Source organism: Streptomyces sp. NBC_00727 (assembly GCF_045161745.1).
Classification (GTDB): Bacteria; Actinomycetota; Actinomycetes; order Streptomycetales; family Streptomycetaceae; genus Streptomyces.
This window is the reverse complement of sequence record NZ_CP108981.1, coordinates 1,152,975-1,208,570: the sequence shown is the minus strand read 5'-3', so window position 1 is coordinate 1,208,570 and position 55,596 is coordinate 1,152,975. Positions and strand designations below refer to the sequence as shown.

The 55,596-nt window shown below is 72.5% G+C and carries 53 protein-coding genes and 1 tRNA gene (2 of these 54 running past the window's edge); 31 read left to right on the top strand and 23 right to left on the bottom strand.

All coding sequences use genetic code 11. From position 1 onward, the window contains the following. From OG242_RS05265 to OG242_RS05255, 3 genes are all read left to right on the top strand, one after another. Nucleotides 1-941: the 3' portion of an ABC transporter ATP-binding protein gene (locus OG242_RS05265; RefSeq protein ID WP_405897026.1), read on the top strand. It extends 418 nt beyond the left edge of the window; 941 of the gene's 1,359 nt are visible here — the last part of the coding sequence; its start codon lies off the left edge, out of view; it ends in the stop codon at nt 939-941. 105 nt (nt 942-1,046) lie between these two features. After that, a complete protein-coding gene (locus OG242_RS05260) occupies nt 1,047-2,441 on the top strand; it encodes an aldehyde dehydrogenase family protein (protein WP_405897025.1) in 1,395 nt (464 codons plus the stop codon). A 44-nt stretch (nt 2,442-2,485) separates the two neighbouring features. Beyond that, complete coding sequence (locus OG242_RS05255; protein WP_405897024.1) at nt 2,486-3,565, top strand: Zn-dependent alcohol dehydrogenase; 1,080 nt, start codon at nt 2,486-2,488, stop codon at nt 3,563-3,565. Here the strand turns inward: OG242_RS05255 and OG242_RS05250 are convergent. Further along, nucleotides 3,562-4,224, bottom strand: a complete 663-nt coding sequence (locus OG242_RS05250; protein WP_405897023.1) for a TetR/AcrR family transcriptional regulator — start codon at nt 4,222-4,224, stop codon at nt 3,562-3,564. The genes OG242_RS05255 and OG242_RS05250 overlap by 4 nt on opposite strands. A gap of 65 nt (nt 4,225-4,289) precedes the next feature. On the opposite strand from OG242_RS05250, the gene OG242_RS05245 reads away from it, so the two are divergent. The 3 genes from OG242_RS05245 (at nt 4,290) to OG242_RS05235 (ending at nt 6,498) form a co-directional block, all read left to right on the top strand. Further along, on the top strand, nt 4,290-5,441 hold the full coding sequence (locus OG242_RS05245) for an acyl-CoA dehydrogenase family protein (RefSeq protein WP_405897022.1): 1,152 nt from the start codon (nt 4,290-4,292) through the stop codon (nt 5,439-5,441). A gap of 59 nt (nt 5,442-5,500) precedes the next feature. Further along, the gene (locus OG242_RS05240; protein WP_405897021.1) at nt 5,501-5,791 is read left to right on the top strand and encodes a YiaA/YiaB family inner membrane protein; all 291 of its coding nucleotides are present in this window, start codon (nt 5,501-5,503) and stop codon (nt 5,789-5,791) included. Nucleotides 5,792-5,874: 83 nt separating this feature from the next. Next, the gene (locus tag OG242_RS05235) at nt 5,875-6,498 is read left to right on the top strand and encodes a TetR/AcrR family transcriptional regulator (protein ID WP_405897020.1); all 624 of its coding nucleotides are present in this window, start codon (nt 5,875-5,877) and stop codon (nt 6,496-6,498) included. Nucleotides 6,499-6,566: 68 nt separating this feature from the next. Here OG242_RS05235 and OG242_RS05230 read toward each other — a convergent pair whose 3' ends face one another. Beyond that, the gene (locus OG242_RS05230; protein WP_405897019.1) at nt 6,567-7,028 is read right to left on the bottom strand and encodes a MaoC family dehydratase; all 462 of its coding nucleotides are present in this window, start codon (nt 7,026-7,028) and stop codon (nt 6,567-6,569) included. A 131-nt stretch (nt 7,029-7,159) separates the two neighbouring features. Between OG242_RS05230 and soxR the strand changes: the two genes are divergently transcribed. Continuing rightward, entirely contained in the window at nt 7,160-7,675 is a 516-nt protein-coding gene (gene soxR / locus OG242_RS05225) for a redox-sensitive transcriptional activator SoxR (RefSeq protein ID WP_405897018.1), read from the top strand. 42 nt (nt 7,676-7,717) lie between these two features. Here soxR and OG242_RS05220 read toward each other — a convergent pair whose 3' ends face one another. Beyond that, nucleotides 7,718-8,329 carry a hypothetical protein gene (locus tag OG242_RS05220; protein WP_405897017.1) on the bottom strand — a complete coding sequence of 204 codons (612 nt, stop codon included), beginning with the start codon at nt 8,327-8,329 and terminating at the stop codon, nt 7,718-7,720. A 229-nt stretch (nt 8,330-8,558) separates the two neighbouring features. Between OG242_RS05220 and OG242_RS05215 the strand changes: the two genes are divergently transcribed. Beyond that, on the top strand, nt 8,559-11,399 hold the full coding sequence (locus tag OG242_RS05215) for a penicillin acylase family protein (RefSeq protein WP_405897016.1): 2,841 nt from the start codon (nt 8,559-8,561) through the stop codon (nt 11,397-11,399). A 93-nt stretch (nt 11,400-11,492) separates the two neighbouring features. Here the strand turns inward: OG242_RS05215 and OG242_RS05210 are convergent, their stop codons facing one another. Continuing rightward, complete coding sequence (locus OG242_RS05210) at nt 11,493-12,779, bottom strand: exo-beta-N-acetylmuramidase NamZ domain-containing protein (protein ID WP_405897015.1); 1,287 nt, start codon at nt 12,777-12,779, stop codon at nt 11,493-11,495. A 184-nt stretch (nt 12,780-12,963) separates the two neighbouring features. Between OG242_RS05210 and OG242_RS05205 the strand changes: the two genes are divergently transcribed. From OG242_RS05205 to OG242_RS05195, 3 genes are read left to right on the top strand one after another with little or no spacing between them, the layout of a single operon-like run. After that, entirely contained in the window at nt 12,964-13,728 is a 765-nt protein-coding gene (locus tag OG242_RS05205; RefSeq protein WP_405897014.1) for an SDR family oxidoreductase, read from the top strand. Continuing rightward, complete coding sequence (locus tag OG242_RS05200) at nt 13,725-15,383, top strand: class I adenylate-forming enzyme family protein (protein ID WP_405897013.1); 1,659 nt, start codon at nt 13,725-13,727, stop codon at nt 15,381-15,383. Before OG242_RS05205 ends, OG242_RS05200 begins: the two co-directional genes overlap by 4 nt. A gap of 33 nt (nt 15,384-15,416) precedes the next feature. Then, entirely contained in the window at nt 15,417-16,010 is a 594-nt protein-coding gene (locus tag OG242_RS05195; RefSeq protein ID WP_093709537.1) for a TetR/AcrR family transcriptional regulator, read from the top strand. Here the strand turns inward: OG242_RS05195 and OG242_RS05190 are convergent. Beyond that, the gene (locus tag OG242_RS05190) at nt 16,000-16,893 is read right to left on the bottom strand and encodes a LysR family transcriptional regulator (protein WP_405897012.1); all 894 of its coding nucleotides are present in this window, start codon (nt 16,891-16,893) and stop codon (nt 16,000-16,002) included. The two genes, OG242_RS05195 and OG242_RS05190, sit on opposite strands and share 11 nt — an antisense overlap. A 74-nt stretch (nt 16,894-16,967) precedes the next feature. Here OG242_RS05190 and OG242_RS05185 point away from each other — a divergent pair, with 74 nt between their 5' ends. After that, nucleotides 16,968-17,132, top strand: coding sequence for a hypothetical protein (locus OG242_RS05185; RefSeq protein WP_165946236.1), 165 nt, complete (start codon nt 16,968-16,970; stop codon nt 17,130-17,132). Nucleotides 17,133-17,136: 4 nt separating this feature from the next. Here the strand turns inward: OG242_RS05185 and OG242_RS05180 are convergent, their stop codons facing one another. Next, a complete protein-coding gene (locus OG242_RS05180) occupies nt 17,137-18,351 on the bottom strand; it encodes an acyl-CoA dehydrogenase family protein (protein ID WP_405897011.1) in 1,215 nt (404 codons plus the stop codon). Nucleotides 18,352-18,359: 8 nt separating this feature from the next. Beyond that, a complete protein-coding gene (locus OG242_RS05175; protein WP_405897010.1) occupies nt 18,360-19,382 on the bottom strand; it encodes a phosphotransferase family protein in 1,023 nt (340 codons plus the stop codon). 151 nt (nt 19,383-19,533) lie between these two features. On the opposite strand from OG242_RS05175, the gene OG242_RS05170 reads away from it, so the two are divergent. Both OG242_RS05170 and OG242_RS05165 read left to right on the top strand, forming a co-directional pair. After that, nucleotides 19,534-20,823 carry an enolase C-terminal domain-like protein gene (locus OG242_RS05170; protein ID WP_405897009.1) on the top strand — a complete coding sequence of 430 codons (1,290 nt, stop codon included), beginning with the start codon at nt 19,534-19,536 and terminating at the stop codon, nt 20,821-20,823. A gap of 47 nt (nt 20,824-20,870) precedes the next feature. Continuing rightward, on the top strand, nt 20,871-21,815 hold the full coding sequence (locus OG242_RS05165) for an NADP-dependent oxidoreductase (protein WP_405897008.1): 945 nt from the start codon (nt 20,871-20,873) through the stop codon (nt 21,813-21,815). A gap of 16 nt (nt 21,816-21,831) precedes the next feature. Here OG242_RS05165 and OG242_RS05160 read toward each other — a convergent pair whose 3' ends face one another. Genes OG242_RS05160 through OG242_RS05145 form a run of 4 tightly spaced genes read right to left on the bottom strand, consistent with a single transcriptional unit; the run spans nt 21,832 to nt 24,030 of the window. Continuing rightward, the gene (locus OG242_RS05160) at nt 21,832-22,143 is read right to left on the bottom strand and encodes a DUF202 domain-containing protein (protein ID WP_405897007.1); all 312 of its coding nucleotides are present in this window, start codon (nt 22,141-22,143) and stop codon (nt 21,832-21,834) included. Then, nucleotides 22,140-22,535, bottom strand: coding sequence for a YidH family protein (locus OG242_RS05155; protein ID WP_093709544.1), 396 nt, complete (start codon nt 22,533-22,535; stop codon nt 22,140-22,142). Before OG242_RS05155 ends, OG242_RS05160 begins: the two co-directional genes overlap by 4 nt. Before the next feature lie 28 nt (nt 22,536-22,563). Then, the gene (locus OG242_RS05150; protein WP_405897006.1) at nt 22,564-23,091 is read right to left on the bottom strand and encodes an NUDIX domain-containing protein; all 528 of its coding nucleotides are present in this window, start codon (nt 23,089-23,091) and stop codon (nt 22,564-22,566) included. Nucleotides 23,092-23,139: 48 nt separating this feature from the next. Continuing rightward, on the bottom strand, nt 23,140-24,030 hold the full coding sequence (locus tag OG242_RS05145) for a DMT family transporter (RefSeq protein WP_405897005.1): 891 nt from the start codon (nt 24,028-24,030) through the stop codon (nt 23,140-23,142). A 168-nt stretch (nt 24,031-24,198) separates the two neighbouring features. On the opposite strand from OG242_RS05145, the gene OG242_RS05140 reads away from it, so the two are divergent. Then, nucleotides 24,199-25,854 (top strand): FAD-binding dehydrogenase, encoded by a 1,656-nt coding sequence (locus OG242_RS05140; RefSeq protein WP_405897004.1) that lies wholly within the window; start codon nt 24,199-24,201, stop codon nt 25,852-25,854. Between the two features lie 86 nt (nt 25,855-25,940). Continuing rightward, nucleotides 25,941-27,191 (top strand): FUSC family protein, encoded by a 1,251-nt coding sequence (locus tag OG242_RS05135; RefSeq protein ID WP_405897003.1) that lies wholly within the window; start codon nt 25,941-25,943, stop codon nt 27,189-27,191. A gap of 12 nt (nt 27,192-27,203) precedes the next feature. Here OG242_RS05135 and OG242_RS05130 read toward each other — a convergent pair whose 3' ends face one another. Genes OG242_RS05130 through OG242_RS05120 form a run of 3 tightly spaced genes read right to left on the bottom strand, consistent with a single transcriptional unit; the run spans nt 27,204 to nt 29,599 of the window. Continuing rightward, complete coding sequence (locus tag OG242_RS05130; RefSeq protein WP_405897002.1) at nt 27,204-27,641, bottom strand: ASCH domain-containing protein; 438 nt, start codon at nt 27,639-27,641, stop codon at nt 27,204-27,206. Between the two features lie 39 nt (nt 27,642-27,680). Further along, nucleotides 27,681-29,078, bottom strand: a complete 1,398-nt coding sequence (locus OG242_RS05125) for a GntP family permease (protein WP_405897001.1) — start codon at nt 29,076-29,078, stop codon at nt 27,681-27,683. An 11-nt stretch (nt 29,079-29,089) separates the two neighbouring features. Beyond that, nucleotides 29,090-29,599 (bottom strand): gluconokinase, encoded by a 510-nt coding sequence (locus tag OG242_RS05120; protein ID WP_093709553.1) that lies wholly within the window; start codon nt 29,597-29,599, stop codon nt 29,090-29,092. A gap of 142 nt (nt 29,600-29,741) precedes the next feature. Here OG242_RS05120 and OG242_RS05115 point away from each other — a divergent pair, with 142 nt between their 5' ends. The 3 genes from OG242_RS05115 (at nt 29,742) to OG242_RS05105 (ending at nt 32,261) form a co-directional block, all read left to right on the top strand. Further along, entirely contained in the window at nt 29,742-30,443 is a 702-nt protein-coding gene (locus tag OG242_RS05115; RefSeq protein ID WP_405897000.1) for a FadR/GntR family transcriptional regulator, read from the top strand. Nucleotides 30,444-30,546: 103 nt separating this feature from the next. Further along, nucleotides 30,547-31,632 (top strand): S-(hydroxymethyl)mycothiol dehydrogenase, encoded by a 1,086-nt coding sequence (locus OG242_RS05110; protein WP_405896999.1) that lies wholly within the window; start codon nt 30,547-30,549, stop codon nt 31,630-31,632. Then, nucleotides 31,632-32,261 (top strand): MBL fold metallo-hydrolase, encoded by a 630-nt coding sequence (locus tag OG242_RS05105; RefSeq protein WP_405896998.1) that lies wholly within the window; start codon nt 31,632-31,634, stop codon nt 32,259-32,261. The genes OG242_RS05110 and OG242_RS05105 overlap by 1 nt, the downstream gene beginning before the upstream one ends. A 7-nt stretch (nt 32,262-32,268) precedes the next feature. On the opposite strand, the gene OG242_RS05100 is transcribed toward OG242_RS05105, so the two are convergent. The 4 genes from OG242_RS05100 to OG242_RS05085 form a co-directional block, all read right to left on the bottom strand. After that, on the bottom strand, nt 32,269-33,204 hold the full coding sequence (locus OG242_RS05100; RefSeq protein ID WP_405896997.1) for a pseudouridine synthase: 936 nt from the start codon (nt 33,202-33,204) through the stop codon (nt 32,269-32,271). Nucleotides 33,205-33,280: 76 nt separating this feature from the next. Continuing rightward, on the bottom strand, nt 33,281-34,456 hold the full coding sequence (locus OG242_RS05095) for a hypothetical protein (RefSeq protein ID WP_405896996.1): 1,176 nt from the start codon (nt 34,454-34,456) through the stop codon (nt 33,281-33,283). Continuing rightward, nucleotides 34,453-35,517, bottom strand: coding sequence for a hypothetical protein (locus tag OG242_RS05090; RefSeq protein ID WP_405896995.1), 1,065 nt, complete (start codon nt 35,515-35,517; stop codon nt 34,453-34,455). Before OG242_RS05090 ends, OG242_RS05095 begins: the two co-directional genes overlap by 4 nt. A gap of 176 nt (nt 35,518-35,693) precedes the next feature. Further along, nucleotides 35,694-35,781, bottom strand: a tRNA-Leu gene (locus tag OG242_RS05085). 183 nt (nt 35,782-35,964) lie between these two features. Here OG242_RS05085 and OG242_RS05080 point away from each other — a divergent pair. The 3 genes from OG242_RS05080 to OG242_RS05070 all read left to right on the top strand — a co-directional run bounded on the left by OG242_RS05080 (nt 35,965) and on the right by OG242_RS05070 (nt 38,582). Continuing rightward, nucleotides 35,965-37,299: a M20/M25/M40 family metallo-hydrolase gene (locus OG242_RS05080; RefSeq protein WP_405896994.1), complete on the top strand. Its 1,335-nt coding sequence runs from the start codon at nt 35,965-35,967 to the stop codon at nt 37,297-37,299. A 143-nt stretch (nt 37,300-37,442) separates the two neighbouring features. Next, the gene (gene chpH, locus OG242_RS05075; RefSeq protein WP_239226107.1) at nt 37,443-37,676 is read left to right on the top strand and encodes a chaplin ChpH; all 234 of its coding nucleotides are present in this window, start codon (nt 37,443-37,445) and stop codon (nt 37,674-37,676) included. 135 nt (nt 37,677-37,811) lie between these two features. Beyond that, nucleotides 37,812-38,582, top strand: a complete 771-nt coding sequence (locus tag OG242_RS05070) for a chaplin (RefSeq protein ID WP_405896993.1) — start codon at nt 37,812-37,814, stop codon at nt 38,580-38,582. A 95-nt stretch (nt 38,583-38,677) separates the two neighbouring features. Here the strand turns inward: OG242_RS05070 and OG242_RS05065 are convergent, their stop codons facing one another. Next, on the bottom strand, nt 38,678-38,866 hold the full coding sequence (locus OG242_RS05065) for a DUF5703 family protein (RefSeq protein ID WP_018103708.1): 189 nt from the start codon (nt 38,864-38,866) through the stop codon (nt 38,678-38,680). Between the two features lie 47 nt (nt 38,867-38,913). Between OG242_RS05065 and OG242_RS05060 the strand changes: the two genes are divergently transcribed. Further along, nucleotides 38,914-39,573, top strand: a complete 660-nt coding sequence (locus tag OG242_RS05060) for a hypothetical protein (protein ID WP_405896992.1) — start codon at nt 38,914-38,916, stop codon at nt 39,571-39,573. Nucleotides 39,574-39,649: 76 nt separating this feature from the next. Here OG242_RS05060 and OG242_RS05055 read toward each other — a convergent pair whose 3' ends face one another. Next, a complete protein-coding gene (locus OG242_RS05055; protein ID WP_405896991.1) occupies nt 39,650-42,088 on the bottom strand; it encodes a helix-hairpin-helix domain-containing protein in 2,439 nt (812 codons plus the stop codon). After that, on the bottom strand, nt 42,085-43,068 hold the full coding sequence (locus OG242_RS05050; RefSeq protein ID WP_405896990.1) for an aldo/keto reductase: 984 nt from the start codon (nt 43,066-43,068) through the stop codon (nt 42,085-42,087). The genes OG242_RS05055 and OG242_RS05050 overlap by 4 nt, the downstream gene beginning before the upstream one ends. A gap of 142 nt (nt 43,069-43,210) precedes the next feature. Here OG242_RS05050 and OG242_RS05045 point away from each other — a divergent pair, with 142 nt between their 5' ends. Next, a complete protein-coding gene (locus OG242_RS05045) occupies nt 43,211-44,260 on the top strand; it encodes an LLM class F420-dependent oxidoreductase (protein ID WP_405896989.1) in 1,050 nt (349 codons plus the stop codon). A 255-nt stretch (nt 44,261-44,515) separates the two neighbouring features. Then, the gene (locus OG242_RS05040; RefSeq protein WP_405896988.1) at nt 44,516-45,304 is read left to right on the top strand and encodes a ferritin-like domain-containing protein; all 789 of its coding nucleotides are present in this window, start codon (nt 44,516-44,518) and stop codon (nt 45,302-45,304) included. 9 nt (nt 45,305-45,313) lie between these two features. Here the strand turns inward: OG242_RS05040 and corA are convergent, their stop codons facing one another. Further along, the gene (gene corA / locus OG242_RS05035) at nt 45,314-46,309 is read right to left on the bottom strand and encodes a magnesium/cobalt transporter CorA (protein WP_405896987.1); all 996 of its coding nucleotides are present in this window, start codon (nt 46,307-46,309) and stop codon (nt 45,314-45,316) included. 87 nt (nt 46,310-46,396) lie between these two features. Here corA and OG242_RS05030 point away from each other — a divergent pair, with 87 nt between their 5' ends. The 5 genes from OG242_RS05030 to OG242_RS05010 all read left to right on the top strand — a co-directional run bounded on the left by OG242_RS05030 (nt 46,397) and on the right by OG242_RS05010 (nt 53,096). Then, nucleotides 46,397-47,095, top strand: coding sequence for a histidine phosphatase family protein (locus OG242_RS05030; protein WP_405896986.1), 699 nt, complete (start codon nt 46,397-46,399; stop codon nt 47,093-47,095). Nucleotides 47,096-47,188: 93 nt separating this feature from the next. Further along, nucleotides 47,189-47,779 carry a DUF3090 domain-containing protein gene (locus OG242_RS05025; RefSeq protein WP_405896985.1) on the top strand — a complete coding sequence of 197 codons (591 nt, stop codon included), beginning with the start codon at nt 47,189-47,191 and terminating at the stop codon, nt 47,777-47,779. After that, entirely contained in the window at nt 47,743-48,582 is an 840-nt protein-coding gene (locus OG242_RS05020; RefSeq protein WP_405896984.1) for an SCO1664 family protein, read from the top strand. Before OG242_RS05025 ends, OG242_RS05020 begins: the two co-directional genes overlap by 37 nt. A 110-nt stretch (nt 48,583-48,692) precedes the next feature. Continuing rightward, the gene (mshC, locus tag OG242_RS05015) at nt 48,693-49,922 is read left to right on the top strand and encodes a cysteine--1-D-myo-inosityl 2-amino-2-deoxy-alpha-D-glucopyranoside ligase (protein WP_405896983.1); all 1,230 of its coding nucleotides are present in this window, start codon (nt 48,693-48,695) and stop codon (nt 49,920-49,922) included. A 123-nt stretch (nt 49,923-50,045) separates the two neighbouring features. Further along, entirely contained in the window at nt 50,046-53,096 is a 3,051-nt protein-coding gene (locus OG242_RS05010; RefSeq protein ID WP_405896982.1) for an NPCBM/NEW2 domain-containing protein, read from the top strand. A 60-nt stretch (nt 53,097-53,156) separates the two neighbouring features. Here the strand turns inward: OG242_RS05010 and OG242_RS05005 are convergent, their stop codons facing one another. Beyond that, nucleotides 53,157-54,257: a PAC2 family protein gene (locus tag OG242_RS05005; RefSeq protein WP_405896981.1), complete on the bottom strand. Its 1,101-nt coding sequence runs from the start codon at nt 54,255-54,257 to the stop codon at nt 53,157-53,159. A 255-nt stretch (nt 54,258-54,512) separates the two neighbouring features. Here OG242_RS05005 and OG242_RS05000 point away from each other — a divergent pair, with 255 nt between their 5' ends. Further along, nucleotides 54,513-55,596, top strand: partial view of an enolase C-terminal domain-like protein gene (locus OG242_RS05000; RefSeq protein WP_405896980.1) — the 5' portion only. It continues 254 nt past the right edge of the window; 1,084 of the gene's 1,338 nt are visible here — the first part of the coding sequence; it begins with the start codon at nt 54,513-54,515; its stop codon lies beyond the right edge, outside the window.

The window sequence follows — 55,596 nt, the reverse complement described above, 5'->3', positions numbered from 1 at the left end:
GCCAGCGGGTCGCCATGGGGCGCGCGATCTCCCGCCAGCCATCCGCCTTCCTCATGGACGAGCCGCTCTCCAACCTCGACGCCAAGCTCCGCAACCACCTGCGCGCCGAGATATCCCAGCTCACCAAGGAACTCGGCGTCACCACGGTCTACGTGACCCACGACCAGGCCGAGGCCATGTCGCTGGGCCACCGGGTCGCCGTCATGCGCGGCGGCGTCCTCCAGCAGGTCAGCCCGCCGCGCGAGGTGTACGCGCTGCCGGAGAACGTGTTCGTCGCCGCGTTCATCGGAACGCCCCGGATCAACCTCATCCAGGCCGTCGTGCACGCGCCCCTGGAGGGCCGGATGTCGATCGACCTGGGCCGCCAGCGCCTCCCGCTGCCCGAACCGCTCAGCCCCGACCACCAGTTGCTGCGCATCCAGCAGGGCCGCCCGATCATCGTCGGGCTGCGCTCCGAGGCGGTCCGGATCGCCCCGCCCAGCCAGGCCCGCCCGGGCGAGGTCGCGCTCAGCGGCATCGTCGAGCACGTCGAGTACCAGGGCCACGAGGCGCTGGTCCACCTCAACACCGGCTCGCGGCCCGCCGTCGTCCCCGAGTTGGAGTCGGCCCGTCCCGACCGGGGCCCCGTGCGCAGGCGGCGCGGCGGCCAGGGCGGCAGCGGGGTGCTGGAGCGGATCAAGGAGCGCGCCACCTCCTACGTCGGCGGCTCGGTCGCCGTCCTGGAGGCGCCGGAGGCCGACGACCTGCCGCAGGGCGTGCACAGCCCGGACCGCCCCGCCGTCACCGCCAGCGATCTCGTCGTGCGGACCGGGCCCGACATGATGCTGCGCACCGGCGGCCAGGTGCCGCTGCTGGTCGACCTCGCGCACCTGTACGTCTTCGACCACCAGGGCCGCCGCATCTGCCCGCTGCCGAAGGACGTCCCCGGCCTGGACATGTAGACGGGAAGCCCGGCACGTGACGGGGGTCTCTGGCGTCTGAAAACTAACAGCGCTAGTTTGGGATCCGGACGACCCCGTCCGTCACCGTGCCCGGGAGGAACAGCGATGAAGGCCCACGACGGTATGTACATCGGCGGCGCATGGCGGCCCGCCGCGGGAACGGACACGATCGCGGTCGTGAACCCGGCCGACGAGCAGGTCGTCGGCCACGTCCCGGCCGGCACCGCCGAGGACGTCGACGCCGCGGTACGGGCCGCGCGCGCCGCCTTCCCCGGCTGGGCCGCCACCCCGCCCGCGGAGCGCGCCGCCCGCATCGCCGCGCTCCGCGACGTGCTGGGAACCCGTGCGGAGGAGATCGCCGAGACGGTCACCGCCGAGCTGGGCGCCCCGCTCAAGCTGTCGCAGACGGTGCACGCGGGCCTCCCGGTCATGGTCGCCGGGACGTACGCCGAGCTCGCCGCCACGTACGCCTTCGAGGAGCGGCACGGCAACTCCACGGTGTTCCTGGAGCCTGTCGGCGTCGTCGGCGCGATCACCCCCTGGAACTACCCGCTGCACCAGATCGTCGCCAAGGTGGCCCCCGCGCTGGCCGCCGGCTGCACGGTCGTCCTCAAGCCCGCCGAGGACACCCCGCTGACCGCCCAGCTCTTCGCCGAGGCCGTCGCGGAGGCCGGGCTGCCCGCGGGCGTGTTCAACCTGGTCACCGGCCTCGGCCCGGTCGCCGGACAGGCCCTCGCCGCGCACGAGGACGTCGACCTGGTCTCCTTCACCGGCTCCACCGCGGTCGGCCGGCGGATCGGCGCCACGGCCGGCGGCGCGGTCAAGCGCGTCGCGCTGGAACTCGGCGGCAAGTCCGCCAACGTCATCCTTCCCGGCGCCGACCTCGCCAAGGCGGTCAACGTGGGCGTCGCCAACGTGATGTCCAACTCCGGCCAGACGTGCAGCGCCTGGACCCGGATGCTGGTCGACGCGGAGCGGTACGAGGAGGCCGTGGCGCTCGCAGCGGCGGCCGTCGCCAAGTACGTGCCGGGCGAGCGCGTCGGCCCGCTCGTCAACGCCAAGCAGCAGGCCCGGGTGCGCGGCTACATCGAGAAGGGCGTCGAGGAGGGCGCCCGCCTCGTCGCCGGCGGCCCCGAGGCCCCGCTGCCCACCGGCTACTACGTCAGCCCCACCGTCTTCGCCGACGTCACCCCGGAGATGACCATCGCCCAGGAGGAGATCTTCGGCCCGGTCGTCTCGATCCTGAAGTACGAGGACGAGGACGACGCGCTGCGCATCGCCAACGGCACGGTCTACGGGCTCGCGGGCGCGGTCTGGGCCGCCGACGACGAGACGGCCGTGGCCTTCGCCCGCCGGATGGACACCGGCCAGGTCGACATCAACGGCGGCCGCTTCAACCCGCTGGCGCCCTTCGGCGGCTACAAGCAGTCCGGCGTCGGCCGCGAACTCGGCGCGCACGGCCTCGCCGAGTACCTCCAGACCAAGTCCCTCCAGTTCTAGGGGGCGTCTTGCCCATCGATCAGCGATCAGCAAGGAGCCAGTCCGTGGTCCGCGCCGCCGTACTGTCCGCCGTCGGAGCTCCGCTGGAGATCACCGACATCGTCCTGCCGGAGCCCGGCCCCGGCCAGGTGTGCGTCCGCCTCGCCGCCGCCGGGGTCTGCCACTCCGACCTCTCGCTGTCCAACGGCACGATGCGGGTCCCCGTCCCCGCCGTCCTCGGCCACGAGGGCGCCGGCACCGTCGTCTCGGTCGGCGAGGGCGTCACCCATGTCGCCCCGGGCGACGGCGTCGTCCTCAACTGGGCGCCCTCCTGCGGCAGCTGCCACCACTGCGGCATCGGCGAGGTCTGGCTCTGTGTGAACGCCCTGGCGGGCGCGGCGAACGTGCACGCCCGCACCGCCGACGGCACCGAGCTGCATCCCGGGCTGAACGTGGCCGCCTTCGCCGAGGAGACCGTCGTCGCCGGGAACTGCGTGCTGCCCGCCCCGGACGGCGTCCCGCTCACCGACGCGGCGCTCCTCGGCTGCGCGGTGCTCACCGGGTACGGCGCGGTCCACCACAGCGCCCGGGTCCGCGCGGGGGAGTCCGTCGTGGTCTTCGGTATCGGCGGCGTCGGGCTCGCCGTGCTCCAGGCCGCCCGGATCGCCGGTGCCTCGAAGGTCATCGCGGTGGACGTGTCCCCGGAGAAGGAGGAGCTGGCCCGCCGGGCGGGCGCCACCGACTACGTCATCGCCTCGGACACCACCCCGCGCGACATCCGCAAACTCACCGGCGGGCAGGGCGCGGACGTGGCCGTCGAGTGCGTGGGCCGGGCCGCCACCATTCGCGCCGCCTGGGAGTCCACCCGACGGGGCGGCCGCACCACGGTCGTCGGCATCGGTGGCAAGGACCAGCAGGTCACCTTCAACGCCCTGGAGATCTTCCACTGGGGCCGCACGCTGACCGGCTGCGTCTACGGCAACAGCGACCCGGCCCGCGACCTGCCGGTGCTGGCCGGTCACATCGGGGCGGGGAGCTTCGACCTCTCCATGATGGTCACCGAGCGGATCGGCCTGGACGGCATCCCGGCCGCCTTCGACAACATGATCGCGGGCAAGGGCGGCCGGGCCCTCGTGGTCTTCTAGCCGCCCGGACGAAGGTGGGCGGGCCCCAGCTGCGCGTACTGCAGTTCGAGCCCGTCCACCAGCGCCCGCAGCCCGGTCTCAAAGGCGCCCTCGTCCACCTGCTGGCGCCGCTCGGCCAGCAGGTGCGCCTGGCCCAGGTGCGGGTAGTCGGCGGGGTCGTAGGCCGTCTCGTCGTCCACGAACCCCCGGGCGAAGGAGCCGAGCGCCGAGCCGGTGATGAAGTAGCGCATCAGCGCCCCGATGTACGTGGCCTGGGCCGGCGGCCACCCCGCCCGCACCATCGCCCCGAACACCGCGTCCGCGACCCGCAGCCCGGCCGGGCGGCGGCCGGGGCCCTGGGCGAGCACCGGGACGATGTGCGGGTGCGCGGCGAGCGCCGCACGGTAGGAGACCGCCCAGTCGTGCAGGGCGGCCCGCCAGTCACGGGGATCGGACTCCTCGAACATCGACAGGTCGACCTGCGCGGAGACGGCGTCGGCGACCGCGTCCAGGATCTCGTCCTTGTTCCGGAAGTGGTTGTAGAGCGAGGGCCCGCTGACCCCCAGTTCCGCCGCCAGGCGGCGGGTCGACACGGCGTCGAGCCCCTCGGCGTCCACGAGGGCGCTCGCCGTCTCGACGATGCGTTCTCTGCTCAGGAGGGGCTTGCGCGGGCGGGCCATGCGGCACATAGTAGGCCCTGCAACGTGAAAACTAGCAGTGCTAATTAAGAGGGAGGGAGCGGCCGATGAACCTGGAACTCAGCGAGGAGCAGGAAGCCGTCAGGCAGCTCGCCAAGGACTTCGTCGCCCGCGACGTCGCCCCGTACGCCGTCGAGTGGGACCGGTCCGAGAACGTCGACAAGTCGATCGTGAAGAAGCTGGGCGCGCTCGGTTTCCTCGGCCTCACCGTTCCGGAGGAGTACGGCGGCTCGGGCGGTGACCACCTCGCGTACTGCCTGGTGACCGAGGAGCTGGGCCGGGGCGACTCCTCGGTGCGCGGCATCGTCTCGGTCTCCCTCGGCCTGGTCGCCAAGACCGTCGCCGCCTGGGGTGACGAGGAGCAGAAGCGGCAGTGGCTGCCCCGGCTGACCTCGGGCGACGCCGTCGGCTGCTTCGGGCTGACCGAGCCCGGCACCGGCTCGGACGCGGGCAGCCTGACGACCAGGGCCGTGCGGGACGGCGCGGACTACGTCATCAACGGCAGCAAGATGTTCATCACCAACGGCACCTGGGCCGATGTGGTGCTGCTCTTCGCCCGCACCAACGACACCCCCGGCCACAAGGGCATCTCCGCCTTCCTGGTCCCCGCCGACACCCCCGGCCTCACCCGCCGCACCATCCACGGCAAGCTCGGCCTGCGCGGCCAGGCCACCGCCGAACTGGTCCTGGAGGACGTCCGCGTACCCGCCGCCGCCCTGATGGGCCCCGAGGGAAAGGGCTTCTCCATCGCCATGTCCGCCCTGGCCAAGGGGCGGATGTCGGTGGCGGCCGGCTGCGTCGGCATCGCCCAGGCGGCCCTGGACGCGGCCGTTGGATACGCGGGCGAGCGCGAGCAGTTCGGCAAGGCCATCGCGGGCTACCAGCTCGTCCAGGAGCTCATCAGTGACATCTCCGTGGACGTCGAGGCCGCCCGCCTGCTGACCTGGCGCGTCGCCGACCTCGTCGACCGCGGCCAGGACTTCGCCACCGCCGCGTCCCGGGCCAAGCTGTTCGCCTCCGAGGCCGCGGTCCGGGCCGCCAACAACGCCCTCCAGGTCTTCGGCGGCTACGGCTACATCGACGAGTACCCGGTCGGCAAGCTGCTGCGCGACGCCCGCGTGATGACGCTCTACGAGGGCACCAGCCAGATCCAGAAGCTGATCATCGGCCGCGCCCTGACCGGGGTGTCCGCGTTCTGAGTACCGTCTGAGTACCTGTACGGATGTGGCGTGGGTCATACCGCCGGATGCTGGGCGCCATGAGTGAGACGACACCGGTCAAACACCAGAACACCGCCGCCTACTACGGGCAGGCCGTCGCGTCCTTCGGGATCGCGATGGGCGCGGTGACCCTCGGGATCTACTTCCTCGACGCCGATGCCTGGGTGCGCGCTTTCCTCGCCATCGGCGTCCTCTACCTCGTCACGTCCTGCTTCACGCTGGCCAAGGTCATCCGGGACAAGCAGGAGGCGGGCCAGCTGGTCAGCCGGGTCGACCAGGCCCGGCTGGAGAAGATCCTCGCCGAGCACGACCCGTTCCAGAAGCTCTGACCGTACCCGCGAAAGTTTCCCTAAGCGCTTGCTCAGGATCGGGGTATGGTGTTCGTCCTGCTGACTGAGAGGGGCGAGCGACGATGAGCACGGCGCAGGAGACCGACGCCGAGGACCCGCCGTGGGCCGAGGTGACGCCCGAGGCCGCCCGGCGGCTCCTCGTCGCGGCGGTCGACGCCTTCGCCGAGCGCGGGTACCACGCGACCACCACCCGGGACATCGCGGGCCGCGCCGGAATGAGCCCCGCCGCGCTCTACATCCACTACAAGACGAAGGAAGAGCTGCTCCACCGGATCAGCCGGATCGGCCACGACCGGGCCCTGGCCCTGCTGGAGTCGGCCGCCGACGGCGGGGGCACGGCCGCCGAGCGGCTCGCCTCCGCCGTGCGGTCCTTCGTCCGCTGGCACGCCGAACGCCACACCACCGCCCGCGTGGTGCAGTACGAGCTCGACGCGCTCGGCGAGGAGCACCGCACCGAGATCATCGCGCTGCGCCGCAGGACCGACGCGGTGGTGCGCCGGATCATCGGCGAGGGCGTCGCCTCCGGCGAGTTCGACGTGCTGGACGTGCCGGGCACCACCCTCGCGGTGCTGTCGCTCTGCATCGACGTGGCGCGGTGGTTCAACGCGCAGGGCAGCCGGACGCCCGACGAGGTCGGCGAGCTGTACGCCGGTCTGGTGCTGCGGATGGTCGGCGCCGAGCGCTGAGCACGGGCGCGCCCCCGGCCCCTTCGCGGGGCCGGGGGCGTTCGCGTACGCGCGTACGGGCGGCGGGCTCAGAAGTAGTAGCGCGACACCGACTCCGCGACGCAGGCCGGCTTGTCGCCGTCCTCGCGCTCGACCGTCACGACGGCGGTGATCTGCACGCCGCCGCCGGCCTCCTCGACGCTCTTCAGGACGGCGGTCGCCCGCAGCCGCGACCCGACGGGCACGGGGGAGGGGAAACGGACCTTGTTGGTGCCGTAGTTGATGCCCATCTTCGCGCCCTCGACCGCCATCACCTGCGGTACGAGCACCGGCAGCAGCGACAGCGTCAGATAGCCGTGCGCGATGGTCCTCCCGAACGGGCCGGCCGCCGCCTTCTCCGGGTCCACGTGGATCCACTGGTGGTCACCGGTGGCGTCGGCGAACAGGCCGATCCGCTTCTGGTCGACCTCCAGCCAGTCGCTGTACCCCAGCTGCTCGCCCACGCCGTCCCGCAGCTCCTGCGCGGAGTTGAAGATCCTCGGCTCAGCCATGTCCCTGCTCCCTGCCTTCCGCTCTGCCGACCATCCGTCGCGCACTGTCTAAGCGCTTGCTCAGCATGGTTGGCGCGTGCGTTCCTGTCAACGACGGACCGGCGGGGGGCGGGCCACGTAGGCTTCGACGGGTGCCCCAGATCCCGCAGACACTTCATGAACTCACGGTCGGCCAGCTCTCCGCACGCAGCGGCGCCGCCGTGTCGGCCCTGCACTTCTACGAGGCCAAGGGCCTGATCGGCAGCCGCCGCACCAGCGGGAACCAGCGCCGCTACAGCCGGGACGCCTTGCGCCGGGTCGCCTTCGTCCGCGCCGCCCAGCGGGTGGGCATCCCGCTGGCCACGATCCGCGAGGCGCTGGCCGAACTCCCCGAGGAGCGCACACCGAACCGCGACGACTGGGCGCGGCTCTCGCATGCCTGGCGCTCCGAACTGGACGACCGGATCACGCAGCTGGGCCGGCTCCGCGACCACCTCACCGACTGCATCGGCTGCGGCTGCCTCTCGCTGGAGACCTGCGTCCTGTCCAACCCGGACGACATCAACGGCGAGAAGATCACCGGCTCGCGCCTGATGCCGGAACGCCGTGCGGCAAACCGCGCACCGGCGAGCCGCAAGCCGGCGGAGGACGCCGAGGACTGCTGCTGACCGGCGTGTGTCGGGCGGCCCGCGCGGCGGGCCGCTCGTGTGTCAGGCCGCCGAGGCCAGGTGGCCGGCCCGGTCGCTGCGGGCCCTCGCCAGGGCCGCCGGGGTGAGCGCCGGCTGCGGCACCACGATCCCGCACCCCGTGCACACCGGCCCCGACCACGGCTCGCTGTCCAGGTCGTGCCGCCAGGTGATCCGGGTCCGGGCGCACACCGGGCAGCCGGCGCCCGGCTCCGCCTCCAGGGCCGAGATCAGCCGGGCCAGCACCTCGGCGAGCGGCGCCGAGGGGTGCACCGCCGGGTCGTCGCAGCGGGCGACCCCGTTGCCGCCCCAGGTGCGCCGGTGCCAGTCGTCGAAGGCGCCCGGCCGGCGCAGCCCCCGGTGCTTCTCCCGCCTGCGGCGCTCCGCGAACCCCGCCTCGTAACCGAGCCAGACCGTGCGGGCCCGCTCCAGCTCCTCCAGGGCCCGCACCAGCCGCACCGGGTCCGGGGCCCGGTCCTCGGGTGCTATGCCGTGCCGTGCGCACAGATGGTCCCAGGTCGCCCGGTGCCCGTAAGGGGCGAAGCGCTCCAGGCACTTGCGCAGCGAGTGCCGCCGCAGTGCCAGATCGCTCCTCGGGTCGCGGACCTGTCTCGCCAGACTCCGGAAACCGGCCATTGCACCGCCACCTCCGTCGCTCGTACTCCGTCGCCCGTACTTCGGCGTCAGGGGATGGACGTACGACTGCCCGGATCGGCTCCATCCAAAGGCCCGGATGTCCGATGGGTGAGACAGCGCACAGAATCCGTCGGCATGTGGTGATTCGGAAAAGGTGACCGATGTTCACCTTACCGGCCGGTTATACCGCCGGTAACCTGCCGCGCATCGGCCTCTCGGAGGAGTACGCATGCCCCCACGCACCCGTATGACCGCCCGCACCGGTACCACCAGAGCCGCCGCGCTCGCCGCCGCCCTCGCCCTGGGCACGTCCCTGCTCGCCGCCGCGCCGCACGCGGGCGCCGCCGAGGCGGAACCCGTCCCCGACTACTGCCAGGGGCAGTGTGACGACATCCTGCCGCCCGGCGAGAACGGCAACGCCACCCTCGTCGAAATCCTCGGCAACAAGGCGTTCGGCACCCACCCCGCGCACAGCGACGACCAGCTCGACCGCTACAACGGCCTGGTCGCCGGGCACACGGGGCTCACCGACCAGAAGCTCACCGACTTCTTCAACGACGCCTCCTTCGGCGTACCGAAGGACCAGGTGGAGTCCGTCACCTCGCCCCGCGACGACGTCACCATCACCCGCGACAAGTCCTCCGGCGTCCCGCACATCAAGGGCACCACCCGCTACGGCACCGAGTTCGGCGCCGGGTACGCCGCAGGTCAGGACCGGCTCTGGCTGATGGACCTCTTCCGGCACATCGGGCGCGGCGAGCTGACCTCGTTCGCGGGCGGGGCCCTCGCCAACCAGGGCCTGGAGCAGCAGTTCTGGCCGCAGGCCCCGTACACCGAGGCTGATCTGGAGGCCCAGGTCGAGTACATCAGGACCCATGAGGGGGCCAGGGGCGAACAGGCCATGGCGGACGCGCAGGCGTACATCGACGGCATCAACGCCTACCGCAAGAAGTCGAAGGACGGCCGCTACTTCCCCGGCGAGTACGTCCTGACCGGCAAGATCGACGCCATCACGAACATAGGCGAGATCCAGCCGTTCAAGCTGACCGACCTGATCTCCATCGCCTCGGTAGTCGGCGGCCAGTTCGGCGGCGGGGGCGGCGGCGAGGTGCAAGCGGCCCTGTCACTGCTGTCCGCCCAGCAGAAGTACGGTGTCGCCGAGGGCACCAAGGTCTGGGAGTCGTTCCGCCAGCGCAACGACCCGGAGGCCGTGCTCACCATCCACGACGGCACCTCCTTCCCGTACGCCAACAAGCCCGCCAAGGCTGTCGGCACCGCCCTCCCGGACCCGGGCTCGGTGACCGCCGAACCGCTCATTCACGACCGCACCGGCTCCGCGGGCACCGGGGTGAAGGCGCCCGTCAAGGCTCCGGCGACGCTCAAGAAGGCGCAGGGCATCTTCGACGACGGTGTCATCCCGGAGGGCTCGCTGCCCGGCTCCGGCTCCGGCGCCCAGAAGCGCGGGATGTCCAACGCCCTGGTGGTGTCCGGCAAGAGCTCCGCGAGCGGGCACCCGATCGCCGTGTTCGGGCCGCAGACCGGCTACTTCGCGCCGCAGCTGATGATGCTCCAGGAGCTCCAGGGCCCCGGCATCAGCGCCCGCGGCGTCTCCTTCGCCGGCGTCGGCATGTACATCCAGATGGGGCGCGGCCAGGACTACGCCTGGAGCGCCACCTCGGCCGGCCAGGACATCACCGACACGTACGCCATCGACCTGTGCGAGCCCGACGGCTCGGCGCCCACCAAGGACTCCACGCACTACCTCTACCGGGGCGCCTGCACCGCGATGGAGAAGATGGAGAAGTCCAACTCCTGGAAGCCGACCGTCGCCGACTCCACCGCCAAGGGCTCCTACCGGATGCAGGTGTGGCGCACGGACTACGGCATCGTCACCCACCGCGCCACGGTGGCCGGCAAGCCCGTCGCGTATACCTCGCTGCGCTCCACCTACCGCCACGAGGCCGACTCCATCATCGGCTTCCAGATGCTCAACGACCCGGCGTACGTCACCGACGCGGCCTCCTTCCAGCAGGCGGCGAGCAACATCGACTACGCCTTCAACTGGTTCTACGCCGACTCCCGCACCGCCGCCTACTACAACAGCGGCATGAACCCGGTGCGCCCGTCCGGCGTCGACCCGGCGCTGCCGATCAGGGCCGGGAAGGCGTACGAGTGGCAGGGCTACGACCCGGCGGCCAACACCGCCGCGTACACCCCGTTCGCCGAGCACCCGCACTCCAGCGGGCAGGACTACTACATCTCCTGGAACAACAAGCAGGCCGAGGGGTACGCCGCTTCGGGCTTCGGGCTCAGCGCGGTGCACCGGGGCGACCTGCTGGACGACCGGGTCTCGAAGCTCGTCGACGAGGGCGGCGTGACCCGCGCCTCGCTGACCCGCGCGATGGCGGACGCGGCCCTCACCGACCTGCGCGGCGAGCAGCTGCTGCCCGAGCTGCTGAAGGTCGTCCGCTCCCAGCCGGTCACCGACCCGGACCTGAACGCGGTGGTCCAGCAGCTGGACTCCTGGCGCGCGTCGGGCGCCCAGCGCAAGGAGAGCAGCCCCGGCTCGCACACGTACACCCACGCCGACGCGGTACGGATCATGGACGCGTGGTGGCCGAAGCTCATCGAGGCGGAGTTCCGGCCCGGTCTCGGAGACGACCTGTACGGGGCGCTCACCGCGAACCTCGCCACCGACGAGTCCCCGGCCGCCAGCCACGGACCGAGCGGGGCGCACAGCGGTTCGGCCTTCCAGTACGGCTGGTGGGGCTTCGCCGACAAGGACCTGCGCCAGGTGCTCGGGCAGCCGGTCAAGGGCCCGCTGGCCAAGTCCTACTGCGGAGGCGGCGACCTGAGCGCCTGCCGTACGGCGCTGCTGTCCTCGCTCAAGGAGGCGGCGGCGGTACCGGCGACCGAGGTCTACCCGGGCGACGACAACTGCGAGGCCGGCGACCAGTGGTGCACGGACTCGATCATCCACCGCGCGCTCGGCGGAATCGCCCAGAAGTCCATCCACTGGCAGAACCGCCCGACGTACCAGCAGGTGGTGGAGTTCCCGTCACACCGCTGAACCATCCCAGCCCGTCCGGCGTTTGAGGACGGAACCGGTTCGCCGGGCGGGCCCGCGCGCACAGGCAACACGCGCGCGGGCCCGCCCGCCCACTCACCGGTACTGCAGATACCGCTTCCGCACACCCCGGAACGCCGCGAGGTCATCCGCCCACCCGCCGACGACCTCGTCCACATCCGCCCCCGCATCGATCATCGTGCGCACCCGCGTGTTGCCGGTCAGCTTGTCGATCCAGTTGTCCGACCGCCACGCGAACCCGCTCCACGTCCGCTTCGCGGTGACCAGCAGCGCGATCCCCGTGCGCACCGGGTCGAAGAGCTCGCGGTCCTGGACGTGCAGCTGCACCCCGCCCACGGTCCTGCCCTGGAACTTGGAGAACGTCGGCGCGAAGTACGCCTCGCGGAACGCCACTCCGGGCAGCTCCAGCGCGTTGGCCGCGTCCGCCCAGCGGTGGTCGATGCCCTCCGCGCCCAGCAGCTCGAACGGGCGGGTCGTGCCGCGCCCCTCGGACAGGTTCGTCCCCTCGAACAGGCAGGTGCCGGAGTAGACGAGCGCCGTGTCGGGTGTCGGCATGTTGGGACTCGGCGGCACCCACGGCAGCCCGGTCCCGTCGAAGAAGTCCGAGCGCGACCAGCCCGACATCTTCACGATCTCCAGCTCGGCCGGGCGGTCCTTCAGGAACTCCCCGTTGAACAGCAGCGCCAGCTCGGTGACCGTCATGCCGTGCGCCTGGGAGATCTCCCGGCGGCCCACGAACGTGCCGAACGCCGGGTCGAGCACGGGCCCGAGCGCCGCCCGCCCCGACACCGGGTTCGGCCGGTCCAGCACAACGAACCGCTTGCCCGCGAGCGCCGCCGCCTCCATGCAGTCGTACAGCGTCCAGATGTACGTGTAGAAGCGGGCGCCGGCGTCCTGGATGTCGAAGACGATCGTGTCCACGCCGGACGCGGTGAAGACGTCCGCGAGGGCCTGACCGCTCTTCAGGTACGTGTCGTAGACCGGCAGCCCGGTCGCCGGGTCGTCGTAGCGGCCCTCCGAGCCGCCCGCCTGCGCGGTGCCCCGGAAGCCGTGCTCGGGGCCGAAGACGGCGGTGAGGTCCACCCGGCCGTCCGGGTGCATCACATCCACGATGTGCCGGACGTCGGAGGTGATCCCGGTCGGGTTGGTGACGACGCCGACCCGCTGCCCCTTCAGCAGGGCGTAGCCGTCCGCCGCCAGCCGGTCGAAGCCGGTGCGGACCCGCCGCCCGCCCCCGTCACCGTGCCCGTGACCCTTGCCGTGCGACGTGCCGGCGGCCGCGGGGCCGGCCGAGGCCGCCGTGGCCGCGAGGGCTCCCATCGCACCTCCGGCGGTCAGCAAACCACGCCTGGACAGGCTCATTCGGCTACCTCCAAGATCGCGACGAGTGTCATGGTCACGCACGCTAGCGCGCGGAGAGGCCCGGGGGAACGTGTCGGACGGGGCCGCCGCGCCCGGAGTGGCCGATGAGACGGGCCCACCCCTTCCCTCACGACATACCGACTGGTTAGTCTGCCCGTGCAGCCGGCTGAGAGGTGCGAGAGCGATGAGTACGGTGCAGGGCGCGGGCGTGGTGGTCACCGGGGCCGGAGGCGGCATCGGAGCCGCCCTCGCCCGCAGATTCGCCGCCGAGGGCGCACGGGTCGTCGTCAACGACCTCGACGAGTCCCGGATCAAGGCGCTCGCCGAGGAGACCGGCGCGATCGCGGTCGCCGGGGACGCCTCCCGGATCGTGGACGCGGCCCGGGACGCGCTGGAGGGCACCATCGACGTGTACTGCGCCAACGCGGGCCTCGCCTCGCCGGGCGACCCGATGGCCGACGAGGAGGTCTGGGCCGCGGCCTGGGACGTCAATGTGATGGCCCACGTCCGGGCGGCCCGCGCGCTGCTCCCGGACTGGCTGGAGCGCGGCAGCGGCCGGTTCGTCTCCACGGCGTCCGCCGCCGGGCTGCTGACCATGATCGGCGCCGCCCCGTACAGCGTTACCAAGCACGGCGCGGTCGCCTTCGCCGAGTGGCTGTCGCTGACCTACCGGCACCGTGGCGTGAAGGTCCACGCGATCTGCCCGCAGGGCGTGCGTACGGACATGCTCACCGCCGCCGGATCTGCCGGCGAGCTCGTCCTCGCGCCCGGTGCCATCGAGCCCGAGGCCGTCGCGGACGCCCTGTTCGACGCCATGGCGAACGACCGCTTCCTGGTCCTGCCGCACCCCGAGGTCGGCCGCTACTACGAAGCCAGGGCCGCCGACACCGACCGCTGGATCCGCGGCATGAACCGCCTCCAGCGCACCTGGGAGGAGACCGGCGCATGACCGAGTCCATCTACGCGGCGAAGCCCTGGCTCCCGCTGCTCAGCGAGGCCCAGCGGGCCCCCGTTCACCCCGCCGAGACCCTGGTGCACGCCTTCCGCGAGTCCGCCGGCCGCACCCCGGACCACCCGGCGCTCGCCTACTTCGACGGCCGCCTCACCTACCGCGCGACGGACGAGCTCTCCGACTCCGTGGCCGGCCACCTCGCCGCCCGGGGCCTGGAGCGCGGCGACCGGGTCGCGATCATGCTCCAGAACTCCCCGCAGTTCGTCCTCGCGCTCCTCGGCGCCTGGAAGGCCGGCGCCACCGTCGTCCCGCTCAACCCGATGTACAAGTCCGCCGAGGTGGGCCACGTACTCAAGGACGCCCGGGTCACCGCGCTCATCTGCTCGGACCGGGCCTGGGAGGCGTACCTCCGGGACACCGCCGCCGCCTCGCCCGGGGTCCGGATCGCGCTCACCGCCTGCGAGCTGGACCTCCAGACGAAGAGCGACGAGCGGGTGCTGAACTTCGAGCGGCTGCCCGCCGCCGGGGACGCCGACGACCTGGTCGCCGTCGCCCGCCAGGGCCTCGCCGCCCCGGCGGGCCGGGACCTCACCGCCGCCGACACCGCGCTGATCAGCTACACCTCCGGGACCAGCGGCACCCCCAAGGGCGCCCTGAACTCCCACGGCAACATCATGGTCAACGCCGAACGCCAGCGCACCGGCCACCCCGTCCCCGAGGGCGCCGCCTACTTCGCGCTCGCCCCGCTCTTCCACATCACCGGCATGGTCTGCCAGCTGGCCGCCTGCCTCACCAACGCGGGCACCCTGGTCCTCGCCTACCGCTTCCACCCCGGCGTCGTCCTCGACGCCTTCGCCGAGCACCGGCCCGCGTACACCGTCGGCCCCTCCACCGCCTTCATGGCCCTGGCCGCGACGCCCGGCGTGACGCCCGAGCACTTCGCGTCGTTCCAGGTCATCTCCTCCGGCGGGGCGCCGCTGCCGCCCGCGCTCGTGGAGCAGTTCCGGTCCGGCTTCGGCCCGTACATACGCAACGGCTACGGCCTCACCGAGTGCACCGCCCCCTGCGCCTCCGTACCCCCGGAGCGCGAGGCGCCCGTCGACCCGGTCTCCGGCACCCTCTCGGTCGGCGTGCCCGGCCCGGACACCGTCGTCCGCATCCTGGACGAGAACGGTGCGGAGGTGCCCTTCGGGGAGCAGGGCGAGATCGCGGTGCGCGGCCCGCAGGTCGTCTCCGGCTACTGGGGACTGCCCGAGGCCACCGCCGCCGCCTTCCCCGACGGCGAGCTGCGCACCGGCGACATCGGGTTCATGGACCGCGAGGGCTGGCTCTACGTCGTCGACCGCAAGAAGGACATGATCAACGCCTCCGGCTTCAAGGTCTGGCCCCGCGAGGTGGAGGACGTCCTCTACACGCACCCGGCCGTCCGCGAGGCCGCCGTCGTGGGCGTGCCCGACGCCTACCGGGGCGAGACCGTCCGGGCCTACGTCAGCCTGCGGCCCGGCGCGTCCGTGGAGCCGGACGAGCTGGGCGCGTACTGCAAGGAACGGCTCGCCGCGTACAAGTACCCGCGCGAGGTCGAGATCCTGGCCGAGCTGCCCAAGACGGCAAGTGGGAAGATCCTCAGGCGGGAACTGCGTTCCCCCCGGTAGTACAGGCATACGTATGGAAGGAAGGCGGCGGCTATGGCCAAGGAGACGGACGGGAACGGCACCCCCGTCCCCCAGCGGTTGCTGGCCGCCGCCACGAGGCTCTTCGCCGAGCAGGGCTACGACCGCACCTCGGTCCAGGAGATCGTCGAGGCGGCCGGCGTCACCAAGGGGGCGCTGTACCACTACTTCGGTTCCAAGGAGGACCTGCTCCAGGAGGTGTACGCCCGCGTGCTGCGCCTCCAGCAGGAGCGGCTCGACGCCTTCGCGAACGCCGAGGCGCCCATCGAGCAGCGGCTGCGCGACGCGGCGGCGGACGTGGTCGTCACCACCATCGACAACCTCGACGACGCCTCGATCTTCTTCCGCTCCATGCACCACCTGAGCCCCGAGAAGAACAAGCAGGTACGGGGCGAGCGGCGGCGCTACCACGAGCGCTTCCGCGCCCTGGTCGAGGAGGGCCAGCGCAGCGGGGTGTTCTCCACGGCCACCCCGGCGGACCTCATCGTCGACTACCACTTCGGGTCGGTCCACCACCTGTCGACCTGGTACCGCCCGGACGGCCCCCTCACCCCGCAGGAGGTCGCCGACCACCTGGCCGACCTGCTGCTGCGGGCGCTCAGACCGTAGCGAAGGCGGGCTCCTCGCCGCACAGCTGCCCGAGCAGCGCCTCCGCCGCCGGGTTGCGCGGCCGGGGCGCCCGGCCCACCAGAAGCACCGTCCGGCCCGGCTCCGGCTGCCGGATGGTCACGCACGGCAGCCCCGCGTCCTCGCCGATCCGGCGCGGCACGATCGCCACCCCGATGCCCGCCCGGACGAGGTCGACCAGCAGCCGGATCTGCGTGACGTCACAGGTGATCCGGCGCTCCAGACCGCAGTGCGCGGCCAGCCGGCGCACCGCCGTCTCCAGGCCCGTGCCCGCGCGGAAGTCCACGAACGGCTCGTCGGCGAGGTCCTTGATCAGGGTGCGCCCGGCCGTCGCGAGGGGGTGCCCGGGCGCGGTGATCAGCACCAGGTCCTCGTGCCAGGTCGCGAACGCGGTGAGCCCCTCGGGCAGCGCGGCGGCGTCCGGCGCCAGGAAGGCGAGGTCCAGCTCCCCGGCACGCACCCCCGCCACCAGCTCCGGTGTGGTCGCCTCGCGCAGCGAGATCTGCACCCCGGGCCACAGCCCGTGGAACGCGGCCAGTTCGGCGGCCAGGTCCACGCAGGTCAGCGTCTGGATCGTGCCCACGCGTACTCGCCCGGTGGCCAGCCCCGACACGGCCGCCACCGCGTCCCGCGCGGCGTCCGTCCCCGCGAGCACCGTGCGCGCGGCGGGCAGCAGCGCCCGGCCCGCCTCGGTGAGGACCACCCGGCGGCCGGTGCGGTCGAACAGCTCGGCGCCCAGCTCCCGTTCGAGGTTGCGCACGGACGTGCTGAGCGCGGACTGCACGATCAGTTCGGCGCGGGCGGCGGCGGTGAAACTGCCGTGCGTGACCACCGCCGTGAAGTGGCGGAGCTGGCGAATCTCCATGCATCTACGTTATCGATGGGTGGCAGCGAATCCATCTGTTGGACCGCCTCACGGACCGGGGTCAAGCTGGATTCATGGCGCACATCCAGAGCTCCACCCGCATCCCCGCCCTGTGGGCCGTCGCGTACGGCCCCCACCGTCCGGTCCCGGTCCGGCTGCTGGCCCGCACCCTGCTGCGGGTACGGGCCTTCGCCCGCGAACTGGCCCTGGCCGATCACGTGCCGTACGGCGGTTATTGAAGCCCTACAGGTACTTCTTGATCTCCCGCCGGGCCAGCGAGCGCTGGTGCACCTCGTCCGGGCCGTCCGCCAGCCGCAGCGTCCGGGCCGAGGCCCACAGCTCGGCGAGCGGGAAGTCCTGGCTCACCCCGCCCGCGCCGTGCAACTGCACCGCCTGGTCGAGGATAGCGACCACCGCGCGCGGGGTGGCGATCTTGATGGACTGGATCTCGGTGTGCGCGCCCCGGTTGCCGACCGTGTCCATCAGCCAGGCCGTCTTCAGCACCAGCAGCCGCAGCTGCTCGACGGTGACCCGGGCGTCCGCGATCCAGTTCTGCACGACGCCCTGCTGGGCCAGCGGCTTGCCGAAGGCGGTACGGGAGACCGCGCGCCGGCACATCAGCTCGATCGCGCGCTCCGCCATCCCGATGAGCCGCATGCAGTGGTGGATGCGCCCCGGACCCAGCCGGGCCTGGGCGATGGCGAAGCCGCCGCCCTCCTCGCCGATCAGGTTCGCCGCCGGCACCCGCACGTTGTCGAAGACGACCTCCGCGTGGCCGCCGTGCCAGTGGTCCTCGTAGCCGTACACCTGCATGGCACGCTTCACCGTCAGACCGGGGGTGTCCCGGGGGACGAGGATCTGCGACTGCTGGCGGCGGATGTCCGCGCCGTCCGGGTCGGTCTTGCCCATCACGATGAAGATCTCGCAGTCCGGGTTCATCGCCCCGGAGATGTACCACTTGCGGCCGTTGATGACGTAGTCACCGCCGTCGCGGATGATCCGGGTCTCGATGTTGGTCGCGTCCGAGGAGGCGACCTCCGGCTCCGTCATCGCGAACGCCGAGCGGATCTCCCCGGCCAGCAGCGGCTCCAGCCACCGCTTCTGCTGTTCGTCGGTGCCGAACTCGGCCAGCACCTCCATGTTCCCGGTGTCCGGCGCGGCGCAGTTGGTCGCGGTGGGCGCCAGGCGTGGCGAGCGGCCCAGGATCTCCGCCAGCGGCGCGTACTGGAGGTTGCTCAGCCCGGCCCCGTGCCCGGTGCCCGGCAGGAAGAGGTTCCACAGGCCCTGCCGGCGGGCCTCCGCCTTCAGGTCCGCCACGATCTGCGGGGTCTGCCACGGGGAGTCCAGTCCGGCGCGCTGCTCGTCCGCGATCCGTTCGGCCGGGTATACGTGCTCGTCCATGAAGGCGAGCAGCCGGGTGCGCAGCTCCTCGGTACGGGCGTCGAATGCGAAGTCCATGGGGTGGTTCAGCCTTCCTGGAGGGTGGTGAGGCCGTGCTCGATGAAGACGGGGACGAGGTCGCCGATGCGGTCGAAGCCGCCGCCGACCGTCTGGCCGAGGGTGTAGCGGTAGTGGATGCCCTCCAGGATCACGGCGAGCTTGAACCAGGCGAAGGCCGTGTACCAGGAGATGGCGGAGGTGTCGCGGCCGGAGCGGGCGGCGTAGCGCTCGATCAGCTCGGCGGGGGTCGGATGGCCGGGCGCGCCGCTGGTCGTGGAGACCGGCGACTCCGGCAGCCCCAGGTCGGAGCTGTACATGACGAGCAGCCCGAGGTCGGTCAGCGGGTCGCCGAGCGTGGACATCTCCCAGTCCAGCACGGCCTTGATCTCGTCGTCGGCGCCGATCAGCGCGTTGTCCAGGCGGTAGTCGCCGTGCACCACGGTGGGCGCGGGGGAGACGGGCAGCTCCCGGCCGAGCGCCGCGTGCAGTTCGTCGATGCCGGGCAGCTCGCGGTTGCGGGAGGCGTCCAGCTGCTTGCCCCAGCGGCGCAGCTGCCGGTCGAGGAAGCCCTCGGGCCGCCCGAAGTCGGCGAGCCCGACCGCCTCGGGGTCCACGGCGTGCAGTTCGACGAGCGTGTCGACGAGCGCGAGCACCGCGGCGCGGGTGCGTTCCGGGCCGAGCGGGGCCAGCTGCTCGGCCGTGCGGTACGGGGTGCCCTCGACGTACTCCATGACGTAGAAGGGCGCGCCGATCACCGAGTCGTCCTCGCAGAGGAGGAGCGGTTCGGGGACCGGGACGGCCGTCGGGTGCAGGGCGCTGATCACCCGGTGCTCGCGCTTCATGTCGTGCGCGGTGGCCAGGACGTGCCCCAGCGGGGGCCGGCGGACGACCCACTGGCCGGTGCCGTCGGTGACGACGTACGTCAGGTTCGACCGGCCGCCCTCCACGACGCGCGCGTCGAGCGGTCCGTTCACCAGTCCCGGACGCTCGCGGTCCAGGTGTCCGCGCAGCCGGTCGAGGTCGAGACCTGGCGGATGGACGTGGCTCATCGTGCGTACCTCCGGGGTGGGCGAACGGTCGCTCTCATGATGCCGACCAGTCGGTATGTCGTCCAGTGCGTCCGCGGAACCGGATGCGGGGACTCCGGTCCTGTCGTCCCCGGCCCTGGCGCTCGATCTCATCTCTGAATAGGGTTCACGTATGGATACCGCGCTGCTGATCGACGAAGTCCGGCTGACCCCGATCCTCATTGCCGACCCGCCCCTGCTCAACACCCAGGGCGTCCACCAGCCGTACACGCCCCGGCTCGTCGTGGAGGTCGTCACCCGGGGCGGGGTCACCGGCATCGGGGAGACCTACGGCGACGGCAAGTACCTCGAACTCGCCGCCCCCCTGGCCGCCGCCCTGCCCGGCCGCCCGGTCAGCGATGTGAACGGGCTGTTCGCCCTGGCCGACGAGGTGTGCGGTGATTCACGGGCGGCCGACGCGCGGGTCGACGCGGGCGGGCTGCGCGGCGTCCAGACCGCCGGCAAGCTGCGCCTCTCCGTGGTCTCCGGCTTCGAGGTGGCCTGCCTGGACGCGCTCGGCAAGGCGGTGGGGCTGCCGGTGCACGCGCTGCTCGGCGGCAAGGTCCGCGACCGGGTCGAGTACAGCGCGTACCTCTTCTACCGCTGGGCCGCCCACCCGGAGGGCGGCGGGCGCGACGACTGGGGCGCGGCCCTCGACCCGGCCGGCGTCGTCGCCCAGGCCCGCCGCTTCGCCCGCGACCACGGCTTCTCCTCCTTCAAGCTCAAGGGCGGCGTCCTCCCGCCCGACGAGGAGATCGCCGCCGTCCGCGCGCTCGCCGAGGCGTTCCCCGGACAGCCACTGCGCCTGGACCCCAACGGCGCCTGGTCCGTGGAGACCTCGCTGTACGTCGCCGAGCAGCTGAAGGACGTACTCGAATACCTGGAGGACCCGGCGAGCGGCACGGACGCGATGGCGGCCGTCGCGGCGGGCACGGACGTGCCGCTGGCCACCAACATGTGCGTCACCACGCTCGCCGAGGTCCCCGAGGCGTTCGCCCGGGACGCCGTCCAGGTCGTCCTGTCCGACCACCACTACTGGGGCGGGCTGCACCGCACCCGCGAACTCGCCGCGATCTGCCGTCTGCACGGCGTCGGGCTCTCCATGCACTCCAACACCCACCTCGGGATCAGCCTCGCCGCCATGACGCACGTCGCGGCCACCGTCCCCAACCTGGACTACGCCTGCGACAGCCACTACCCCTGGCAGACCGAGGACGTCATCACCGCCCGCCATGTCTTCGAGGACGGCCGCCTCACCGTCTCCGACGCCCCCGGCCTCGGCGTCGAACTCGACCGGGACCGGCTCGCCGCACTCCACCGGCGCTGGCTCGACGACGACGGCACCATGCGCGAGCGCGACGACGCCGCCGCGATGCGCAAGGCCGAGCCGGAGTGGCGCACCCCGTCCATCCCGCGTTGGTGACGCCCGGCTGAGTTGCGGGCGCCCCGGCGCGCCGCGAGGGTCGGAGTATGAAGGCGATCAGTTACAGCCGATTCGGCGACGAGGGTGTCCTGGAGTACGGCGAGCGGCCCGACCCGAAGGTGGGCCCCGACACCGTCCTGGTCAAGGTCCGGGCGGCGGCCGTGAACCCGGTCGACCGGCAGGCCCGCGAAGGCAATCTGGACGGCATGCTCGACACGGTCTTCCCGGTGGTCCCCGGCTGGGACGTCTCCGGGGTCGTCGTCCAGCCCGGCGTCGCCGTGGACGAGTTCGCGGTGGGCGACGAGGTCATCGGCTACGTCCGCGAGGACTTCCTGAGCCGGGGGACCTTCGCCGAATACGTGGCCGCGCCCGTGCGCACCCTCGCGCGCAAACCGCTGCGCCTGAGCTTCGAGGAGGCGGCGGGCCTGCCCCTGGCCGGGCTCACCGCCTACCAGGTCCTCCACCGCACCCTGCGCGTCCAGGAGGGTGACACCGTCCTCGTCCACGCGGCGGCCGGCGGCGTCGGATCGCTCGCCGTCCAGCTCGCCCGGCACGCCGGCTGCCGCGTCATCGGCACCGCGAGCGAACGCAACCACGACCATCTGCGGCGGCTCGGCGCGGAGCCCGTGGAGTACGGGGACGGGCTCGCGGACCGGCTGCGGGCACTGGCCCCCGACGGCATCGACGCCGCCTTCGACACCGTGGGCGGGGACGCCCTGCGCGCCTCCGCCGACACCCTGGGCCCCGACGGGCGCCTCGCCTCCATCGTGGACACCGAGGTCTTCTCGTACGGCGGCCGGTACGCGTTCGTACGGCCCGACGCCGACGATCTGGCGCACCTCGCGGAACTGGCCGAGCAGGGCATCGTCACGGTCCACGTCGACCGGGTCTTCCCGCTGGCCGAGACGGCGGCGGCCCAGCGGCTGAACGCCGAGGGACGCACACGGGGCAAGATCGTCGTCACGGTGGACTGGGACGCGCCGGAGGGCTGAGCGGGGCCGCGGCCCGTCAGAACAGCATCGCCGCCGCGAACACCGCCAGGGCCACCGTGCACGCGGCGGCCGTGATCGCGCCCCCCACCCCCATCGGCTCCGGGCGCGCGCCCCCCATCCTCTGCACCCGCCGGTTCGCGACCCACAGGAACCCCAGCCAGGCCAGCGCGCTCAGCGACAGCGCGATGACCCCCGCGCTCGTCGCCCCGGCGTGCAGCGTCTGCCGCACCGCCAGCACAGCCGCCACCGTGCAGGACAGCGTCGTACGCCGCCACGCCAGCCGGGTCCGTTCGGGCTGGAGGCCCGGGTCGCGCTCCTCGGCGGTCACCGGCCCTCCCAGCCGAAGAGGACCACCACCACCATCGCCACCGCCACCACGGCGACCGCGACGCTCAGCAGCGTCGGGAAACGGGAGACCGGCAGGTCCTCGCCGCGCCGCATCGCCCGCTCGCACCGCACCCAGTGGTTGACCGCCCGCAGCGCGCACAGCACACCGGCCGCCAGCAGCGCGAGCGCCAGGCCGGCCCGTACCCCCCACGAGAGCTCCGGCAGGAACTGGTCGACGGCGAAGCCCCCGCCGATCAGTGCCAGCGCCGTCCGGATCCAGGCCAGGAAGGTCCGCTCGTTGGCGAGCGAGAAACGGTAGTCCGGGGTCTCGCCCTCGGCGCGGATGCGCTGCGGCGCGAACCACAGCCGCAGGCTCTGTACGAATTCGTTCACGCGTGGACCTTATCCGCCGCTTTTCCGTTCACTCGCGACCGGTTGCGGCCGCTTCCCGGAAGGCCCGCAGCCGCCGGTAGCAGTCGAGCCCGTCCGGCACCCACAGCCAGTCGTCGAGCCGCCGCTCCAGCTCCCCGTCCTCCAGGAAGGTGTGCCAGGCGACCTCCTCCACCTGCGGCCGCACCGGCAGTTCACACCTGACCTGGTAGACGGACGACCACCAGGTGTGCCGGCCGCCCTCGTACAGGAATCTGAACAGCGGCTCCGGGCGGGGGAGCCCCGAGACGCCCAGCTCCTCCTCGGCCTCCCGCAGCGCCGCCTCGTCGTAGCTCTCGCCCGCGCCGACCACCCCGCCGACGAACATGTCGTAGTGCGAGGGGAACACCAGCTTGGTCGCGGTCCTGCGGTGCACGAAGACCCGGCCCCCGGCGTCCCGGGCCTCGATGAACACGCACCGGTGGCGCAGGCCCCGGGCCGTCGCCTCGCCGCGCGGGGCCTGCCCCACGACCACGTCGTTCTCGTCGACGATGTCCAGGATCTCGTCAGAAGGTGTCATGCCCGCCATCCAACAGCAGACCTCCGGCACCCCGCCCGGCCCGGGGCCTCAGCGCTGCTGGAGGCTGTGCGTACCGCGCCGCACCGGTCCCTCGGGCATCGCCGGGTGCAGGCCCAGCAGCACGATCCCGGTCACGATCGCCGCGAGCCCGACGGCCTGCCAGGCCAGCGCACCCGTGCCGGTCCGCACCTGGTCGCCCATGAACCCGATCCCGCAGGCGATCCCGGCCAGCGGCTGGGCCGCCGTCAGGGCGGGCAGCGACATCCGCAGCGGCCCCGTCTCGAAGGCGCTCTGCACCAGCAGCAGGCCCGTCACCCCGATGACGAGCACCGCGTACGGCTGCCAGGACGTCACCAGGCCCGACCAGCCGCCCTCCGAGAAGCGCTGCCCGCTGACCCGGGTCAGCGCGTCCTGCAACCCGTAGAGCAGCCCGGCCGCCACCGCGAGCATCGCCGGGGACGCGGCCGACCGCCGGCGCTTGGCGAACGCGGTGAGCAGCAGGGCGAGCCCGGCCACCACGCCCACCACCAGCCAGTGCCGCAGCGGACTGGAGACCGCCCGGCCGCCCTGCGGTTCGCCCGCCAGCAGGAACGCGGCGACCCCGCCGGCCAGCAGCCAGAGCCCCGCCCAGCCCTGCCGGCCCAGCCGCTGGCCGGTGCGGTGCCGGGACAGGGCCATCGCGAAGAGCAGGTTGGTCGCCAGGAGCGGTTCGACGAGGGAGACCTCGCCCTTGCCGAGCGCCAGGGCGCCCAGCACCATGCCGCACACCATGAGTCCGATGCCGGCCAGCCAGCTGCGCACCTTCATCAGGTCGAGCAGCAGCCGGAACGTCAGGTAGTCGCGCTTGGGCGCGTGGGCGGCGGCGGCCTGCTGGAGCACGAAGCCGAAGCCCAGGCAGCAGGCGGCAGCCACGGCGAGCACGAGGACCAGCACCGACACGTCTCCACCCCACGTCAGGCCGGAAGAGGGTGATGTGGTTCGACGATAGCGCCTGGCCCCGGCGGGCGCGGGGACAGCGCGGCCGACCGGGCGGTTGACGTGGGGACGGGCGGTGCCGAAGATCTGACGCACCAGTAACTTCGCGAGCCCCCGACAAGGATGGAAGCCATGGCGTACGACGCTGATGTGATCGTGATCGGGGCGGGACTCGCGGGGCTCGTGGCCACCGCCGAACTCGTGGACGCGGGCCGCTCGGTCATCCTGCTGGACCAGGAGCCCGAGCAGTCGCTCGGCGGCCAGGCGCACTGGTCCTTCGGCGGCCTCTTCCTCGTCGACTCGCCCGAGCAGCGCCGGATGCGCATCAAGGACAGCCACGAGCTGGCCCTGCAGGACTGGCTGGGCACGGCCGGTTTCGACCGCGAGGAGGACCACTGGCCGCGCAAGTGGGCCGAGGCGTACGTCGACTTCGCCGCCGGTGAGAAGCGTTCCTGGCTGCACGCCCAGGGCATGCGGTTCTTCCCCGTCGTCGGCTGGGCCGAGCGCGGCGGCTACGACGCGAACGGCCACGGCAACTCCGTGCCCCGCTTCCACATCACCTGGGGTACGGGCCCCGGCGTCGTCGCCCCCTTCGAGCGCCGGGTGCGCGAGGGCGTCGCCAAGGGCCTGGTCACCTTCCGCTTCCGCCACCGGGTCACCGGACTGGCCCGCACCGGGGGCGCCGTCGACACGGTGACCGGCGAGATCCTGGAGCCGAGCGCCGCCCCGCGCGGGACCGCGAGCAGCCGTGAGGCCGCCGGCACCTTCGAGCTCAGGGCCCAGGCGGTGATCGTCACCTCGGGCGGCATCGGCGGCAACCACGACCTCGTACGCGAGCAGTGGCCCGACCGGCTCGGCACCCCGCCGGCCAAGCTGCTCTCCGGGGTCCCCGCGCACGTCGACGGGCTGATGCTCGGCATCGCCGAGGAGGCGGGCGCCCACCACATCAACCGCGACCGGATGTGGCACTACACCGAGGGCATCGAGAACTGGAACCCCATCTGGGACAAGCACGCCATCCGCATCCTGCCCGGCCCGTCCTCCCTCTGGCTGGACGCGACCGGCAAGCGGCTGCCCGTCCCCCTCTTCCCGGGCTTCGACACGCTGGGCACCCTCGAACACATCATGCGCACCGGCCACGACTACACCTGGTTCGTCCTCGACCGGAAGATCATCGGCAAGGAGTTCGCGCTCTCCGGCTCCGAGCAGAACCCCGACCTGACCGGCAAGTCGGTCCGCGACGTCATCGGCCGGGCCCGCGCGGACGTGCCGGGCCCGGTGAAGGCGTTCATGGACAACGGCGTGGACTTCGTCGTCGAGAACGACCTCGGCGCCCTCGTACGCGGCATGAACGCGCTCACCGGGGACGGGCTCATCGACGAGGACGCGCTGCGCCGCGAGATCACCGCCCGCGACCGGGAGATCGCCAATCCCTTCACCAAGGACCTCCAGATCACCGCCATCCGGGGTGCCCGCACCTACCTCGGCGACAAGCTGATCCGCACGGCGACGCCCCACCGCATCCTCGACCCCAAGGCCGGGCCGCTCATCGCCGTACGGCTGAACATCCTGACCCGCAAGTCGCTCGGCGGCCTGGAGACCGACCTGTCCTCCCGCGTCCTGACCGGGGACGGCACCCCGCTGGACGGGGTGTACGCGGCGGGCGAGGCGGCCGGCTTCGGCGGCGGCGGGGTGCACGGCTACCGCTCCCTGGAAGGCACCTTCCTCGGCGGCTGCATCTTCTCCGGCCGGGCGGCGGGCCGCGCGGCGGCGAAGGCGGTCGGCTGAGGGATTCCCACCTGGGACGCGTCCGTCCGGTGGGGTTCCTGGGCCGGAACCGGTGCCGAGGCGCCGGATCCGGGCATGGGAAGAAGATGCCAGGAGTAGCCGAACCCGTCATCAACCTCGTCCGGCGCACCACCGAGCCCGTGGCCGCGCAGACGCTGCGCTCCACGGGCGCGGCGGTGATCGCCTATGCCGTGGCGACCGCGACGCTGACCGAACCCGCACCCCTGACCGCACCGCTGACCGCGCTGCTCGTCGTCCAGGTGACCCTCTACGCCACCGTCAACATGTCGGTCAAACGTGTGGTGGCCGTCATCGTCGGCGTCCTCATCGCGAGCGGCTTCAGCGCCCTGGTCGGCATTTCCTGGTGGAGCCTGGGGCTGACCATCTTCACGGCGCTGATCATCGGCAGACTGGTCCGGGTGGACGAGTTCGTCCCCGAGGTGGCGATCAGCGCCATGCTCGTCCTCGGTGTCACCTCGGGAACCGCGCGATCCAGCATGGCGTGGGAGCGCGTCTTCGAGACGCTGATCGGCGCAGGCGTGGGCCTGCTGTTCAACCTGCTGTTCGCCCCGCCCGTGTGGGTGCAGACCGCGGGCGCGTCCATCGACGGACTGGCCCGCGAGATGGGGCAGATGTTCCGCGACCTGGGCAGCGACCTCGCCCGTCCGGTGACCGTCGCGGAGGCGGCCGACCGGCTGCACCGGGCCCGCCGGCTCGACCACGACATCGTGGAGGTGGACGCCTCCCTGCGGCAGGCCGAGGAAAGCCTGATGTACAACCCGAGGGTGCGGCAGGGGCTGCTGCACCGCGTGGTCCTGCGCACCGGCCTCGACACGCTGGAGATCTGCGCGGTCGTCGTACGGGTGCTTTCCCGGACGCTGACCGACCTCGCCAAGGACCGGGTGGACGAACCGCTCTTCCAGGCCGAGGTCGCCGGGCACCTCACGGAGCTGTTCGAACAGATGGCGGGGGCCATCGAGAGCTTCTCGCTGCTCATCACGACCCCGGTCGCCGCCAGCGCCGAGGAGGCCGAGGACCGGCTCACCGACGCGCTCGACGCCAGCCGGGTGACCCGCGACATGGTGGCGGACATGCTGCTGGCCGCCGTACAGGAGCACCCCCGGAAGTGGCAGCTGCACGGGGCGCTGCTCGCCGAGGTGGACCGCATCCTGGACGAGCTCGACATCGAGAAGCGGGCCGAACGCCTGGGCCAGGAACTCGACCGCCGCTCCGCCTACCTCCACGAACGCCATCCCCGGCTGCTCGCGTTCCGCCGCCGCCTGGACCTGGTGAAGGACGCGGGCCGGGAGAAGCGGAGGGGGGCCGGGGTGCGGTGAGGGCGCGGGGGCTCAGTCCTCGTCGGGGCCGATGCGCTCGACGACCCGGAACCGTTCGGCGACGATCATCGTGTCGTCGCCGACCGTGAACTCCGGGTCGCCGAGCCCGTCCCGCATCTCCTCGCTGTGCCAGAACCGCTCGTGGCCCGCCCGCCACTCGGCGACCGACGCGTAGCCCTCGCCCTCGTCCAGCGCGTGCTGGAGGTCCACGTCCGCCAGCCGGAGCACGCGCACCTCGGTCACTTCGAGTACGGCGATCTCCCGGCCGTCCGAGTCGATGAGGGCGGACCGCTCACCGACCGGGGGCAGCTCCTCCTTCTCGATCTCGTACTCCACGAGCAGGCCGGAGGTCGACACCTTGCGCCCGTCCAGGACCGCGGCGACCAGCTGGTCGCGCAGCGGCCCCGGGAAGGCGAGCAGGCAGGGCTTGAGCGCTTCACGGTTCTCCATGGCGCCAGTCTGGCATCCGCCGCACAGGCCCTGAGGCGGCTACAACACCAGGGACAGCAGCAGGATGAAGACCAGCGAGGTCACGGAGATGATGGTCTCCATCACCGACCAGGTCTTCACCGTCTGGCCCACGTCCATGCCGAAGTACTCCTTCACCAGCCAGAACCCGGCATCGTTGACGTGGCTGAAGAAGAGCGAGCCCGCGCCCACGGCGAGGACCAGCAGGGCCGCGTGCGAGGTCGACATGTCGGCCGCCAGCGGGGCGACCAGACCGGCCGCCGAGATCGTCGCCACGGTCGCCGAACCGGTCGCGAGCCGGATCGCCACGGCGATCAGCCAGCCCAGCAGCAGGGCCGGGATCGACCAGTCCTCGGAGAAGTCCAGGATCATCTGGCCCACGCCCGCGTCGATCAGCGTCTGCTTGAAGCCGCCGCCGGCGCCCACGATGAGCAGCACACCGGCGATCGGGGCGAGGGACTTCTCCACGGTGGTGGAGAGCCGCCCCTTCGTGAAGCCGGCTGCGCGGCCCAGCGTGAACATGCCGACGATCACGGCCGCGAGCAGCGCGATCAGCGGCGAGCCGATCACATCGGTGACCTTCTGGAGCCCCTGCTCCGGGTCGTCCACCACGATGTCGACGAGCGCCTTGACGAGCATCAGCACGACGGGCAGCAGGATCGTGGCGAGGGTGGCGCCGAAGCCGGGCCGACGCTCCAGGTCCTCGGAGGGGCGCTGCGGGATCATCTTCTCCGGCGCCTTGATGTCCACCCAGCGGGCGGCGAAGCGGGAGAAGACCGGGCCGGCCAGGATCACCGTCGGGATGGCGACGACCACGCCGAGGGCCAGCGTGACCCCGAGGTTGGCGTCGAGGGCGTCGATCGCGACGAGCGGACCGGGGTGCGGCGGGATGAGGCCGTGCATCACGGACAGGCCGGCCAGGGCCGGGATGCCGATGCGCATCAGCGAGTAGTTGCCGCGCTTGGCGACGAGCAGCACGACCGGGATCAGCAGGACGATCCCGACCTCGAAGAACAGCGGCAGCCCGATGATCGAGGCGATGAGGACCATCGCCCACGGCATGGCCCGCTTGCTGGTCCTGGCCAGGATCGTGTCGACGATCTGGTCGGCGCCGCCCGAGTCGGCGAGCAGCTTGCCCAGGATCGCGCCGAGCGCGATGAGGACGCCGACGCCCGCGACGGTCGAGCCGAGGCCCGCGGTGAAGCTCGCTATCGTCTTCGCCGGCGCGGCTCCGGCGAACGAACCGAGCGCCAGGGAGCCGATGGTCAGCGCGAGGAACGCGTGCATCTTGAACTTGGTGATGAGCAGGACGATGACGGCGATGCCCGCCAGGACGGCGATGCCCAACTGGGCGTTGCCGGCCGAGGTGATCGGTTCGACGGCGTCCGCTGCCAGCGTCTCGACGCTGAGACTGGTCACGGTGGTGGTCCTTAGCTGTCGAGCCGGCGCAACGCGGCGACGGCTCGCTGGGTGATTTCTTCGGGGGTGCCGGAGACGTCCACGGAGACGCCGGCCTCGTCGTCCTCCAGGGGCTGGAGGGTGGCGAACTGCGAGTCGAGGAGAGCGGTCGGCATGAAGTGGCCCTTGCGGGCCGCCATCCGCTCCTCGATGAGGGACCGGTCGCCGGTCAGGTGCAGGAAGACGGCGCCCGGGGCCTCGGCGCGCAACCGGTCGCGGTAGGCGCGCTTGAGGGCCGAGCTGCTGACGACCCCGCCGAGCCCCGCCCGGCCGTGCGCCCACTGCCCGATCGCGTCGAGCCAGGGCCACCGGTCCGCGTCGTCCAGCGGAGTGCCGGCCGACATCTTGGCGATGTTCGCGGGGGGATGGAAGTCGTCGCCCTCGGCGTACGGAACGCCCAGTGCGGCGGCGAGCAGGGGGCCGATCGTGGTCTTGCCGGTCCCTGCCACGCCCATCACCACGACGACGTGGGGGGTGCTCATTACGGTGCCTCGCTGTCTCTGCGATGTCTTCCTCGACATCGGTCCGTCGCGCCACTGAAACCTATACGTACGACTTATTCAAGAGGGTGTGACATAAACGTCGTACTTAATGGCTCCGGAGGCCGCCCCGTACCCTGGGCCCATGACCACACCTGCCCAGGGGCTCCACACGCATGTCCTGGACGCCCTGGGCCTGGAGATCGCCGCCGGGGAGCACCCGCCCGGCCAGGTGCTGCGTACGGACGAGCTGGCGCAGCGCTTCGACGTCTCGCGCACGGTGGTCCGCGAGGTGGTCCGGGTCCTGGAGTCCATGCACCTGGTCGAGTCGCGCCGCCGGGTCGGCGTGACCGTACGGCCGACCGAGGCGTGGAACGTGTACGACCCCCAGGTCATCCGGTGGCGACTGGCCGGCGCCGACCGCCCCCGCCAGCTGCGCTCCCTCACCGTCCTGCGCTCCGCGATCGAACCCGTCGCCGCCTCGCTCGCCGCCCGCAACGCCACCCCCGAGCAGTGCGCCGAGCTGACCGAACGCGCCCTCGGCATGGTCGCCACCTCGCGCGGCCAGCAGCTGGAGGGCTACCTCGCCCACGACATCGCCTTCCACCGCATCGTCCTCAACGCCTCCGGCAACGAGATGTTCGCGCGCCTGGGCGACGTGGTCGCCGAGGTCCTCGCGGGCCGCACGCACCACCAGGTGATGTTCGAGGACCCCGACCCGGCGGCCGTCACCCTCCACGTCCGGCTCGCCGAAGCCGTGCGCGAGGGCGACGCGGCCGAGGCGGAGCGCCTGACGAAGGAGATCGCCGTCGGCGCCCTGCACGAGCTGGACGTTCTCGCGCCCTGAGACCGCCCGCCGCCCCGCACGGCGTACCGTGGCCCGTGATCGATCCCGGGAAATCCGGGAGCACCGGTCTCAGCGAAGAGTCGGGAAAAGGGAGTCCACGGGAATGCCGCAGCACGTACAAGGGGTCATCGCACCGGGAAAGAACGAACCGGTGCGCGTCGAGACGATCGTCATCCCGGACCCCGGCCCCGGTGAGGCCGTGGTGAAGGTCCAGGCGTGCGGCGTCTGCCACACCGACCTGCACTACAAGCAGGGCGGCATCAACGACGAGTTCCCCTTCCTCCTCGGCCACGAGGCCGCGGGCGTCGTGGAGTCCGTCGGCGAGGGCGTCACCGATGTGGCCCCGGGCGACTTCGTGATCCTCAACTGGCGTGCGGTGTGCGGCCAGTGCCGCGCCTGTCTGCGCGGGCGCCCCTGGTACTGCTTCGACACGCACAACGCGAAGCAGAAGATGACCCTGCTCGACGGCACCGAGCTGTCCCCGGCCCTGGGCATCGGAGCCTTCGCCGAGAAGACCCTCGTCGCCTCCGGCCAGTGCACCAAGGTCGACCCCGAGGTCGCCCCCGAGGTGGCAGGGCTGCTCGGCTGCGGCGTCATGGCGGGCATCGGCGCCGCCATCAACACCGGTCAGGTCGGGCGCGGCGACTCGGTCGCCGTCATCGGCTGCGGCGGCGTCGGCGACGCCGCGATCGCGGGCGCTCGGCTGGCCGGCGCGGCGAAGATCATCGCCGTGGACATCGACGACCGCAAGCTGGCAACGGCGAAGTCGATGGGCGCCACCCACACCGTCAACTCCCGCTCCACCGACCCCGTCGAGGCCATCCGCGAGCTGACCGGCGGCAACGGCGCCGACGTCGTCATCGAGGCCGTCGGCCGCCCGGAGACGTACAAGCAGGCCTTCTACGCCCGCGACCTCGCCGGAACCGTCGTCCTCGTCGGCGTCCCCACCCCCGACATGCAGCTCGAACTCCCGCTGCTCGACGTCTTCGGCCGCGGCGGCTCGCTCAAGTCCTCCTGGTACGGCGACTGCCTGCCGTCCCGCGACTTCCCGATGCTGATCGACCTCCACCAGCAGGGCCGCCTCGACCTCGCCGCGTTCGTCACCGAGACCATCGGCCTCGGCGACATCGAGCAGGCCTTCGGCCGGATGCACGACGGCGACGTCCTGCGCTCGGTGGTGGTGTTCTGATGGCCGCCCGCATCGACCACCTCGTCACCTCCGGCACCTTCGCCCTCGACGGCGGCGAGTGGGACGTCGACAACAACGTCTGGATCGTCGGCGACGACACCGAGGCCGTCGTCATCGACGCCGCGCACGACGCCACCGCGATCGAGGAAGCCCTCGGCGGCCGCACGCTGCGCGCCATCATCTGCACCCACGCGCACAACGACCACATCGACGCCGCCCCGGCCCTCGCCGACGCCACCGGCGCACCGGTCCTGCTGCACCCGGACGACCTGCCGCTGTGGAAGCAGACCCACCCCGACCGGGCCCCCGACGGCGAACTGGCCGACGGTCAGGAGATCACCGTCGCCGGCACCACGCTGACCGTGTTGCACACCCCGGGGCACGCCCCCGGCGCGGTCTGCCTGTACGCCCCCGGCCTGGCCACCGTCTTCACCGGGGACACGCTCTTCCAGGGCGGCCCCGGCGCCACCGGCCGGTCCTTCTCGTCGTTCCCGGTGATCGTCGACTCGATCAGGGACCGGCTGCTCACCCTGGACCCGGCGACCGAGGTGCGCACCGGGCACGGCGACTCCACCACCATCGGCGCGGAGGCCCCGCACCTCGACGAGTGGATCGGCCGGGGCCACTGATCGCCCGTCAGCCCTCCGGCCACGCGGAGAGCCGCAGCCCGCTCTCGAAGCGGCGCGGCTCTCCCGTGACCGGGTCGGTGAACTCCAGCACCCGGGCCAGCAGTTGCAGCGGACGCGAGAAGTCGCCCGGTGCCGCGTCCGGCAGGACCGCCGGGTAGACCGGGTCGTTGACCAACGGCAGGCCCAGGCTGTTCATATGGACCCGCAACTGGTGCGTACGCCCGGTGGCGGGCAGCAGCCGGTAACGGCCGAGCCCGCCCCGGTGCGCCGTCAGCTCGATCCGGCTCTCGCTGTTCGCCTCCCCGGCCTCCTCGCGCGCCGCGAGCACCCCGCGCTCCTTCACGATCCGGCTGCGCACCGTACGCGGCAGCGCGAGTCCCGGATCGTACGGGGCCACCGCCTCGTACTCCTTGCGCACCAGCCGGTCCCGGAACAGCGTCTGGTACGTCCCCCGGTCCCCGGGCCGCACCACGAACAGCACCAGCCCCGCCGTCAGCCGGTCCAGCCGGTGCGCGGGCTGGAGCCGCGGCAGGTCCAGATCGCGGCGGAGCCGGGCCACCGCCGTCTCGGTGATGTGCCGGCCACGCGGCATCGTCGCCAGGAAGTGCGGCTTGTCCGCGACGACCAGATGCGCGTCCCGGTAGACCACCCCCACCGGGAACGGCACCGGCTCCTCCGGCGCGAAGTCCCGGTGGAACCACAGGTAGCGGCCCGCCGTGTACGGCTCGTCGCCGGAGACCGGGCCCGCCGTCGACACGAACCGGCCCCCGGCGAGCAGCGCCTCCACCCGGTCCGCGCCGATCGCCCCGGCGAACCGGTCGAGGAGATGGTCCCCGACCGTCGCCCACCGGCTCTCCGGGTCGGCCGGGAGCCGCACCCGGACGGGGTCGACGCCGTCGCGCTGGGGGAGCGGCGACGGCGGCGGCTTCGCCCGGCCCCTCACCGGGGGCACCCGCCCGGCACCGGGAAACTGCTCGTTCTCATGGTGCCGGGCATCCTTTCACGGGCCCCGGGGCGGCTCAGGACGCGGGGAACGTGAGCTTCTGCGGGGCGCAGCCGATCCGCTCGGCCTCCGCCGCCGCGTAGGCCGGCAGCAGGTCACGGGTGAAGGTGAACCGGTCGCCCTTGCCCGCCGGGCGCAGCTGCTCCAGCACGAAGATCACCGGGCCGGTCTGGCAGACCGCCCGGTACACCGCCCGGTTCCCGCCGATCTTTCCGTAGCCCCGGCTGCCCTTGACGGGCGCACCGGACCGCAACGAGTCCCAGGAGTAGATCTCGGCCAGCGCCGGGTCCACCACCGTCGTCAGCCGCACGGACGCCTCCCGGAAGCTGGTCCCCGCCTCGCACACCCGCGCCGGACCACCCTCGCCGCCGACCTGGGTCCTCCGCAGGCTGCTGCGGTACGCCGCAGGCAGGGTGAGACCCTTGATCCCGCAGAAGGCGGACGGCTCGGTCCTGTCCCACTCCACCGGCGCCTGCAGATCGCGCGGCTCCCGGTACGTGCCGGAGCAGCCGAACTCGTCGATGACGCCGTTGGCCGCGTCGATGAGGGCGCCGGTCAGGGCGTTGCGGTCGCGCAGCGTGTACTCGCGGGAGACCTCGAAGCCCGCCCGGCCCATGGCGATGTCCACCACCGTGGGCCCGGTGAACTCGTCGCGCCCCGTGCACGCCTGCGGCAGCGCGATCCAGGCGCGCGTGGAGGACGTCATGCCCGGCAGCCCCTCGCCGAGCGGCACCATGCCCGAGGCCAGGAACTCGCTCGGCCAGTCCTGCGAGTCGGTGCCCCGCAGCCCGTCCAGCCGGCGCACGTTCACGGTGACCTGGCGGCGGGCCCGGTCGCCGTCGTAACCGGTGATGCGGCACTGTCCGTACGCACCGCCGTCGCCCATCGGACCGGTGCGCAGCGACTGCTCGTCGACCTCGGTCCTGCGGTCGCCGAACAGCGCGTCCATGGAACCGGAGCCCAGCGAGTCCCAGCAGGGGGAGGGCCCCAGCAGCGGAAGCGTGTCCGTGCGCCAGGCGACCGTACCGGCGCCGACGAGCGCACCGGCCAGCGCGGCGACGGTGACGGCCCGGGCGGTACGGCTGCGCAGCAGACGGCGGACGAAGGAGGGCCGGGGGCCCTCGGGCGGCGGGGGTGCGGTGTCCGGCACGGGCGTCTCCTCGTGCTGCGCCCCAGTGGTCTCCTCGTTCACGCGTCCTCACCGCTTCCGCACCCGATGCGCTTGCCCACGGACTCGACGAAGCTGTTGAACACCTTCTGATCGGAGGGGCGTCCCCGGTCCTGGAGACCGGCCTCCACATGCCCGTAGAACACGGTCCGCCGCCCGTCGCAGCTGCGGCGCACCAGCCCCTGCCCCGAGCCCTCCGGCATGCCCTCGAACAGGTCCGCCAGACGGCTCCCGTTCGCCATCACGTACTGCGCGGACGGCTCGTCGGGCATCCGCAGGATCTTCCACACCACCGAGCACGTCTGCAGCCGGTCGGTGACCGCGCCCACCTGCTCCTTGAAGCGCGAGCCCGTGCCGTACTCGAAGTCCATCCCCGGTATCCGGCACAGCGGTGACGCGGCGGACTCCTCGTCCTCGGCCACCGCCACCATCGGGGAGCTGCTGCGCAGAGACTGTGCGGGTGCACACCCCGCCTTGTCCATACCGGTGTTGGCGGCGTCGAGCAGCATCCGCAGGACGTCTGCGCGGGTGCCGATCGTGAACGGCATCGCGACCTTGCCGAGATGGCCGTCACCGGTGCGCTCGCTGCGGATCGTCACCACGGTCGGCGAGCCGTCCCGGTCGCAGGCCGACGGCAGCACCAGCATCCCCCGGTCCCCGGCGACCAGCCCGTCGAGCCCGTCCGGCAGCGGGGAAGCCGATCCGTGGAAGTACCGGGCCAGCCAGTCCCGGTGCTCCTTCACCTCGGCGGGTACGGGCCCGAACTCCACGGTCACCGACTCCTTGAAGGTCAGCGGCTCGTCGGAGTCGTCGTCCTCGACCTCGGAGGTGACGGCCACCGTGCAGGTCCCCTGCGGGCGGGCGGCCGAGGGCGCCGCGGACTCGGTGGAGCGGCGCTCGGAGCCGGACTTTCCCAGCGCCTCGTCGCCCAGGAAGGACGCGCCGCTGTTCTGCTCCCACGCGCCCCAGCAGTAGCTGTCACGGAACGGCGGGCTGTCCGTTGCCCACAGAGTGGTGCCCGTCGCCAGCACCGCCGCGGCCACCACCCCGGCGACGACCGTGGTTTTCCGCCTGCCGATGCCCATCACATTCCCCCTTGTGAAGCAGTAAAGATCACGTAAAACGCCGATGCTACGACGCCGCCGGAAGCCCGGCCGAAGGGGGTCGCGGGCCCGACTCGGAACAGAACGGTCCCGGTTGCCGATTACGTACCTACAACGCGAGAGGCCCACGGTTCCCTGGGGAACCGTGGGCCTCTCGATGGTGTCCGAGGGGGGACTTGAACCCCCACGCCCGATAAAGGGCACTAGCACCTCAAGCTAGCGCGTCTGCCATTCCGCCACCCGGACAAGGTGTCTGTCTCGCGGGCCTGGCCCGTTCCGACGTGGAAAACCATAGCAAACATTGGAGGGTGCTCGATCACGCCCGGTCCCGTGTGAAGGCGGCATGACGAGGCGCGGGGGGCCTTGGGTGCGCGGGCGGCGCGCGGGAGGATGAGAGGGAGCACCACAGCGACAGTGGAAGGAACCAGCGTGAGCGAGAGCAATGGGGCCCGGAGCGGCTCGGGCGAGACCGCCGAGAACGAGGTGGTGGACCTCTGTCGTGACCTGATCCGGATCGACACCAGCAACTACGGCGACCACTCCGGGCCGGGCGAGCGGGCCGCCGCGGAGTACGTGGCCGAGAAGCTCGCGGAGGTCGGGCTCGAACCCAGGATCTTCGAGTCCCACAAGGGCCGCGCCTCCACCGTGGCGCGGATCGAGGGCGAGGACCCGTCCCGGCCGGCCCTGCTGATCCACGGCCACACCGACGTCGTCCCGGCCAACGCGCACGACTGGACGCACCACCCGTTCTCCGGCGAGATCGCGGACGGCTGCGTGTGGGGCCGGGGCGCGGTCGACATGAAGGACATGGACGCGATGACGCTCGCGGTGGTGCGCGAGCGCATGCGCAGCGGCCGCAAGCCCCCGCGCGACATCGTGCTGGCGTTCCTCGCGGACGAGGAGGCGGGCGGCACGTACGGGGCCCGCTACCTCGTGGACAAGCACCCCGGCCTGTTCGAGGGCGTCAGCGAGGCGATCGGCGAGGTCGGCGGCTTCTCGTTCACCGTCAACGAGAACCTGCGGCTCTACCTCGTCGAGACGGCCCAGAAGGGCATGCACTGGATGCGGCTGACCGTGGACGGCACGGCGGGCCACGGCTCCATGACCAACGACGACAACGCGATCACCGAGCTGTGCGAGGCCGTCGGGCGGCTCGGCCGGCACACCTGGCCGGTGCGGGTGACCAAGACGGTGCGCTCCTTCCTGGACGAGCTGTCGGACGCGCTCGGCACCCCGCTGGACCCGGAGGACATGGAGGCCACCCTGGCCAAGCTGGGCGGCATCGCCAAGATGGTCGGCGCCACCCTGCGCAACTCCGCCGCCCCGACCATGCTCGGCGCCGGCTACAAGGTCAACGTGATCCCCGGACAGGCCACCGCCCACGTCGACGGGCGCTTCCTGCCGGGGTACGAGGAGGAGTTCCTGGCCGACCTCGACCGCATCCTCGGCCCCCGCGTCCGGCGCGAGGACGTGCACGGGGACAAGGCGCTGGAGACCGACTTCGACGGCGCGCTCGTGGACGCCATGCAGACGGCGCTCAAGGCCGAGGACCCGATCGCCCGCGCCGTCCCGTACATGCTCTCCGGCGGTACGGACGCGAAGTCCTTCGACGACCTGGGCATCCGCTGCTTCGGATTCGCCCCGCTGAAGCTGCCGCCGGAGCTCGACTTCGCGGGCATGTTCCACGGCGTCGACGAGCGGGTTCCGGTCGAGGGCCTGAAATTCGGCGCCCGGGTCCTGGACCGTTTCATCGACCACAGCTGAGCCTCCAGGGCGTAATTCGCCAGCGTGTACGCCTATAACCGGAACGAGTGAATGGAGCGTTTGGCTCGTAGCCCCGTCACCCCCTCCTCGTTACAGGTGATGCGGTCCGCGGCTGGGACCGTGTTTGCCAACTAGGAGGAATCATGATCAAGAAGATCGTCGCCGCTGCGGCTGCCACCGGTGGCCTGGTGCTCGCCGGCGCCGGCATGGCCGTCGCCGACTCGGGTGCCCAGGGTGCCGCCATCGGCAGCCCCGGCGTCATCTCGGGCAACGTCATCCAGGTTCCCGTCCACGTTCCCGTGAACGTGTGCGGCAACACGATCAACGTGATCGGGCTGCTGAACCCGGCCTTCGGCAACGTCTGCGTGAACGACTGACGTTGCGCGTCAACCCGTAAGGGTTTGAGCCCGCTCGGCCCCGGAGCGCACTCCATGCGCTCCGGGGCCGTCGGGTCCTTTGCCTCCGCACGGTAGTCCGGGGGTACTCCGGAAGGTAGAAGGCAGGAAACACCTATGCGACAGGTCACGCGAAAAGGCCTGATCACCATGGCGGCCGCGGGCGGCGTTCTCGCGCTCAGCGGCGGTTACGCGCACGCCGACGCGGGAGCGTCCGGCGGCGCTTCGAATTCCCCGGGGGTGCTTTCAGGGAATTCGGTGCAGGTTCCGGTCAATGTGCCGGTCAATGTCTGCGGAAACTCCGTCGACGTCGTCGGGCTGCTCAACCCGGCCTTCGGCAACACCTGCCGGAACGGCTCGGGCGGCGCGTCCGCCGGCGGGCACGGCGCAGCGTCGAGCACGTCCGGCGGTCACACCGGCCACCACGCCTCCGACGAGCGCGGGCACGGGGCGCAGGGCGGCAGCGGCAAGCACCGGGGCGCACGCGGCGACGGCGGGGGCGGTGCCACCGCCGAGGGGTACACGCAGGGGTCACCCGGTGTGCTTTCGGGCAACCAGATCCAGGCGCCCATCGACATCCCCGTGAACGCCTGCGGCAACAGCATCGACGTCGTCGGTCTGCTGAACCCGGTGTTCGGCAACACGTGCGAGAACGAGAGCACGCCAGCACCGCCGGTCGACGTTCCGGAACCGCCGGTCCGCCACGTCACCCCGCCGACTCCCGAGCCGCACGTCCCGAACGTGCCGGAGCCGCAGACCGAGCCGGAGGCACCGCAGCTCGCGCACACCGGCGCGGGCGGCCTCGACGTGCTCATCCCGGCGAGCGCGGGCCTGCTGCTGGCCGGCATGGGCACGGTGCTCTACCGCCGCGCCAAGGCCGCCGCCTGACGGCAGCGAGCGCGACGAGACGAAGCGAACGGGCCCCGCGGCGACCGCGGGGCCCGTTTCGCGTGCTCAGACGGGCTGTGGCCGGTCCGTCCGGCTCACCACGTGGCCCGCAGCTGACGGATGATCCGGCGGCGCAGCCGCACGCGGCGGCTGCCGTCCCGGCGCAGGGTCAGACGGTCCAGCTCCCAGTGCCCGTACTCGGCATGGTCGGTCAACAGGCGGGCCGTGTCCTTCCGGGACACCCCGCGTGGTACGTACACATCGACAAATTCGTATTCCGGCATCGAATCCATTGTGCGGGCAAGGCCCCGGTACGGATAGCGTCTGCCCCATGTCTGATGCTGCGCAGCCCACCGCTGCCGAGGTACGCGCCGCCGCCGATGCGGTGAAAGCCGCGATCGACCACCACCTCGCGGCGGTCGAACGCCGGTCGGGGGACGATGATCCCGCTGTCTACGACGCGTTCAACGCATTGGCCGCCGCGGCCGAGGCCTACGACGAACTCCTCTACGACCGCCACGACGAGGTCACCCCGTTCGAGATCCCGGGCGAGCAGGACTCCCTGCCGCCCTACAACGGACCCGACGAGCCGCACGCGCTCAGCGTGCTGATCCGCCGCGACTACGCGGTGGTGGAGCCCCAGCGGCTGCTGGCCCAGGCACAGCGCCTCGCCGACGCGGACCCGGACGACCGGGACGGCGGGGGCGCGGCGGTCGTCGGCGGCAGCGTCCACGCCGCACTGGGGGTGCTCTTCGGGGAGTACGAGGCGGACGAGATCGCCTCCCGGCACACGGAGTTCGGCCTGGAGGAGGGCGACTCCACGCTCTGGGTCGCCGCGGCGGACGAGCTTCCGGAACCGGGGGAGTGGCTGGCCGCGCCGTTCGACGACGCGGACCCGCAGCTGGTGGTCTGCCGTTTCGACGTCAGCGCCGTCTTCGACGAGGACGACCTCGACGACGAACCGGAGGGACCGGCTCACAACATCGGCTGACCGCCGCCCGCCCCGGGAACGGCCTCAGGGCCCCCGCGCACGCGCCAGGCGTCCGCGGGGGCCCTCCGGTTGCGGCTCACTGCTCCTGAGACTCCTGCGAGGCCTCCAGGAGCGCCCGCAGGCGCGTGGTGCGTTCCTGGGCGGGCACCTCGGCCACCGCGCGCGGCAGGGCCTGGTCGACGCCGTGCACCACGGACAGGTGCCGCTCGCCCCGGCCGAACGCGGTGTAGACCCACGGCCGGGTCAGCCCCCGCGCCGCGTCGCCCGGCAGCACCACGACCGCGGCCGGCCACCGCATCCCGGCCGCCTGATGCGCACTGAGCGCCCACGCGTGGCGCACGGACCCGGCGACCCGCTCCTGCGGTACGACGACCGGGGTCCCCGCACAGTCCAGGTGCAGGCCCTCCGCGTCCGCCGACACGACCGCGCCGGGCACCGTCCGCCCCGGCGCCGGGACATGGGCGACCCGGTCGCCCGGGTCGAAGCCGCCGAAGCGGCCCGGGCCGGGGTTGAGCCGCTGCTTCAGCGCCTCGTTCAACGCCCGGGTGCCCGCGGGGCCGCCGTGGCCGACGGTGATCACCTGGGTGTCGGCGGCCGGCACCCCGATGGCGCGCGGCACCGAGTCGGCGACGAGCTGCACGGTGCGGTGCACCGCCTCGCCCGGGTCCCGGACGGGGACGATGACGACCTCCTTGCCCGGCGCCTCCACCTGGTTCAGCTCGCCGATGCCGATGCCCGAGACCAGCTCGCCGATCGGGCCGGCATCCGGGGTGCGGGAGACGACGCGGGGGCAGGCGCGGGCCGCCAGCACGTCGGCGAACACCTGTCCGGCGCCCGCCGAGCCCAGCACGTCCGGGTCGCCGCTGAGCACCAGGCGGGTGCCGTCGGCCAGGGACTCCACGAGCATCGCGCCGGTCTCGACGTCCAGCTGGGGCGCGTCCAGCACGACGAGCAGGTCGAGGGCGAGCGCCCCCTCCTCGTCCCGTCCGGGGCCCTCGGCGCCCGACAGCAGCCCGGCGAGGGTGACCGCCGCCTCGGGGGCGCCCGCGTCCTGCGCGAGGCGCCGGCGGCCGTCCACGCTGTGCGCCGCGCCCAGGGCCCGCAGGCCGAGCCTTCGGGCGGCGGCGATCAGCGCGGCGGGTTCGGCGCGGGCCGCCTCGCCGCCCGTGTGCGCGACGAGGCCGTGCGCGGCCGCCGCGCGGATCAGCTCGGCGGCCGACGGCGAGGGCTCGGCGGAGGCCGCCTGCGACCAGTCCGCGTCCTTGTCGCCGCCGTTGACCAGGCGGGCCAGGCCGTCGGCCAGGCTCTCCTCCGCCAGCGCGTACCGGTCGAGGCCGAGCAGGACCTGCACCGGCGCGGTGGGCTCCTCGTCCGCCGCCTCCTGCGTTTCGCCGGCCTCCTCGGGGCCGTCCTGGAAGACCAGCACGACGCCCTCCGCGACGGCGTGCTGCACGGCCGCGGCGGGGTCGGTGACCCCCCGGCCGCCCAGTGCCGTACGCACCTGGTCGGCGTCCAGCGCGGTGTGGCCCCGGAGCGCGGCCTGCTCCAGGAGCCAGCCGGTCAGCGCGGCGGTGCGCCGCTCGTCGTCCGGGCCGGCTGCCGTGCCGAGCAGTGCCCGCGCGAAGCCGTCCGCCTGGTCGGGCCCGACGCCGGGCAGGGCCAGCAGCTGCCAGGGGTCCTCGCGCAGGATCTCGGCGGCCCGGTCGCCGAGCAGGCTCGCGGCGGGCCCGGCCAGGGCGGCAGGGGCCCCGCCGGCGGAGAGAGCGGCCGCCACCGCGTCGACGGTCTCGGGCGGGGCGGCCCGGGGCGCGGGGGCGGGCTCGGGGGCCCGCTGCCTTACCGGCTCGGGGGCGGGGGCGGCCCGGCGGGCCGGCGTCGGGGCGGGGGAGTCGAAGTACGCGGTGGCGGGCTTCTGCCCGCTCTCCACCGCCCGGACGGCCGCCAGCAGATCGGCCGCCGTACCGCTCAGCTTCGCCCCGGCATCGATCGGCCCGTCCTTCTCGGCCTTCCGCTTCTCGATCCGCTCCAGCAACTCCCGCTGAGCGGCGAGCTCGGCCTCGGCCTCGGACAGCCCGGGGCCGCCTTCGCCGCCGCTCTGACCGCCGGCGTCGGACTCGGCGCCAGAGGGAGCATCCGGCGCCTCGCTTCCACCCGCCGAGCCGCCGACATGCGCCCCGCCGCCGTCGCGTGCACCCTCGCCCGCCGCCGCGCCGTCCCGCGCGCCGTCCGGGCCGGCCTCTTCCGCGCCGGAGCCGTCCGGCGGGCCGCCGACGGCCCCGCCGGCGTCGGCATGCGCGTCGTCGCCGGCGGCCGCGCCAACCGGCGTACCGCCCGCCGCCGCGCCGTCCCGCGAGTCGCTCGGGTCGCCCCCCTCCGTGCCGGAGCCGTCCCGCGCCGCGCCGCGGTCGCCCGCCGCGCCAGCGGCACCCGCACCGGCAGGGCCCGGCTCGTCCGTGGTGGCGACGGTGTCGTCGGCCGGGGGGCCGGGGGATTCGCCCCGGGGTAGCGCGGTCACAGCGTGCTCCAGTCCTGGTCGGGATAGCGGTGCACGGGCGCCGACACGTCGTCGAGCGCCTGGCAGATCTCGTCAGGAAGACTAAGCGCCTCCACTGACAACGCCTCCGTCAGCTGCTGCGCGTTGCGCGCGCCGACGATCGGTGCCGCCACCCCGGGCCGGTCCCTGACCCAGGCCAGCGCGACCTGGACGGGGGACGTGGCCAGCCCCTCCGCGGCGGTCGTCACGGCGTCCACGATGCGGCTCGCCGCGTCGTCCAGGTACGGCTCGACGAAGGGGGCCAGCAGTTCGGACGCGCCGCGCGAGCCGGCCGGTGTCCCCGTGCGGTACTTGCCGGTCAGCACGCCCCGCCCCAGTGGCGACGAGGGCAGCAGCCCGACGCCGAGGTCCAGCGCGGCGGGCAGCACCTCGCGCTCGACGCCGCGCTGGAGCAGCGAGTACTCCATCTGCGTCGCGGCCAGCCGGGTCCGCGTCCCGGGCGCCGCCAGCTGCCAGGTCGCGGCCTTCGCCAGCTGCCAGCCGCAGAAGCCGGACACCCCGGCATAGCGGGCGCGCCCGGAGGACACCGCGAGGTCCAGGGCCTGGAGCGTCTCCTCCAGCGGGGTCTCCGGGTCGAACGCGTGGAGCTGCCACAGGTCCACGTAATCCGTGCCGAGCCGGCTCAGCGAGGCGTCGAGGGCCGTCAGCAGATGCCCGCGCGAGGCGTCGACCCTGCGGTACGGGTCGGCGACGCTGCCCGCCTTGGTCGCGATGACCAGGTCGCGCCTGGGCACCAGCCCGTCCACGAGCCGCCCGAGCAGGTACTCGGCCTCGCCGCCGCCGTACACGTCGGCCGTGTCGACCAGGGTGCCGCCCGCTTCCCAGAACGCCTTCAGCTGCTCGGCGGCGTCGTGCTCGTCGGTGTCCCGGCCCCAGGTGAGGGTGCCGAGCCCGATCCGGGACACTCGAAGGCCGGTGCGGCCCAGATGCCTCTGCTCCATGAGCGCTGAGATTACTGGCCACCGCCGCACGCGTCGCAGGGCTGTGGACAACCGGCGTGGGGGGCGGCCCCCTGCCGGATCGCACTCGCGCGCGCTAGAGTCCGGAACTCAGGGACGTTACTGATCAGTAAGGGGTTCGGCTATGCGGCTCGGCATCAATCTCGGTTACTGGGGCGCGGGGATGGACGGCGACAACCTCGCCGTCGCGCAGGAGGCCGACCGGCTCGGCTACGACGTCTGCTGGGCGGCCGAGGCGTACGGCTCCGACGCCCCGACCGTGCTGGCCTGGGTGGCCGCGCAGACCGAGTCCATCGACGTGGGGTCGGCGATCCTGCAGATCCCCGCGCGCCAGCCCGCGATGACGGCCATGACCGCGGCCACGCTCGACTCCCTGTCCGGCGGCCGGTTCCGCCTCGGCCTCGGCGTGTCGGGCCCGCAGGTCTCCGAGGGCTGGTACGGCGTCAAGTTCGACAAGCCGCTGGCCCGCACCCGGGAGTACGTGGACATCGTCCGCAAGGCGATGACCCGCGAGCGGCTGTCGTACGAGGGCGAGCACTGGACGCTCCCGCTGCCGGACGGCCCGGGCAAGCCGCTCAAGCTCACCGTGCACCCGCAGCGCGAGCACATCCCGCTCTACATCGCCGCGATCGGCCCGAAGAACCTGGAGCAGACCGGCGAGATCGCCGACGGCGCGCTGCTGATCTTCCCGTCAGCCGAGCACCTGGAGGAGACCGCGGTCAGCCACCTGCGGGCCGGCCGGGAGAAGGCGGGGAAGACGATGGAGGGCTTCGACGTCTGCCCGACCGTGCCGCTCGCCGTCGGCGACGACATCCCCGGCCTCGCGGACATGTTCCGCCCGTACACCGCGCTGTACGTCGGCGGCATGGGCAGCGCCAAGCAGAACTTCTACAACCGGCTCGCCCAGCGCATGGGATACGAGAAGGAGGCCGCCGAGATCCAGGAGAAGTACCTCTCCGGCGACAAGAGCGGCGCGGCGGCCGCCGTCCCGCACCGGCTGATCGACCAGACGACGCTGCTCGGCTCCGTGGACCGTATCGCCGAGCGCATGCAGGCGTACGCGGAGGTGGGGGTCACGACGCTGACCCTGGCGCCGGCCGGCTTCACGCTCGACGAGCGGATCGCCGCGCTCCGGGCCGGCACGGACGCGCTGGAGCGTGCCGGGCTCGCGTAACCGGGAGAGGTTCTGCGGCCGTGGTGGGGGCTCGGGGGGTCCTCCCCGCCACGGCCGTCACGCGGAACAACGCGGGTGGCGCGGCCGGGTTACGGGTCCACGCAGAAACGGTTCGCCCGGAACAGCCCCACCCCCCGGCCGGCCTCCCCGCCCCGGGCGCCGCCCGTTCGGCCGAGCCGCCACCCGCTCCTGTTGCCCGACCCGGCCCCGCGCATTTGACTGGCGCTCGGCGACGCCGGCACGGAGGTGGCAGTGATGCTCTCGGCAAAGAACCTGTTCCAGGAGATCCTCGACAACGACGACTCGTTCCGGCTGTTCTGCTCCATCGCGGCCAGCGGCGAGTCCCAGGGCGGCTGGGAGAACGGGCGGATCGCGGCCCTCGTCCCCGCGAGCCAGCGCCCGCTGGCCCCCAGGATCGCCCGGCACGGAGCCGACGAGGACAAGCACGGCAGGATCTTCAACGCCCTGCTCAAGAAGCGCGGCCTGGCCCCCGCGCCCGTTCCGCCCGACACCGACTACACGATGCTCCTCGAACGGCTCGGCATCGGCCTCGCGCACGAGCAGCTCGGCCGCGACGACCCCCTGACCGAGCGCGACATCATCACCTATCTGGCCCACAGCCGGGTGACCGAACAGCGCGCGTCCGAGCAGATGCGGCTGCTGAACAAGCACTTCGCCGACCACCCCGAGCTCGGCCGCGCGGTCCGGATGATCTCGAACGACGAGGACAACCACCTGGCGTACTGCCACGAGGAGCTGCTGCGCCTCGCGCGGGCCGGGCACGGCCGCACGATCCAGCACATCCTGCGCGAGTGCGCGCTCGCAGAGATCCGCGTCTACCGCGGCGTCAGCCTCGCCGTCATGGACCACATGGGCCGGGTGCTCGGCTGGTCCCGCGCGAAGGCCGCCGTGCTCGCCGCGGGCATCCACGCCATGTACGCGTACGAGCGCCTCGGCGGCTGGCGGCGCATGGTCAGCCTGGCACCGCCCGCCCGGCGCGACGCCCTCGGCGGGCCCGCGACGCCCGCGCCCGAGTACGCCTGAGCCCTGGGGTCAGAGCCAGCCGCGCCGCTTGAACTGGCGGTACAGGCCCATGACCGCACCCGCCATCAGCAGCAGCACCAACGGGTACGACCCGACCCACCGCAGCTCCGGCATGTGCTCGAAGTTCATGCCGTAGATCCCCGCGACCATCGTCGGGACCGCGGCCATCGCCGCCCACGCGGAGATCTTGCGCATGTCGTCGTTCTGCCGCACCCCCATCTGCGCGAGATGCGCGGACAGGATGTCCGAGAGCAGCCGGTCAAGACCCTCCACCTGCTCGTTGGCCCGGGTCAGATGGTCCTGGACGTCCCGGAAGAACGGCTGCGCGTGCTCCTGGACGAACGGCACCCCGGCGCTCGCCAGCCGGGCCATCGGCGCGGCCAGCGGGACCGTCGCCCGGCGGAACTCCAGCACCTGGCGCTTGAAGGTGTAGATGCGGGCCGCGGTGTTCTTGGAGTCGTCCGTACCGCTCGGCGCGAAGACCTGGGTCTCCAGCTCCTCCAGGTCGACCTGGAGCTCGCCCGCCACGTCTATGTAGTGGTCCACGATCGCGTCGCTCACCGCGTACAGGACCGCCGTCGGCCCGTGCTTCAGCACCTCCGGATCGGCCTCCAGACGGCGGCGTACGGCGGCCAGCGGCGCGCCCTCGCCGTGCCGCACGGTCACGACGAACGAGTCGCCCATGAACACCATCAGCTCGTGCGTGGTGACCGCGTCGCTGTCGTGGTCGTACAGGACCGGTTTGATCACCGCGAACAGCGAGTCGTCGTACACCTCCAGTTTCGGCCGCTGGTGGGCGGAGAGGGCGTCCTCCACCGCCAGCGGGTGCAGCCCGAACTCGTTGCTGACGAGGTCGAACTCCTTCTCCGTCGGCTCGTGGAGGCCGATCCAGAGGAACGCGTCGCCGGACTCCCGCGCCTCGGCGAGGGCGTCGGAGAAGTCGGCGGGGCCCTCGGTGCGGCGTCCGTCGCGGTAGATGGCGCAGTCGACAATCACGGCGCGCATTGTTCCCTGCTTACGGCCCGGTATGCACCTCTGCCGGGGTGTCGCGCGCCCGCCGGGACGCCGGAGCGGGCCCGTACGCTGGAACGCATGCCCACCCTGATCCTCGTACGCCACGGACGCTCCACCGCCAACACGGCCGGAGTGCTCGCGGGCCGGACGCCCGGAGTCGCCCTCGACGAACGCGGCGCCGCGCAGGCCGCCGCACTCCCCGGACGGCTGGCCGCGCTGCCGCTCGCCGCAGCCGTCAGCAGCCCCCTGCAACGCTGCCGGGAGACCCTGGCGCCCCTGCTGGACGCCCGCCCGGACCTGCCGCTGCACATCGAGGAGCGGATCAGTGAGTGCGACTACGGCGACTGGTCCGGCCGCAAGCTCGCCGAGCTCACCGACGAACCGCTGATGACCGTGGTCCAGCAGCACCCCTCCGCCGCCGCGTTTCCCGGCGGCGAGTCGATGCGCGCGATGCAGGCCCGAGCCGTCGACGCCGTACGGGAGTGGAACGCGCGGATCGAGGCGGAGCACGGCGACAACGCCGTCTACGTCATGTGCTCGCACGGCGACATCATCAAGTCCCTCGTCGCCGACGCGCTCGGCACGCATCTGGACCTCTTCCAGCGCGTCCACGCCGACCCGTGCTCGGTCACCGCGATCCGCTACACCCGGCTGCGCCCCTATCTGCTGCGCCTCGGTGACACGGGCGACCTCGCCGGACTCGCGCCCCGCGAACCGGGCCCGGACGACGGCGCCGGGCAGGACGCGGCGGTAGGGGGCGGCGCTGGGGCGCCGTGATCGCCGCGCGCAGTAGGGTGGTCGCGCCGTAGAACGCTTTCCGAGGCTCCGGCCCCACCCTCATCTGCCGTCGACTCTCAAGGGAGACAGGACGTGTCCCGTCAGGTGTTCCTCTACGACCCACCGGACCGCTTCGTGGCCGGTACGGTCGGGCTGCCTGGACGCCGTACGTTCTTCCTGCAGGCATCCTCAGGCGGACGTGTCACCAGCGTGGCCCTGGAGAAGACCCAGGTCGCCGCCCTCGCCGAGCGCGTCGACGAACTGCTCGACGAGGTCGTACGCCGCACCGGCGGCAACTCCCCGGTGCCCGCGGTCGCCCCGATGGACGTCACCGACACCGCGCCCCTCGACAACCCCGTCGAGGAGGAGTTCCGCGTCGGCACCATGGCGCTCGCCTGGGACGGCGAGGAGCAGCGCATGATCGTCGAGGCCCAGGCCCTGGTCGAGCTGGACGCCGACTCCGTCGAGGACCTCGCCGAGGCCGAGGAGCGGCTGCTCCAGGACGAGGAGAACGGCCCGCCGATGCTCCGCGTCCGGCTCACCGGCGCCCAGGCCCGCGCCTTCGCCAAGCGCGCCCTGGACGTGGTGAACGCGGGCCGTCCGCCGTGCCCCCTGTGCAGCCTGCCGCTCGACCCGGAAGGACACGTATGCCCGCGCCAGAACGGATACCGCCGGGGCGCCTGACCGACGCCGAGCGGGTCGCCCTGCTGGCCGAGGGCACGCTCACCGTCCTCGGGCAGGTCCGCGGGGCGTCCAACGCGGTGCTGTACTGCTCCGTCGCCCACGAGGGCGAGGAGGCGACTTGCGTGTACAAGCCGGTGGCCGGCGAACAGCCGCTCTGGGACTTCCCTGACGGCACCCTCGCCCAGCGCGAGGTGGCCGCCTACGAGATCTCCGAGGCCATGGGCTGGGGCCTGGTGCCGCCCACCGTGCTGCGGGACGGGCCGTACGGCCAGGGCATGTGCCAGCTCTGGATCGAGGCCGAGGAGCCGGGCGAGGACGAGCCCGGGCTGCTCGCGCTCGTCGAGGAGGAGGAGCCCGGCGAAGGCTGGAAGGCCGTGGCGTTCGCCGAGGTGGGGGAGGGGAGGACCGCCCTGCTGGTGCACGCGGACGACCCGCGGCTGCGGCGGCTCGCCGTGCTGGACGCGGTGATCAACAACGGCGACCGCAAGGGCGGGCACCTGCTGCCCGCACCCGGCGGCCGGCTCTACGGCATCGACCACGGCGTGACCTTCAACGCCGACGACAAGCTGCGCACCCTGCTCTGGGGCTGGGCGGGCGAACCCCTGACCGCCGAGGCCGTCGAGGTCCTCGACCGCCTCTCCGCGGAACTGGAGCCCGGGGCCACCCTGGTCACCCGGCTGGCCGAACTCATCACGGCGGCCGAGATCGACGCCCTGCGGGCCCGGGTGGACGCCCTGCGGGCGACCGGGCTGCACCGGGAGCCGAGCGGTGAGTGGCCCGCCATTCCCTGGCCGCCGGTCTGACGGCCGGTGCGCCCCGATGCACGTAGGGCGCGGCGGCGCAAGAGTGCCTCTTCGGTCAGGATCGCCCCTCCGGTTCGTATCCGGAAGCCGCATCCGGTTACGCTCGTGGCATGCATGCCTGGCCCGCTTCTGAGGTCCCCGCCCTGCCCGGCAAGGGCCGCGACCTTCGGATCCACGACACCGCGACCGGCGGACGGATCACCCTTGACCCCGGTCCCGTCGCCCGCATCTACGTCTGCGGCATCACGCCGTACGACGCGACCCATATGGGTCATGCGGCGACCTACAACGCGTTCGACCTCGTGCAACGCGTGTGGCTCGACACCAAGCGGCAGGTTCACTACGTCCAGAACGTGACGGACGTGGACGACCCCTTGCTGGAGCGGGCCGTGCGCGACGGACAGGACTGGACCGAGCTCGCCGAGCGCGAGACGGCCCTGTTCCGGGAGGACATGACCGCGCTGCGCATGCTCCCGCCGCGCCACTACATCGGGGCCGTCGAGGCGATACCCGGCATCGTGCCGCTCGTCGAACGGCTCCGCGACGCGGGCGCTGCCTACGAACTCGACGGCGACGTCTACTTCTCCGTCGACGCCGACCCGCACTTCGGCGAGGTCTCCAACCTCGACGCCGAGGCGATGCGGCTGCTCTCCGCCGAACGCGGCGGCGACCCGGAGCGCCCCGGCAAGAAGAACCCGCTCGACCCCATGCTCTGGATGGCCGCCCGCGAGGGCGAGCCGAGCTGGGACGGCGGCTCCCTCGGCGCCGGCCGGCCCGGCTGGCACATCGAGTGCGTGGCCATCGCCCTGGACCACCTCGGCATGGGCTTCGACGTCCAGGGAGGCGGCTCCGACCTCGCCTTCCCGCACCACGAGATGGGCGCCTCGCACGCCCAGGTGCTCACCGGCGAGCACCCCTTCGCGCAGGCGTACGTGCACGCCGGCATGGTCGCCCTGGACGGCGAGAAGATGTCCAAGTCCAAGGGCAACCTGGTCTTCGTCTCGGCGCTGCGCCGCGACGGCGTGGACCCGGCCGCGATCCGCCTGGCCCTCCTCGCCCACCACTACCGCTCCGACTGGGAGTGGACCGACCAGGTGCTCGCCGACGCCGTGGCCCGGCTCGACCGCTGGCGCGCCGCCGTCTCCCGCCCCGACGGGCTGTCCGCCGACGCCCTGGTCGAGGAGGTCCGCGCGGCCCTCGCCGACGACCTGGACGCCCCGGCCGCGCTGGCCGCCGTCGACCGCTGGGCCGAACGGCAGACCGCCGAGGGCGGTACGGACGAGGGGGCGCCCGGCCTCGTCTCCCGTACCGTGGACGCCCTGCTCGGTGTGGCCCTGTAGCTCCTTCTTCGTAACTCTCCGTCGTGGCAGCCGACTTCACCGGCCCCGGACTTCTTCATGAAGTTCGGGGCCGGTTCCGTTTTGTCCATGGTCAAATGCTCGGTGCTGCGCTAAAAGCGCTCTATGCAATCATCAACGCGCATCAGATCGGCGGTAGTTGCAGCGCTGCTGGGGCTGCTCGCCGTACTCACCGGGCCGGGCGCCGCCCGCGCCGACGACATGGCCGAGCCCGCCGGGACGACGGTCGGCGACCTCACCGGCTTCGCGGCCGACGGGGCCGTGTACCGCCTGACGGCGGGGGCGGCCAAGGCCCGGGTCAGCTTCGTCTCCGAGGAGACCTTCCGTATCGAACTCGCCCCCGACGGCACCTTCCAGGACCCGGCCGGCGACGCCATCGTCCTGCCGCAGGGCACCCCGCCCCGCACCCGCTGGAAGGAGCGCGGCGACCGCTACGAGCTGTCCACCCGCAGCGTCACCCTCCGTGTCTACAAGTCGCCTCTGCGGTTCGCCCTGTACCGGGCCGACGGCAGCCAGGTCTGGTCCGAGGCGAAGGGGCTGAGCTGGGACGCCGACCAGACCACGCAGACCCTCGCGCGCGGCGCCGACGAGCAGTTCTACGGCGCCGGCATGCAGAACGGCCGGGGCAACACCTCGCACCGCGGCAAGACCGTCGAGGTGGGCGTCGACTACAACTGGGACGACGGCGGCCACCCCAACTCGGTGCCGTTCTACCTCTCATCGGCCGGCTACGGCGTCTTCCGCAACACCTTCGCGCCCGGCACCTACGCCTTCAACGACCCGGTGACCACCAGCGAGAAGGAACAGCGCTTCGACGCCTACTACTTCGCGGGCGACAGCGCCAAGGACGTCATCGGCCAGTACACGCAGCTCACCGGCAAGCCGTTCCTGCCGCCCGTGTACGGCATGGAGATCGGTGACGCCGACTGCTACCTGCACAACGCCAACCGGGGCGAGCGCCACACCCTGGACGCGCTGGAGGTCGCCGACGGCTACCTCGACAACGACATGCCCAACGGCTGGATGCTCGTCAACGACGGCTACGGCTGCGGCTACGAGAACCTCGCCGAGACCGCGAAGGGCCTCCAGGACCGCGGCATGCAGACCGGCCTCTGGACCGAGGACGGCATCGACAAGCTCGGCGACCAGGTGAAGGCCGGCCAGCGCGTCGCCAAGCTGGACGTCGCCTGGGTCGGCGCGGGCTACAAGTTCGCCCTCGACGGCTGCAAGGACGCCTACCAGGGCATCGAGGCCAACAGCGACGCCCGCGGCTTCACGTACGCCCCCGAGAGCTGGGCCGGCGCGCAGCGCTGCGGGGTCCAGTGGTCCGGCGACCAGTACGGCACCTGGGACTACATCCGCTGGCAGATCCCGACCTACGCGGGCGCCACCATGTCCGGTCTCGCCTACACCACGGGCGACGTCGACGGCATCTTCGGCGGCAGCGCCAAGACGTACACCCGTGACCTCCAGTGGAAGATGTTCCTGGGGACCACGATGACCATGGACGGCTGGGCGGCCAGCGACAAGCAGCCCTTCCGCTACGGCGAGCCGTACACCTCCGTCAACCGCGACTACCTCAAGCTCAAGGAGTCGCTGCTGCCCTACCAGTACTCCTACGCGCACGAGGCGACCAAGACCGGCGTCGGCATGGTCCGGCCGCTCGTCCTGGAGTACCCGGACGACCCGAAGGCCGCGACCGACGCCGCGAAGTACGAGTTCATGTCGGGCGAGGACTTCCTCGTCGCCCCGGTCTACGAGGACAGCACCGAGCGCGACGGCATCTACCTGCCGAAGGGCACCTGGACCGACTACTGGACCGGGCGCACCTACCAGGGCCCCGTCACCCTCGACGACTACAGCGCCCCGCTCGACACCCTGCCGCTGTTCGTGAGGGCCGGGGCGAGCGTGCCGATGTGGCCGGGCATCCGCTCGTACACCGACCGCACCGCCTCATCCCCGCTCGCCTGGGACATCTACCCGCAGGGCCGCTCCTCGTTCACGCTGTACGAGGACGACGGCGTCACCCGTGAACACCGCGACGGCGCGTACGCCACCCAGACCGCCGACGTCCGCGCACCCGCCCGGGGCTCCGGCGACGTGACCGTGGACATCGGAGCGAGCAAGGGCACGTTCGACGGCAAGCAGCGCAGCCGCCCGTACGAGTTCACCGTGCACACCGGCTCCGAGCCGAGCGCGGTCCAGCTCAAGGGCAAGCTGCCCCGGCTCACCTCGGCCGCCGCGTACGCCGAGGCGAAGCAGGGCTGGTTCTACGACCGGGACGACCGCGGCGGCGTGGTGAAGATCAAGACCGCACCGCTGCCCACGGACCGGAAGTTCTCCGTGAAGCTCAAGCACACCAGCGCGGTCGGCGGCCGGAACGCCGCCGCCACGGCCACCGTCACCGCCCCGCGCGGCCAGGAGACCGGCGCGGGCGCCCCGAGCACCGTCGCCGTCGACGTCACCGCCGGCAAGGCCGACGTCACGGACGCGACCGTCACCCTCGACGTCCCCGAGGGCTGGCGGGCCACCCCCGCCGCGCCCGTGAAGCGGATACCGGCGGGCACCACCCGCCGCGTCGAGGTCCAGGTCACCCCGGCGAGGGACGCGAAGGCCGGCGAGGCGCGGCTGACCGCCCTCGCGCGCTACCGGTCGGCGGGCGAGTCCCGCACCGCCACGGAGCGGCTGGCGGTCACCGTCATGCCGGCGCCGCCCAGCGGTGAGACCTGGGCGAGCGACATGGAGTGGCTGAACGCGGCCAACGGCTACGGCCCCGCCGAACGCGACCGCAGCAACGGCGAGTCGGGCGCGGCCGACGGACACCCGCTCACGCTGGCCGGGAAGACGTACGAGAAGGGGATCGGCACCCACGCCGACTCCGACATCGAGGTCTACCTCGGCGGGCAGTGCTCCCGGTTCACCGCGGACGCCGGCATCGACGACGAGATCAACGGGTACGGCGAGGTCGCGTTCTCCGTCGAGGCGGACGGCAAGGTGCTGTGGACCTCGCCGAAGGTGACCGGGGCGTCGGAGACCGTACCGGTCGACGTGGCGCTCGACGGCGCGCGGCACGTGCGCCTGAAGGTCACGGACACCAACGGGTCCAAGACCGGTGACCACGGCGACTGGGCCTCGGCGCGCTTCAGCTGTTCCTGAATGGCCGTCACACAGCGAAGGAGCCGGGCGGGTTCGCACCCGCCCGGCTCCGTGCCGCGCTCAGTCCTGCGACGGGGAGCCGTCGGGACCGTCGTCGTCCGTGCGCGGATCGCTGTCCTCCGTACGGCCGTCGTCCGCGCCGTCGCCGGGCCCGTCGGACGGCGGCCTTACGGGACCCGGCTGCCCCGGACCGCCCGGCTGCCCCGGACCGGCCTCCGGCCGGCCCGGCTTCGGCGGTCTGGTCCGGCCGCTCGACGTGTCGCGGAGGTATGTCGCGTCCCCGCTCTCCGTGGCGTGCCCGCCGGGCGGCTGGCCCGGGCCCGGGTCGCGGCGGCGCAGATAGCGCTCGAACTCCCGGGCGATCGCCTCGCCGCTCGCCTCGGGCAGCTCCGCGGTGTCCCGGGCCTCCTCAAGGGTCTGCACGTACTCGGCCACCTCGCTGTCCTCGGCGGCCAGCTGGTCGACCCCGACCTGCCAGGCGCGCGCGTCCTCCGGCAGTTCACCGAGCGGGATGCGCAGCCCGAGCAGGTCCTCGAGCCGGTTCAGCAGGGCCAGCGTCGCCTTGGGGTTGGGCGGCTGCGACACGTAGTGCGGCACCGCCGCCCACAGGCTCACCGCGGGCACGCCCGCGTGCGTGCACGCCTCCTGGAGGATGCCGACGATGCCGGTCGGGCCCTCGTACCTGGTCTCCTCCAGGTCCATGGTGCGCGCCAGATCGGGGTCGGACGTCACACCGCTGACCGGGACCGGGCGGGTGTGCGGGGTGTCGCCGAGCAGCGCACCGAGCACCACCACCATCTCGACGCCCAGTTCGTGCGCGAAGCCCAGGATCTCGTTGCAGAACGAGCGCCAGCGCATGGACGGCTCGATGCCCCGGACCAGGACGAGATCGCGGGGCTTGTCCCCACCGATGCGGACCACGGAGAGCCGGGTCGTCGGCCAGGTGATCTTGCGCACCCCGCCGTCCAGCCACACCGTCGGGCGGTTGACCTGGAAGTCGTAGTAGTCCTCGGCGTCGAGCGCCGCGAACACCTCGCCCTTCCACTCCCGGTCCAGATGCGCGACCGCCGTGGAGGCGGCGTCACCTGCGTCGTTCCACCCCTCGAACGCGGCCACCATGACCGGGTCGATCAGCTCGGGAACCCCCTCGAGCTCGATCACCCAGGCCTCCTTCCGAAGTTCCCTTGCGTACGGAACAACCTTACGGCTTTCGGCCTCCCGGACCGCAGCCCCCGTGCACGGCCGGGTGAACCCGGCGCATCGGGGTGCGTAAGCGCGTCCGATGGGCATCGGCCCCCGATACATCCGAGCTGTCGACGGAAAATTCGCTCCTGTCTCTGGACTTGCGGCCTCAGCGGCCGCTATACATCGGATGACCGGAACAGAGGTCCGATGTTATTTCCCCTGGGGGCGCGCATGAGTCAGACCGTCACGGACTTCGAGGTCCACGACATCCGTTTTCCGACCTCGGAACAACTGGACGGCTCGGACGCCATGAACCCCGACCCCGACTACTCCGCCGCCTACGTCGTCCTGCGGACCGACGCCGCCGGTGCGGACGGCGCCCCGGTCGAGGGGCACGGCTTCTGCTTCACCATCGGCCGGGGCAACGAGGTCATGACCGCCGCCATCGAGGCACTGCGCCCCCATCTGACCGGGCGGCCCGTGCCGCGTACCGCAGCCGACCTGGGCGCCCTGTACCGGGACCTCACGCACGACTCCCAACTCCGCTGGCTCGGGCCCGAGAAGGGCGTGATGCACATGGCGGCCGGCGCGGTGGTCAACGCCGCCTGGGACCTGGCGGCCACCCTCGCGGGCAGACCCGTCTGGCAGTTCCTGGCGGAGATGACGCCCGAGGAGCTGGTCTCCCTCGTCGACTTCCGCTACCTCACCGACGCCCTCACCCCCGACGAGGCCCTGGCCATCCTGCGCGCCGCCGAACCGGGCCGCGCCGACCGCGCCGCCCGGCTGCGCGCCGAGGGCTACCCCGCGTACACCACCTCGCCCGGCTGGCTCGGCTACTCCGACGACAAGCTCGTCCGGCTCGCCAAGCAGGCCGTCGCCGACGGCTTCACCCAGATCAAACTCAAGGTCGGCGGCCGGGTCGACGACGACGTCCGCCGGATGGCGCTCGCCCGCGAGGCCGTCGGCCCCGGCGTCCGCATCGCCGTCGACGCCAACCAGCGCTGGGACGTCGCCGACGCCGTCGCCCGGATGACCGAGCTCGCCCCGTACGACCCGCACTGGATCGAGGAGCCCACCAGCCCCGACGACGTACTCGGCCACGCCGCCGTGCGCGCCGGACAGCCGGTCAAGGTGGCCACAGGCGAACACGTCGCCAACCGGGTCGTGTTCAAGCAACTGCTCCAGGCCGGGGCCGTCGACTTCGTCCAGATCGACGCCGCACGCGTGGCCGGCGTCAACGAGAACCTGGCGATCCTGCTGCTCGCCGCCAAGTACGGCGTCCCGGTCTGCCCGCACGCCGGCGGCGTCGGGCTGT

Bases quoted from the DNA above. Each gene is read 5' to 3' on its own strand.
- OG242_RS05260 (WP_405897025.1), top strand. From the start codon at position 1,047: ATGAAGGCCCACGACGGTATGTACATCGGCGGCGCATGGCGGCCCGCC.
- OG242_RS05250 (WP_405897023.1), bottom strand. From the start codon at position 4,224: ATGGCCCGCCCGCGCAAGCCCCTCCTGAGCAGAGAACGCATCGTCGAG.
- OG242_RS05245 (WP_405897022.1), top strand. From the start codon at position 4,290: ATGAACCTGGAACTCAGCGAGGAGCAGGAAGCCGTCAGGCAGCTCGCC.
- OG242_RS05240 (WP_405897021.1), top strand. From the start codon at position 5,501: ATGAGTGAGACGACACCGGTCAAACACCAGAACACCGCCGCCTACTAC.
- OG242_RS05235 (WP_405897020.1), top strand. From the start codon at position 5,875: ATGAGCACGGCGCAGGAGACCGACGCCGAGGACCCGCCGTGGGCCGAG.
- OG242_RS05230 (WP_405897019.1), bottom strand. From the start codon at position 7,028: ATGGCTGAGCCGAGGATCTTCAACTCCGCGCAGGAGCTGCGGGACGGC.
- OG242_RS05220 (WP_405897017.1), bottom strand. From the start codon at position 8,329: ATGGCCGGTTTCCGGAGTCTGGCGAGACAGGTCCGCGACCCGAGGAGC.
- OG242_RS05215 (WP_405897016.1), top strand. From the start codon at position 8,559: ATGCCCCCACGCACCCGTATGACCGCCCGCACCGGTACCACCAGAGCC.
- OG242_RS05210 (WP_405897015.1), bottom strand. From the start codon at position 12,779: ATGAGCCTGTCCAGGCGTGGTTTGCTGACCGCCGGAGGTGCGATGGGA.
- OG242_RS05205 (WP_405897014.1), top strand. From the start codon at position 12,964: ATGAGTACGGTGCAGGGCGCGGGCGTGGTGGTCACCGGGGCCGGAGGC.
- OG242_RS05200 (WP_405897013.1), top strand. From the start codon at position 13,725: ATGACCGAGTCCATCTACGCGGCGAAGCCCTGGCTCCCGCTGCTCAGC.
- OG242_RS05195 (WP_093709537.1), top strand. From the start codon at position 15,417: ATGGCCAAGGAGACGGACGGGAACGGCACCCCCGTCCCCCAGCGGTTG.
- OG242_RS05190 (WP_405897012.1), bottom strand. From the start codon at position 16,893: ATGGAGATTCGCCAGCTCCGCCACTTCACGGCGGTGGTCACGCACGGC.
- OG242_RS05185 (WP_165946236.1), top strand. From the start codon at position 16,968: ATGGCGCACATCCAGAGCTCCACCCGCATCCCCGCCCTGTGGGCCGTC.
- OG242_RS05180 (WP_405897011.1), bottom strand. From the start codon at position 18,351: ATGGACTTCGCATTCGACGCCCGTACCGAGGAGCTGCGCACCCGGCTG.
- OG242_RS05175 (WP_405897010.1), bottom strand. From the start codon at position 19,382: ATGAGCCACGTCCATCCGCCAGGTCTCGACCTCGACCGGCTGCGCGGA.
- OG242_RS05170 (WP_405897009.1), top strand. From the start codon at position 19,534: ATGGATACCGCGCTGCTGATCGACGAAGTCCGGCTGACCCCGATCCTC.
- OG242_RS05165 (WP_405897008.1), top strand. From the start codon at position 20,871: ATGAAGGCGATCAGTTACAGCCGATTCGGCGACGAGGGTGTCCTGGAG.
- OG242_RS05150 (WP_405897006.1), bottom strand. From the start codon at position 23,091: ATGACACCTTCTGACGAGATCCTGGACATCGTCGACGAGAACGACGTG.
- OG242_RS05140 (WP_405897004.1), top strand. From the start codon at position 24,199: ATGGCGTACGACGCTGATGTGATCGTGATCGGGGCGGGACTCGCGGGG.
- OG242_RS05135 (WP_405897003.1), top strand. From the start codon at position 25,941: ATGCCAGGAGTAGCCGAACCCGTCATCAACCTCGTCCGGCGCACCACC.
- OG242_RS05130 (WP_405897002.1), bottom strand. From the start codon at position 27,641: ATGGAGAACCGTGAAGCGCTCAAGCCCTGCCTGCTCGCCTTCCCGGGG.
- OG242_RS05120 (WP_093709553.1), bottom strand. From the start codon at position 29,599: ATGAGCACCCCCCACGTCGTCGTGGTGATGGGCGTGGCAGGGACCGGC.
- OG242_RS05115 (WP_405897000.1), top strand. From the start codon at position 29,742: ATGACCACACCTGCCCAGGGGCTCCACACGCATGTCCTGGACGCCCTG.
- OG242_RS05110 (WP_405896999.1), top strand. From the start codon at position 30,547: ATGCCGCAGCACGTACAAGGGGTCATCGCACCGGGAAAGAACGAACCG.
- OG242_RS05105 (WP_405896998.1), top strand. From the start codon at position 31,632: ATGGCCGCCCGCATCGACCACCTCGTCACCTCCGGCACCTTCGCCCTC.
- OG242_RS05090 (WP_405896995.1), bottom strand. From the start codon at position 35,517: ATGGGCATCGGCAGGCGGAAAACCACGGTCGTCGCCGGGGTGGTGGCC.
- chpH (WP_239226107.1), top strand. From the start codon at position 37,443: ATGATCAAGAAGATCGTCGCCGCTGCGGCTGCCACCGGTGGCCTGGTG.
- OG242_RS05070 (WP_405896993.1), top strand. From the start codon at position 37,812: ATGCGACAGGTCACGCGAAAAGGCCTGATCACCATGGCGGCCGCGGGC.
- OG242_RS05065 (WP_018103708.1), bottom strand. From the start codon at position 38,866: ATGCCGGAATACGAATTTGTCGATGTGTACGTACCACGCGGGGTGTCC.
- OG242_RS05060 (WP_405896992.1), top strand. From the start codon at position 38,914: ATGTCTGATGCTGCGCAGCCCACCGCTGCCGAGGTACGCGCCGCCGCC.
- OG242_RS05050 (WP_405896990.1), bottom strand. From the start codon at position 43,068: ATGGAGCAGAGGCATCTGGGCCGCACCGGCCTTCGAGTGTCCCGGATC.
- OG242_RS05045 (WP_405896989.1), top strand. From the start codon at position 43,211: ATGCGGCTCGGCATCAATCTCGGTTACTGGGGCGCGGGGATGGACGGC.
- OG242_RS05040 (WP_405896988.1), top strand. From the start codon at position 44,516: ATGCTCTCGGCAAAGAACCTGTTCCAGGAGATCCTCGACAACGACGAC.
- corA (WP_405896987.1), bottom strand. From the start codon at position 46,309: ATGCGCGCCGTGATTGTCGACTGCGCCATCTACCGCGACGGACGCCGC.
- OG242_RS05030 (WP_405896986.1), top strand. From the start codon at position 46,397: ATGCCCACCCTGATCCTCGTACGCCACGGACGCTCCACCGCCAACACG.
- OG242_RS05020 (WP_405896984.1), top strand. From the start codon at position 47,743: ATGCCCGCGCCAGAACGGATACCGCCGGGGCGCCTGACCGACGCCGAG.
- mshC (WP_405896983.1), top strand. From the start codon at position 48,693: ATGCATGCCTGGCCCGCTTCTGAGGTCCCCGCCCTGCCCGGCAAGGGC.
- OG242_RS05010 (WP_405896982.1), top strand. From the start codon at position 50,046: ATGCAATCATCAACGCGCATCAGATCGGCGGTAGTTGCAGCGCTGCTG.